This is a genomic window from Arthrobacter sp. TJ-217 (genome assembly GCF_058269255.1).
In genome coordinates this window covers 113332-168483 of sequence record NZ_JBZCNJ010000009.1, presented here as the reverse complement: position 1 = coordinate 168483, position 55152 = coordinate 113332, and the positions used below count along the sequence as shown (strand labels likewise).

General features: G+C 68.5%; 57 protein-coding genes (2 of these 57 cut by a window edge). 10 read left to right on the top strand and 47 right to left on the bottom strand.

Annotation, left to right across the window (positions count from 1 at the left end):
• A protein-coding gene (gene hflX / locus AC4D2R_RS15830; RefSeq protein WP_490941068.1) for a GTPase HflX crosses the window boundary here: on the bottom strand, positions 1–1184 show its 5' portion. It extends 397 nt beyond the left edge of the window; only the first 1184 of its 1581 coding nucleotides appear in the window; it begins with the start codon at positions 1182–1184; the stop codon falls past the left edge of the window.
• A 121-nt stretch (positions 1185–1305) separates the two neighbouring features.
• Between hflX and AC4D2R_RS15825 the strand changes: the two genes are divergently transcribed.
• On the top strand, positions 1306–1917 hold the full coding sequence (locus tag AC4D2R_RS15825; protein ID WP_490941067.1) for a class I SAM-dependent methyltransferase: 612 nt from the start codon (positions 1306–1308) through the stop codon (positions 1915–1917).
• Positions 1918–1927: 10 nt separating this feature from the next.
• Here the strand turns inward: AC4D2R_RS15825 and dapF are convergent, their stop codons facing one another.
• The 6 genes from dapF to AC4D2R_RS15795 form a co-directional block, all read right to left on the bottom strand.
• Positions 1928–2878 carry a diaminopimelate epimerase gene (gene dapF, locus AC4D2R_RS15820; protein WP_490941066.1) on the bottom strand — a complete coding sequence of 317 codons (951 nt, stop codon included), beginning with the start codon at positions 2876–2878 and terminating at the stop codon, positions 1928–1930.
• 4 nt (positions 2879–2882) lie between these two features.
• Entirely contained in the window at positions 2883–3845 is a 963-nt protein-coding gene (miaA, locus tag AC4D2R_RS15815) for a tRNA (adenosine(37)-N6)-dimethylallyltransferase MiaA (protein WP_490941065.1), read from the bottom strand.
• Positions 3846–3883: 38 nt separating this feature from the next.
• The gene (gene miaB, locus AC4D2R_RS15810; protein WP_490941064.1) at positions 3884–5428 is read right to left on the bottom strand and encodes a tRNA (N6-isopentenyl adenosine(37)-C2)-methylthiotransferase MiaB; all 1545 of its coding nucleotides are present in this window, start codon (positions 5426–5428) and stop codon (positions 3884–3886) included.
• Positions 5429–5524: 96 nt separating this feature from the next.
• Positions 5525–6085 (bottom strand): regulatory protein RecX, encoded by a 561-nt coding sequence (locus tag AC4D2R_RS15805; protein WP_490941063.1) that lies wholly within the window; start codon positions 6083–6085, stop codon positions 5525–5527.
• A 4-nt stretch (positions 6086–6089) separates the two neighbouring features.
• Complete coding sequence (recA, locus tag AC4D2R_RS15800) at positions 6090–7139, bottom strand: recombinase RecA (RefSeq protein WP_490903763.1); 1050 nt, start codon at positions 7137–7139, stop codon at positions 6090–6092.
• 179 nt (positions 7140–7318) lie between these two features.
• On the bottom strand, positions 7319–7558 hold the full coding sequence (locus AC4D2R_RS15795) for a DUF3046 domain-containing protein (protein ID WP_490941062.1): 240 nt from the start codon (positions 7556–7558) through the stop codon (positions 7319–7321).
• 126 nt (positions 7559–7684) lie between these two features.
• Here AC4D2R_RS15795 and AC4D2R_RS15790 point away from each other — a divergent pair, with 126 nt between their 5' ends.
• Positions 7685–8155: a MarR family winged helix-turn-helix transcriptional regulator gene (locus AC4D2R_RS15790; RefSeq protein WP_490903765.1), complete on the top strand. Its 471-nt coding sequence runs from the start codon at positions 7685–7687 to the stop codon at positions 8153–8155.
• 190 nt (positions 8156–8345) lie between these two features.
• Here AC4D2R_RS15790 and AC4D2R_RS15785 read toward each other — a convergent pair whose 3' ends face one another.
• The 6 genes from AC4D2R_RS15785 to dapA all read right to left on the bottom strand — a co-directional run bounded on the left by AC4D2R_RS15785 (position 8346) and on the right by dapA (position 15572).
• Complete coding sequence (locus AC4D2R_RS15785) at positions 8346–8786, bottom strand: helix-turn-helix domain-containing protein (protein ID WP_490941061.1); 441 nt, start codon at positions 8784–8786, stop codon at positions 8346–8348.
• 122 nt (positions 8787–8908) lie between these two features.
• Positions 8909–9394 (bottom strand): CinA family protein, encoded by a 486-nt coding sequence (locus AC4D2R_RS15780; protein ID WP_490941060.1) that lies wholly within the window; start codon positions 9392–9394, stop codon positions 8909–8911.
• Positions 9391–9987 (bottom strand): CDP-diacylglycerol--glycerol-3-phosphate 3-phosphatidyltransferase, encoded by a 597-nt coding sequence (gene pgsA, locus AC4D2R_RS15775; protein ID WP_490941114.1) that lies wholly within the window; start codon positions 9985–9987, stop codon positions 9391–9393. Before pgsA ends, AC4D2R_RS15780 begins: the two co-directional genes overlap by 4 nt.
• Positions 9988–9999: 12 nt before the next feature.
• Positions 10000–12834: an FtsK/SpoIIIE family DNA translocase gene (locus tag AC4D2R_RS15770; RefSeq protein ID WP_490941059.1), complete on the bottom strand. Its 2835-nt coding sequence runs from the start codon at positions 12832–12834 to the stop codon at positions 10000–10002.
• 105 nt (positions 12835–12939) lie between these two features.
• The gene (locus tag AC4D2R_RS15765; RefSeq protein ID WP_490941058.1) at positions 12940–14628 is read right to left on the bottom strand and encodes a ribonuclease J; all 1689 of its coding nucleotides are present in this window, start codon (positions 14626–14628) and stop codon (positions 12940–12942) included.
• Positions 14625–15572 (bottom strand): 4-hydroxy-tetrahydrodipicolinate synthase, encoded by a 948-nt coding sequence (gene dapA / locus AC4D2R_RS15760; protein ID WP_490941057.1) that lies wholly within the window; start codon positions 15570–15572, stop codon positions 14625–14627. Before dapA ends, AC4D2R_RS15765 begins: the two co-directional genes overlap by 4 nt.
• Positions 15573–15686: 114 nt before the next feature.
• On the opposite strand from dapA, the gene AC4D2R_RS15755 reads away from it, so the two are divergent.
• On the top strand, positions 15687–16883 hold the full coding sequence (locus AC4D2R_RS15755; RefSeq protein ID WP_490941056.1) for a heparan-alpha-glucosaminide N-acetyltransferase domain-containing protein: 1197 nt from the start codon (positions 15687–15689) through the stop codon (positions 16881–16883).
• Between the two features lie 135 nt (positions 16884–17018).
• On the opposite strand, the gene AC4D2R_RS15750 is transcribed toward AC4D2R_RS15755, so the two are convergent.
• The 6 genes from AC4D2R_RS15750 to AC4D2R_RS15725 form a co-directional block, all read right to left on the bottom strand.
• On the bottom strand, positions 17019–17486 hold the full coding sequence (locus AC4D2R_RS15750) for a hypothetical protein (protein WP_490903772.1): 468 nt from the start codon (positions 17484–17486) through the stop codon (positions 17019–17021).
• Between the two features lie 17 nt (positions 17487–17503).
• Positions 17504–18262: a 4-hydroxy-tetrahydrodipicolinate reductase gene (gene dapB, locus AC4D2R_RS15745; protein ID WP_490941055.1), complete on the bottom strand. Its 759-nt coding sequence runs from the start codon at positions 18260–18262 to the stop codon at positions 17504–17506.
• A gap of 15 nt (positions 18263–18277) precedes the next feature.
• On the bottom strand, positions 18278–18709 hold the full coding sequence (locus tag AC4D2R_RS15740) for a molybdenum cofactor biosynthesis protein MoaE (RefSeq protein WP_490941054.1): 432 nt from the start codon (positions 18707–18709) through the stop codon (positions 18278–18280).
• Positions 18696–19181: a MogA/MoaB family molybdenum cofactor biosynthesis protein gene (locus AC4D2R_RS15735; RefSeq protein ID WP_490903775.1), complete on the bottom strand. Its 486-nt coding sequence runs from the start codon at positions 19179–19181 to the stop codon at positions 18696–18698. Before AC4D2R_RS15735 ends, AC4D2R_RS15740 begins: the two co-directional genes overlap by 14 nt.
• The gene (gene moaC, locus AC4D2R_RS15730; RefSeq protein WP_490941053.1) at positions 19178–19660 is read right to left on the bottom strand and encodes a cyclic pyranopterin monophosphate synthase MoaC; all 483 of its coding nucleotides are present in this window, start codon (positions 19658–19660) and stop codon (positions 19178–19180) included. The genes AC4D2R_RS15735 and moaC overlap by 4 nt, the downstream gene beginning before the upstream one ends.
• A 72-nt stretch (positions 19661–19732) precedes the next feature.
• On the bottom strand, positions 19733–21031 hold the full coding sequence (locus AC4D2R_RS15725) for a molybdopterin molybdotransferase MoeA (protein WP_490941052.1): 1299 nt from the start codon (positions 21029–21031) through the stop codon (positions 19733–19735).
• Positions 21032–21262: 231 nt separating this feature from the next.
• Here AC4D2R_RS15725 and moaA point away from each other — a divergent pair, with 231 nt between their 5' ends.
• Positions 21263–22333, top strand: a complete 1071-nt coding sequence (gene moaA / locus AC4D2R_RS15720) for a GTP 3',8-cyclase MoaA (protein WP_490941051.1) — start codon at positions 21263–21265, stop codon at positions 22331–22333.
• Complete coding sequence (locus AC4D2R_RS15715; RefSeq protein ID WP_490941050.1) at positions 22334–22603, top strand: MoaD/ThiS family protein; 270 nt, start codon at positions 22334–22336, stop codon at positions 22601–22603.
• 27 nt (positions 22604–22630) lie between these two features.
• Here the strand turns inward: AC4D2R_RS15715 and AC4D2R_RS15710 are convergent, their stop codons facing one another.
• From AC4D2R_RS15710 to truB, 8 genes are all read right to left on the bottom strand, one after another.
• Entirely contained in the window at positions 22631–24001 is a 1371-nt protein-coding gene (locus AC4D2R_RS15710) for a M16 family metallopeptidase (RefSeq protein WP_490941049.1), read from the bottom strand.
• Positions 24002–24130: 129 nt separating this feature from the next.
• Positions 24131–26389 (bottom strand): polyribonucleotide nucleotidyltransferase, encoded by a 2259-nt coding sequence (locus AC4D2R_RS15705; RefSeq protein WP_490941048.1) that lies wholly within the window; start codon positions 26387–26389, stop codon positions 24131–24133.
• Positions 26390–26693: 304 nt separating this feature from the next.
• Complete coding sequence (rpsO, locus tag AC4D2R_RS15700) at positions 26694–26963, bottom strand: 30S ribosomal protein S15 (RefSeq protein WP_490941047.1); 270 nt, start codon at positions 26961–26963, stop codon at positions 26694–26696.
• Between the two features lie 126 nt (positions 26964–27089).
• Positions 27090–28085: a bifunctional riboflavin kinase/FAD synthetase gene (locus tag AC4D2R_RS15695; protein WP_490941046.1), complete on the bottom strand. Its 996-nt coding sequence runs from the start codon at positions 28083–28085 to the stop codon at positions 27090–27092.
• 254 nt (positions 28086–28339) lie between these two features.
• Positions 28340–28921 (bottom strand): DUF4345 domain-containing protein, encoded by a 582-nt coding sequence (locus tag AC4D2R_RS15690; protein ID WP_490941045.1) that lies wholly within the window; start codon positions 28919–28921, stop codon positions 28340–28342.
• A gap of 151 nt (positions 28922–29072) precedes the next feature.
• Complete coding sequence (locus tag AC4D2R_RS15685; protein WP_490941044.1) at positions 29073–29537, bottom strand: hypothetical protein; 465 nt, start codon at positions 29535–29537, stop codon at positions 29073–29075.
• Positions 29534–29902, bottom strand: coding sequence for a hypothetical protein (locus tag AC4D2R_RS15680; RefSeq protein ID WP_490941043.1), 369 nt, complete (start codon positions 29900–29902; stop codon positions 29534–29536). Before AC4D2R_RS15680 ends, AC4D2R_RS15685 begins: the two co-directional genes overlap by 4 nt.
• Positions 29902–30804 carry a tRNA pseudouridine(55) synthase TruB gene (truB, locus tag AC4D2R_RS15675; RefSeq protein WP_490941042.1) on the bottom strand — a complete coding sequence of 301 codons (903 nt, stop codon included), beginning with the start codon at positions 30802–30804 and terminating at the stop codon, positions 29902–29904. The genes AC4D2R_RS15680 and truB overlap by 1 nt, the downstream gene beginning before the upstream one ends.
• Before the next feature lie 57 nt (positions 30805–30861).
• Between truB and AC4D2R_RS15670 the strand changes: the two genes are divergently transcribed.
• Positions 30862–32040, top strand: a complete 1179-nt coding sequence (locus AC4D2R_RS15670) for a pyridoxal phosphate-dependent aminotransferase (RefSeq protein ID WP_490941041.1) — start codon at positions 30862–30864, stop codon at positions 32038–32040.
• A gap of 40 nt (positions 32041–32080) precedes the next feature.
• Here AC4D2R_RS15670 and rbfA read toward each other — a convergent pair whose 3' ends face one another.
• The 5 genes from rbfA to rimP all read right to left on the bottom strand — a co-directional run bounded on the left by rbfA (position 32081) and on the right by rimP (position 37785).
• Entirely contained in the window at positions 32081–32521 is a 441-nt protein-coding gene (gene rbfA / locus AC4D2R_RS15665) for a 30S ribosome-binding factor RbfA (protein WP_490941040.1), read from the bottom strand.
• Positions 32522–32629: 108 nt separating this feature from the next.
• On the bottom strand, positions 32630–35566 hold the full coding sequence (gene infB / locus AC4D2R_RS15660) for a translation initiation factor IF-2 (RefSeq protein WP_490941039.1): 2937 nt from the start codon (positions 35564–35566) through the stop codon (positions 32630–32632).
• A 152-nt stretch (positions 35567–35718) separates the two neighbouring features.
• On the bottom strand, positions 35719–36060 hold the full coding sequence (locus tag AC4D2R_RS15655; RefSeq protein WP_490941113.1) for a YlxR family protein: 342 nt from the start codon (positions 36058–36060) through the stop codon (positions 35719–35721).
• A 71-nt stretch (positions 36061–36131) separates the two neighbouring features.
• Complete coding sequence (gene nusA, locus AC4D2R_RS15650; protein ID WP_490903792.1) at positions 36132–37112, bottom strand: transcription termination factor NusA; 981 nt, start codon at positions 37110–37112, stop codon at positions 36132–36134.
• A 10-nt stretch (positions 37113–37122) separates the two neighbouring features.
• The gene (gene rimP, locus AC4D2R_RS15645; protein ID WP_490941038.1) at positions 37123–37785 is read right to left on the bottom strand and encodes a ribosome maturation factor RimP; all 663 of its coding nucleotides are present in this window, start codon (positions 37783–37785) and stop codon (positions 37123–37125) included.
• A 71-nt stretch (positions 37786–37856) separates the two neighbouring features.
• Between rimP and AC4D2R_RS15640 the strand changes: the two genes are divergently transcribed.
• Genes AC4D2R_RS15640 through AC4D2R_RS15630 form a run of 3 tightly spaced genes read left to right on the top strand, consistent with a single transcriptional unit; the run spans position 37857 to position 40664 of the window.
• Positions 37857–38903, top strand: coding sequence for a DUF4439 domain-containing protein (locus AC4D2R_RS15640; protein ID WP_490941037.1), 1047 nt, complete (start codon positions 37857–37859; stop codon positions 38901–38903).
• Between the two features lie 29 nt (positions 38904–38932).
• Positions 38933–39655 carry a VIT1/CCC1 transporter family protein gene (locus tag AC4D2R_RS15635; protein WP_490941036.1) on the top strand — a complete coding sequence of 241 codons (723 nt, stop codon included), beginning with the start codon at positions 38933–38935 and terminating at the stop codon, positions 39653–39655.
• A gap of 10 nt (positions 39656–39665) precedes the next feature.
• Positions 39666–40664, top strand: a complete 999-nt coding sequence (locus AC4D2R_RS15630; protein WP_490941035.1) for an aminoglycoside phosphotransferase family protein — start codon at positions 39666–39668, stop codon at positions 40662–40664.
• Here the strand turns inward: AC4D2R_RS15630 and AC4D2R_RS15625 are convergent.
• The 10 genes from AC4D2R_RS15625 to AC4D2R_RS15580 all read right to left on the bottom strand — a co-directional run bounded on the left by AC4D2R_RS15625 (position 40654) and on the right by AC4D2R_RS15580 (position 50420).
• A complete protein-coding gene (locus AC4D2R_RS15625) occupies positions 40654–41460 on the bottom strand; it encodes a sulfite exporter TauE/SafE family protein (RefSeq protein WP_490903797.1) in 807 nt (268 codons plus the stop codon). The two genes, AC4D2R_RS15630 and AC4D2R_RS15625, sit on opposite strands and share 11 nt — an antisense overlap.
• 7 nt (positions 41461–41467) lie before the next feature.
• A complete protein-coding gene (locus tag AC4D2R_RS15620; RefSeq protein WP_490941112.1) occupies positions 41468–43267 on the bottom strand; it encodes a proline--tRNA ligase in 1800 nt (599 codons plus the stop codon).
• Positions 43268–43440: 173 nt separating this feature from the next.
• On the bottom strand, positions 43441–44259 hold the full coding sequence (locus AC4D2R_RS15615; RefSeq protein ID WP_490941034.1) for a GNAT family N-acetyltransferase: 819 nt from the start codon (positions 44257–44259) through the stop codon (positions 43441–43443).
• Between the two features lie 37 nt (positions 44260–44296).
• A complete protein-coding gene (gene ispG, locus AC4D2R_RS15610) occupies positions 44297–45463 on the bottom strand; it encodes a flavodoxin-dependent (E)-4-hydroxy-3-methylbut-2-enyl-diphosphate synthase (protein ID WP_490903799.1) in 1167 nt (388 codons plus the stop codon).
• Positions 45464–45561: 98 nt separating this feature from the next.
• Complete coding sequence (locus tag AC4D2R_RS15605; RefSeq protein WP_490941033.1) at positions 45562–45852, bottom strand: YciI family protein; 291 nt, start codon at positions 45850–45852, stop codon at positions 45562–45564.
• A gap of 31 nt (positions 45853–45883) precedes the next feature.
• Positions 45884–46360 carry a hypothetical protein gene (locus AC4D2R_RS15600; RefSeq protein ID WP_490941032.1) on the bottom strand — a complete coding sequence of 159 codons (477 nt, stop codon included), beginning with the start codon at positions 46358–46360 and terminating at the stop codon, positions 45884–45886.
• Entirely contained in the window at positions 46360–46983 is a 624-nt protein-coding gene (locus AC4D2R_RS15595; protein WP_490941031.1) for a MarR family transcriptional regulator, read from the bottom strand. Before AC4D2R_RS15595 ends, AC4D2R_RS15600 begins: the two co-directional genes overlap by 1 nt.
• Before the next feature lie 64 nt (positions 46984–47047).
• A complete protein-coding gene (locus tag AC4D2R_RS15590) occupies positions 47048–48442 on the bottom strand; it encodes a M50 family metallopeptidase (RefSeq protein WP_490941030.1) in 1395 nt (464 codons plus the stop codon).
• Positions 48388–49620 carry a 1-deoxy-D-xylulose-5-phosphate reductoisomerase gene (dxr, locus tag AC4D2R_RS15585; RefSeq protein WP_490941029.1) on the bottom strand — a complete coding sequence of 411 codons (1233 nt, stop codon included), beginning with the start codon at positions 49618–49620 and terminating at the stop codon, positions 48388–48390. The genes AC4D2R_RS15590 and dxr overlap by 55 nt, the downstream gene beginning before the upstream one ends.
• Before the next feature lie 125 nt (positions 49621–49745).
• Complete coding sequence (locus AC4D2R_RS15580) at positions 49746–50420, bottom strand: SDR family oxidoreductase (RefSeq protein ID WP_490941028.1); 675 nt, start codon at positions 50418–50420, stop codon at positions 49746–49748.
• A gap of 118 nt (positions 50421–50538) precedes the next feature.
• On the opposite strand from AC4D2R_RS15580, the gene AC4D2R_RS15575 reads away from it, so the two are divergent.
• Positions 50539–52023, top strand: a complete 1485-nt coding sequence (locus AC4D2R_RS15575) for an HNH endonuclease signature motif containing protein (protein WP_490941027.1) — start codon at positions 50539–50541, stop codon at positions 52021–52023.
• Positions 52024–52083: 60 nt separating this feature from the next.
• Here the strand turns inward: AC4D2R_RS15575 and AC4D2R_RS15570 are convergent, their stop codons facing one another.
• The 5 genes in view from AC4D2R_RS15570 to AC4D2R_RS15550 are tightly spaced (at most 30 nt apart) and all read right to left on the bottom strand, a layout consistent with a single transcriptional unit that may run on beyond the window.
• Positions 52084–52890: an HpcH/HpaI aldolase/citrate lyase family protein gene (locus AC4D2R_RS15570; RefSeq protein ID WP_490903907.1), complete on the bottom strand. Its 807-nt coding sequence runs from the start codon at positions 52888–52890 to the stop codon at positions 52084–52086.
• Positions 52891–52901: 11 nt separating this feature from the next.
• Positions 52902–53447: a MaoC family dehydratase gene (locus tag AC4D2R_RS15565; protein WP_490941026.1), complete on the bottom strand. Its 546-nt coding sequence runs from the start codon at positions 53445–53447 to the stop codon at positions 52902–52904.
• Complete coding sequence (locus AC4D2R_RS15560) at positions 53440–54093, bottom strand: CoA transferase subunit B (RefSeq protein ID WP_490903808.1); 654 nt, start codon at positions 54091–54093, stop codon at positions 53440–53442. The genes AC4D2R_RS15565 and AC4D2R_RS15560 overlap by 8 nt, the downstream gene beginning before the upstream one ends.
• A gap of 3 nt (positions 54094–54096) precedes the next feature.
• Positions 54097–54894: a CoA transferase subunit A gene (locus tag AC4D2R_RS15555; RefSeq protein WP_490941025.1), complete on the bottom strand. Its 798-nt coding sequence runs from the start codon at positions 54892–54894 to the stop codon at positions 54097–54099.
• 30 nt (positions 54895–54924) lie between these two features.
• Positions 54925–55152, bottom strand: the final stretch of a protein-coding gene (locus AC4D2R_RS15550) for an acyl-CoA dehydrogenase family protein (protein WP_490941024.1). 945 nt of this gene lie beyond the right edge of the window; the window shows 228 of its 1173 coding nt (coding positions 946–1173); its start codon lies off the right edge, out of view; it ends in the stop codon at positions 54925–54927.

Below are 55152 nucleotides of genomic sequence, written 5' to 3'. Positions count from 1 at the left end.
TGGGACGCGTCGACGACGTGGAGGATCACGTCGGAGTCGGCGACCTCCTCGAGCGTCGAGCGGAAGGCCTCAATGAGCTGCGTGGGAAGCGACCTGACGAAGCCGACCGTGTCGGCGAGCGTGTAGCCGATGCCGTCGGGGGTCTCCGCCTTGCGCACCGTCGGGTCAAGGGTTGCGAACAGCGCGTTCTCGACGAGCACGCCGGCGTCGGTGAGCCGGTTCAGCAGCGAGGACTTGCCCGCGTTGGTGTACCCGGCGATGGCGACCGAGGGCACCTGGTTGCGCCGCCGGTTCGACCGCTTGGTCTCCCGCGCAGGCTTCATTCCGGCGATCTCACGACGCAGCTTCGCCATCCGGGTGCGGATCTTCCGCCGGTCGAGTTCGATCTTCGTCTCACCGGGGCCGCGGGATCCCATACCCGCGCCGGCGCTTCCAACCTGGCCGCCGGCCTGACGGGACATTGACTCGCCCCAGCCGCGCAGGCGCGGCAGCAGGTATTCGAGCTGGGCCAGTTCCACCTGGGCCTTGCCTTCGCGCGACTTGGCGTGCTGGGCGAAGATGTCGAGGATCAGGGCGGTGCGGTCGATGACCTTGACCTTGACGATGTCTTCGAGGCCGCGGCGCTGCGAGGGCGACAGTTCGCTGTCGACGATGACGGTGTCGGCGCCGGTGGCCGCGACGATCCCCTTGAGCTCCTGGGCCTTTCCGGACCCGAGGAAGGTTCCGGGGTCGGGCTTGAGGCGCCGCTGGACGATGCCGTCGAGCACTTCGGATCCTGCGGTCTCCGCAAGGGCAGCGAGCTCCTGGAGCGAGTTCTCGGCGTCCTGGGCGGTGCCGTCACTCCACAGCCCGGCAAGAACCACACGCTCAAGGCGCAGCTGCCGGTATTCGACCTCGGTGACGTCTTCGAGTTCGGTGGAGAGACCGGCGACGCGCCGTAGGGCGTGCCGTTCGGCGAGGTCCTGCTGGTCGCCGTCGAAGCTTGAGTATTCCGCCGCTTCCCCCGAGAGCGCCTGGGCCCGGGAGCGCCAGGTTGTTGCACCGGATTCCGGGTCGGGCTGCTTCAGCGCAGCTGCCGATTTAGAGACGACCGCCTCGTCGTGAGCGAGAATGCGGTCAATGACGGCTTGGATCTCTTCGGGGCCCATGTCGGCTCCGGCGGATCCTCCGTGATTCGTGGTCATAGTCTCCCTTGTAATGGTGTTACTCAATGGTAGTAGCAGGTGCGCGGGCCGTGCAGTAAATTCACTCAGCGCGGAACGTGCCCGTCCGGGGCGCAACCGGCGGGCACTAGGCTTGGAGGTTATGGAATCCCAGCACTATTTCAGCGCCACGCCAGGCGGGCCGGACATCCGGCGCCCGTTGTCGGTGGTCCTCAACGGGGAGCGCCGCGACCTCGTGACCTCGAAGGGGCTGTTCAGCCCCGACGGCATCGACAAGGGCACGGCGATCCTGTTGGGTTCAGTGCCCGCTCCCGGCGGGTCGAGGCTGCTTGATGTCGGCTGCGGGTGGGGCCCGCTGGCGTTGACCCTCGCACTGCGGGCTCCCGAGGCGCAGGTCTACGCCGTCGACGTCAATGAGCGGGCCATCGCGCTCACCCGGGAAAACGCCGCCCGACTCGGGCTCGGCAACGTGCATGCGTCGGCCCCCGACGACGTCGACGCCGGCCTGGAGTTCGACACCATCTGGTCAAACCCGCCGATCCGCATTGGCAAACCCGAGCTGCATGCCCTGTTGCTGCGCTGGCTGCCACGGCTCGCTCCGGACGGCGATGCGTGGCTGGTGGTCCAGAAGAACCTCGGCGCCGATTCCCTGCAGCGGTGGCTCGCCGAATCCCTGCCCGAGGGGTTCACCGTCCGGCGGGCCGACACCTCGAAGTCCTTCCGGATCCTCAACGTCCACCGGCCGGGGCGCTGATTCAGGCGCGTCAGGCGTCGAGGAGGGTCCCCTGCGCCACGAGCACGGCGGGCCCGCTGAGCTGGACGTGCTCGCGGCCGTCGGCACCGACCGAGAAGACGACGCCGACCTCGCCGCCGGGCACCCTCACGCTCCAGTGCGTTGGCGAGGCCTCCCCGGCCCAAAAGCGCGTCGCGGCAGCTGCGGCGCAGGCGCCGGTTCCGCAGGACTGCGTCTCCCCCACTCCGCGCTCGTGGACGCGCATCGTTACGCGCCCCACGCCGTCCTCGACAAGCGGTTCGAGAGGCACGACGAATTCGACATTGGTTCCGGCCGGAGGCACCGGCCGGACGGCGGGGGCCTGAGCCAGGTTGGCGGCGGCGAGTTCGTCGAGGCCGGCCAGCGCGACGACCGTGTGCGGGTTCCCCATGCTGATCGACAGGGCGGGCCGCGGCACGCCGAGGCCGTCCGTCTCGACGAGGGCGTCTGTGGCCCGGGCGGCCGCCTGGTCGGGGTTGGCGAACGCCCACGGGCCCATGTCCACCGAGTACCCGTTGCCTGACCGCGAGACGACCTTGACCCCGGCCCGGGTGCCGACGGAGAGAGTAGCCCCGTCCTCGAGGCTGACCGCGCCCTGGTGGATCAGGAAGTGGACGAACACCCGGACGCCGTTGCCGCACATCTCGGAGACGGAGCCGTCGGCGTTGCGGTAGTCCATGAACCACTCGGCCTCGGGCGCGGCTGTCAGGAGCGCCCGGCCCTCCGGGAGCCGGTCGGAGCGGATCGCCCGGATCAGCCCGTCGGCGCCCACCCCGCGGTGGCGGTCGCACACGGCGGCCACCGACTCCCCGGCCAGCTCGAGCGCGCCCTCGGGGTCGAACAGCAGCACGAAGTCGTTCCCCGTGCCGTGGCCCTTCATGAATGACGCCCCCGCCAGCGTCCGGCGCGGGCCCGCCTTGCGTTCTTCCACTGGGGTACTCATCCTTCTAGGATAGGGCGCCGGCGCCCCGGACGGCGTCCAGGGCCCGTTCAAGCAGGTCCGGGGCCCGCCAGTCGAGCCACTGCACGCGGGGGTCGCCGCGGAACCAGGTGAGCTGGCGGCGCGCGAATTTCCGGGTGGCGTTGATCGTGTCTTCGACCGCCTCGGTTTCGCTGAGGGCGCCGTCGAGAACCTGCAGAAACTGCCCGTATCCGAGTGCGCGCGAGGCGGTGCGGCCCTCCCGGAGCCCCCGCTCCGAAAGGGTGCGCACCTCCTCCAGCAGCCCGGCGCGGACCATGGCGTGGACCCGTTCGCCCAGCCGCTCCCGCAGCTCAGCGCGGTCGACGGCAAGGCCCACCTGCACGGCCGGCTGGTGGTACTCCCGGTTGGGCATGAAGGAGCTGAAGGGGCGCCCTGTCACCTCAAGGACTTCCAGTGCGCGGATCAGCCGGCGGTCGTCGGCGATGCGCGCGGCCGACTCCGGGTCCGCCGCGGCGAGCCTGGACCGAAGGGCCGGGGCGCCGTCGCGGGCGAGCTCCCGCTCAAGGCGCTCGCGCACCGGGGGGCTCGTGCCCGGGAATTCGAGGCGGTCGAGGGCGGCCCTCACGTAGAGGCCGGACCCGCCGACGAGGATGGGGATCCGGCCGCGGCCGCGGATCCCGTCGATTGCCTGCCGGGCGTCGTGCTGGTAGTCGGCGACGCTCGCCTCGTCGCGGACATCGAGGACGTCGAGGAGGTGGTGCTGCACCCCGCGGCGTTCCGCGACGGGCACCTTCGCGGTTCCGATGTCCATTCCCCGGTAGAACTGGAGGGCGTCGGCATTGACCACCTCGCCGTCCAGTTCCAGCGCGAGGGCGATGGCAAGGTCGGATTTGCCCGAGCCGGTGGGGCCGACGACGGCGACCACGGGAGCCGCGCGGGGCGGCGCCGTCAGCGCGGTGCAGTCCGCCGCATCCCGGTCAGCCGCCACGGCGGGCTCCGGCGCCCTGCCGCCGGGTGTCACCTGGCTCAGCGGACCGGGATCGAGGGCATACCCAGCGACACCCCTGAGGACTTCCCGGCCGCGCCCTGGACCGGCACGCCGCAGGAGGATGCCTGGGCGCGGTCCCAGGCGTCGCCGGCCCGTGAGCGGCGCACCGAGTATTCGGCGGCGGAGGGGTCGGCCAGGAGGTGGAAGGGCGCGGCGCGGGTCACCGTCACGGTCACCAGGTCGCCGGGCCGCGGCACCTCGCCGCCCTCGGGGACGGTGAAGTGCACGAGCCGCTGGTCCTGGGCGCGCCCGGTGAGGCGGTGAGTTTCGCCGCCCTTGCGCCCTGCGTGGGCGGTGACCATCACCTCGACGCGGCGTCCGACCTGGCGGGCGTTCTCCTCCTCGGCGATGCGGTCCTGCAGGGCGGTGAGGCGCTCGTAGCGCTCCTGGACCACGTGCTTGGGCAGCTGGTCGGGCAGGTCCGCCGCGGGCGTGCCCGGGCGCCGGGAGTACTGGAAGGTGAACGCTGTGGCGAAACGCGCCTTTTCGACGACGTCGAGCGTGGCCTGGAAGTCCTCCTCGGTTTCACCGGGGAAGCCGACGATGATGTCGGTGGAGATGGCCGCCGTGGGCATCTTCTCGCGTACCCGGTCGAGGATGCCGAGGAACTTCGCGGAGCGGTACGAGCGGCGCATCGCCTTGAGCACGCGGTCGGACCCTGACTGCAGGGGCATGTGAAGCTGGGGCATCACGTTCGGGGTTTCGGCCATCGCGTCGATGACGTCGTCGGTGAACGCGGCCGGATGCGGACTGGTGAAGCGCACCCGTTCGAGGCCTTCGATGCTTCCGCAGGCGCGCAGCAGCTTGGCGAAGGCGCCGCGGTCGCCGAACTCGACACCGTACGAGTTGACGTTCTGTCCCAGCAGGGTGACCTCGATCGCCCCATCGGCGACGAGCGCCTCGACCTCGGCGAGGATCTCCCCGGGCCGGCGGTCGCGTTCCTTGCCGCGCAGGGACGGCACGATGCAGAACGTGCAGGTGTTGTTGCAGCCGACGGAAATCGAAACCCACCCGGCGTAGACGGAGTCGCGTTTGGTGGGCAGCGTGGAGGGGAAGACGTCGAGGGATTCGAGGATCTCGAGCTGAGCTTCGTCGTTGTGCCGGGCGCGTTCGAGCAGCGCCGGCAGCGCGCCGATGTTGTGGGTGCCGAACACGGCGTCGACCCAGGGGGCCTTGCGCAGGATGGTCTCGCGGTCCTTTTGTGCGAGGCAGCCGCCGACGGCGATCTGCATGCCCGGCCGGGATTCCTTGACCGGGGCGAGCATTCCGAGGTTTCCGTAAAGCTTGTTGTCGGCATTCTCGCGCACCGCGCAGGTGTTGAAAACCACGACGTCGGCCTGCTCGCCCTGGGCGGCAACATAGCCCGCGTCTTCGAGCAGCCCGGAGATCCGTTCGGAGTCGTGGACGTTCATCTGGCATCCGAAGGTGCGCACCTCGTAGGTGCGCTGGGGGCCGGGGGCGCCCTGGCGTGGCAGGGCGGACGAGGACAGCTCAGGCAGCGGCGCGGGGGCAGTGATACTCACCGGTTAAGCGTAAGGCTGCCGCCGCGCCGGGCAACAATCCCGGCGCCGGCTTCGGCCCGACGGTGACGGGCGCGGGCGTGGGGCGGCGGCAATGGCCTACATGCCGAACAGGCCGGAATCGCCGCTCTCGGCGTCGCCGCCGTCGGGGTCGTCGAGGGCGTCCTTGACGAGGGAAAACGCCATGCCGGGGTTGTAGCCCTTCCGGGCGAGCATCCCGACGAGGCGCCGGATCTCCTTGTCGCGCACCAGCCGGTCCGACAGGTCGGCGCCGGTGCGCACCTTCCGCCGGATGAGCCGGCGGGCGGCGGCGCGCTCGTCGTCGTCGCTCACCTGGGCCAGGGCCGCTTCGGCAAGCTCGCCGCCAACCCCCTTGTCGGCGAGCTCCCGCTTGAGCACCGACCGGGCCAGCGAGCGGGTGCCCGCGCGGCTGCGGACCCACATCTGGGCGAATTCCGCGTCGTCGATGAGCTGGACCTCTTCGAAGCGGTCGAGGACCGCCGCGGCGACGTCCGGCGGCACATCGCGCTGCGCGAGTTTCTCCGCGAGCTGGTGCCGGCTCTTCGGCGCCATGGCGAGCTGCCGCAGCACGATCGACCGGGCGAGGGCGTACGGGTCGTCCGGCGCCCCGCCGTCCCCGCCCGGCTGCCGTCGGGCCATGAGGCTATTCCCCTCCGACGGCCTTCAGCTTGGGCCCGTCCTGGACTTCCTCGGGCTGGACCCCGATGCCGAGCTTCGTGCGGATCTTCTGCTCGAGCTCGTCGGCCAGGTCGGGGTTGTCGATCAGGAACTTCCTCGCGTTTTCCTTGCCCTGGCCCAACTGGTCGCCGTCGTAGGTGAACCAGGCTCCCGACTTCTTGACGAGGCCGTTTTCCACGCCGACGTCGATCAGCCCGCCCTCGCGGGAGATCCCGTGGCCGTAGAGGATGTCGAACTCGGCCTGCTTGAAGGGCGGAGCCATCTTGTTCTTGACGATCTTGGCCCGGGTGCGGTTGCCGACCGGGTTGACGCCCTCTTTGAGGGTTTCGATCCGGCGGACGTCGATACGGACGGAAGCATAGAACTTCAGCGCCTTGCCACCGGTCGTTGTCTCGGGACTGCCGAAGAAAACGCCGATCTTTTCGCGGAGCTGGTTGATGAAGATGGCGGTGGTCTTGGTCTGGCTGAGCCGGCCGGTGATCTTACGGAGCGCCTGGCTCATCAGCCGGGCCTGCAGGCCAACGTGGCTGTCGCCCATTTCGCCTTCGATTTCGGCCCGGGGAACCAGCGCTGCAACGGAGTCGATGACAACGATGTCGATGGAGCCCGAACCGATCAGCATGTCCATGATCTCGAGGGCCTGCTCACCGGTGTCGGGCTGCGACACAAGGAGGGCATCGGTGTCGACGCCAAGCTTCTTCGCGTACTCGGGGTCGAGGGCGTGCTCCGCATCGATGAAGGCCGCGATTCCGCCGTTGCGCTGGGCGCTTGCCACGGCGTGAAGGGCGACGGTCGTCTTACCGGAGGACTCCGGTCCGTAAATCTCGACGACGCGGCCACGCGGCAGTCCTCCAATCCCAAGGGCGGCGTCAAGGGCGATCGAGCTGGTGGAGATGGTTTCGATCGGAGCCCTGGTCTCATCACCCAGACGCATGACCGAGCCCTTGCCATACTGCTTGTCAATCTGGGCGAGAGCAGCTTCGAGAGCTTTCTCACGGTCGGCTGGTGCGGCCATTATTCACCTCGGTTGATCATGGCCCTGGGGCCTGTTTGCGTGTTCATATCGACCGTACCGGCCGGCTCTGACAATTTGGGGAAGCGTCCGGCGTATGTGGAAAGGGGCGCCGCCCGCTCCTTACCATTCTAGCTCCATCCGAACAGGTATTCGAATAATTTCCGGCGGCGTGTTCCGCGTCAGTCGACCCTGGCGCGCCGCTCGCGCGGCTTCACATCGCGTCCGAGCCGCCGTTCCCGGGGTACGTCCTGCACGTCGCACAACGCCTCCCAGACCTGCCGCGGATCGGTTCCGGCCCGCAGGGCCTCCATCGCCGTCCGGTCCCCCAGGCCGTCGATCACCAGGTCGTTCGCAAGGCTCCGCGAATACTTCGCCCCGAACTCATCGTCCATCAACCGCCAAAAGTCACTGAGCCGCATTTTCCGTTCCTTCCGTCGGCCTGCTCCTACCAGCATCGCGCATCGGCTGCGGCGCTGCAGCCGGGTTGCCGATCCGTTACCCGCAACGCGGCGGTTCAGCACCGCCTGAACCATACAATGATCTCCATGACAGACGAGCCCACCAGCGACGCCGACGTTGACGCAGCCATCGAGGCGCTTGAACACCAACTGAGCATGCTCTGGCGCCGCGCCCGGTCCAACTCCTACAAGGTTGCCCGGCGGGTTCACCCGGAGATGGAGCCGGCGGCCTACGGCCTGCTGGTGATCCTGCAGCAGGAGGGCTCCATGCGCCTGACCGACATCGCAGCGAGCGTCGGCGTGGGCAAACCGTCGGTCAGCCGGCAGATCGCCATGCTCGAGCAGCTCGGGCTCGTGCACAAGGAGGCCGACCCCCTCGACGGCCGGGCACAGGCCATCTCGCTGACCCCGGCGGGTATCCACCAGCTCGTCACGGCCCAGACCGCCCGGAAGCAGGCCTTCCACGAGCTGATGGAGGACTGGGACGTCAAGGACCTCACCCGCCTTGGCGACCTCATCGCGCAGCTCAACTCCACCTACACGAAGGACAACTGGTAGGCCCGTCTCACCTGCCAGCACCGGCCATCACCGGCCATCGCCGGGCAACCAACCCGCCCGGCCATCGGGGCGCCGCCGAGGCATGCGTGTCACCGGGGTCCGGGCGTGCGTCCGGGAGGGCCAACCGGGCCGTTAACGGCGGAAGGCCCGCCGAAGCGGGCCTTACGCGGCTCAAAGGGGGAAGCGCAACCTACCGGTTGGTGGCTGCAAGACCCCTGCGAAAACCGTCGGAGAGATCATCGGAGATGTTGTCTTCGAACTCTCGTGAGAACTCATGTGGGATTGTGTCGGGTACTGAAACACCTTCAGCCTCCGCGAGTCGGTCGCTGACCTCCCGCAGCATCAAGGACAGTGGTACGTCCAATGCGCTGCAGATTGATGAGAGGAGTTCAGATGACGCTTCCTTCTGGCCACGCTCCACTTCACTGAGGTAACCAAGGGATACCCTCGCACTGTGGGACACTTCACGCAGTGTACGGCCCTGGCGCTGGCGGACGTCGCGCAGGACGTCCCCGATCTCATGGCGTAAAACTACCATTTTGCGCTCCTTAGGCTTGAGTTGTGCGTCATCCGCCAACCCCACATCACGCCAACGGACGACGCCGTTTACGGATACGGGTTGTCTTACCATCTGTATCGCCTTGCTCCCTCATAGATGCAGCCCCGCCCGAAGGTTGGGGTTGCGTAATTATGACTGGCCCCAGCTGGTTAAGCTTGAGTCGTCAACCTTACCAAGGCTGACTGTATAGGTAACTAGTGTGTCGGCGCTTTTGTTCCCCTGTGAAGCGCCTGCCCGAGCAGTGCCAGCGCCGCGGTCCTCGCCTGGACCCGCACCTCGGCCCGGTCCCCCCCGAAGCTGAACTGCCGCACAACGGTTCCGCCGGCCGTCGCGGCCGCGACGAAAACGGTGCCCACAGGCTGTCCGTCGTGGGCGTCGGGACCGGCGACACCGGTCGTCGAAACGCCGATGTCGGCCCCCATCAGCGCGCGGACCCCCTCGGCCATGCCGGCCGCAACGGCGGCGTCGACCGAGCCCTTTTCCTCAAGGAGGGCACCGCTGACGCCCAGCACATCGCGCTTGACTTCGTTGGCGTAGGCGACGACGCCGCCGCGCAGCATGCCCGAGGCTCCCGGCACCTCCGCCAGTGCCGCGGACACCGATCCCGCCGTGAGCGATTCCGCGGTGGCAACGGTGAGTCCGGCGCCCAGGGCGCCGGCGACGACGTCCTGGGGTGTCACTGGCGCGCCGTGCCCCGCGCCGACGCGCGCAGGCGCACCGCCTGGAGCACATAGTCGACGCCCGTGACGACGGTGATGACGACCGCCGCCGCCATGACCGCCGCGGCGAGCCACCAGGCCCACGCCCCGAGGGTGCTGGCCAAGGGAAGGAGGAACAGCAGAATCGCTGCAGTCTGCACGACGGTCTTGAGCTTGCCTCCCCGCGAGGCCGGCATGACGCCGTACCGGATGACCGCGAACCGGAGCACCGTGATGCCCAGCTCCCTCACGAGGATCACGATGGTGACCCACCACCACAGCTCCCCGAGGATCGAGAGCATCACCAGGGCCGACCCGATGAGCAGTTTGTCGGCGATGGGATCGGCGATCTTGCCGAAATCGGTGATCAGCCCGCGGCTGCGTGCGAGGTCTCCGTCGAGCTTGTCGGTGTAGATGGCGACAGCGAACACCGCGACCGCGGCCCAGCGGAAGGCTCCGCCCTGGCTGTTGTCGGCGGCGAGGAACCAGATGAAGAACGGCACCAGCAGGATCCGGACAACGGTCAGGATGTTGGCGATGTTCAGAACAGGAACGTGCTTTGCTGGAGTGTTCATCACGCGATAAGGCTACCTGCCTGTGAGGCTCCAGGCGTCTTCGCCTTCGTCATCATCGGCGCCCTCGGAGCCGTCGTAATACTCGACCGCCTGCGTCCGTGCCGCGAGGTCGTCGGCAACCAGGTCGATCGGCTCGCGGACCGCCGGGGGCGCCGGATCGGCCGCGGACGGCGACGCCGCCACCTCGTCGCCGCGCATTGCCGCGAGGACGGGCGCGAGGTCGTCGGGCTTGACGAGCACGTCGCGTGCCTTAGAGCCCTCGGACGGCCCGACGACGCCGCGGGATTCGAGCAGGTCCATGAGCCGGCCCGCCTTGGCGAAGCCGACCCGCAGCTTGCGCTGGAGCATCGACGTTGAGCCGAACTGGGTCGTCACGACGAGCTCGGTGGCCTGCAGCAGCACCTCGAGGTCGTCTCCGATGTCGTCGTCGATCTGCTTCTTGGGTGCCTCGACGGCGACGTCCTCGCGGTACACCGCACCGAGCTGGCCCTTGACGTGCTCAACGACGCGGTGGATTTCCGATTCGGTCACCCAGGCTCCCTGGACGCGCATCGGCTTTGAGGCCCCCATGGGCAGGAACAGGGCGTCGCCCTGGCCGATCAGCTTCTCGGCGCCGGGCTGGTCGAGCACGACGCGGGAGTCGGTGACCGAGGAGGTCGCGAACGCCATGCGGGACGGCACGTTCGCCTTGATCAGGCCGGTGACGACGTCGACGGAGGGCCGCTGGGTGGCGAGGACGAGGTGGATGCCGGCGGCACGGGCCAGCTGGGTGATGCGCACGATCGAGTCTTCGACGTCGCGCGGGGCGACCATCATCAGGTCGGCGAGCTCGTCGACGATCACGAGCAGGTACGGGTAGGGGCGCACTACGCGCTTGGAGCCTTCGGGGGGAACGACCTTGCCGTTGCGGACGGCCTTGTTGAAGTCGTCGATGTGCTTGAACCCGTAGTTGGCCAGGTCGTCGTAGCGGGTGTCCATCTCCCGCACCACCCACTGAAGGGCCTCGGCGGCCTTCTTCGGGTTGGTGATGATCGGGGTGATCAGGTGCGGCACGCCTTCGTAGGCGGTGAGCTCCACGCGCTTTGGATCGACCATGACCATGCGCACCTCGTCGGGGGTGGCCCGCATCAGGATCGAGGTGATCATCGAGTTCACGAACGATGACTTGCCGGCGCCGGTGGCGCCGGCGACGAGCAGGTGCGGCATCTTGGCGAGGTTCGCGACGACGAAGCCGCCCTCGACGTCCTTGCCCACGCCCATCACCATCGGATGTTCGGTCTTGCGGGCGTTGCCCGAACGCAGGACGTCGCCCAGAGACACGGTCTCGCGGTCGGTGTTGGGGATCTCGATGCCGATCGCTGACTTGCCGGGGATCGGCGAGAGGATGCGCACATCGGAGCTCGCGACGGCGTAGGAGATGTTCTTCGACAGCGCGGTGACCCGCTCGACCTTGGTGCCGGAGGCGAGTTCGATCTCGTACCGGGTGACCGTCGGGCCGCGGGAGAACCCGGTGACCTTGGCGTCGACGTTGAACTGCTCGAGGGTGTGCGTCAGGGCGGCGACGACGGCATCGTTGGCCTCCGAGCGCTCCTTGGGAGGGGTTCCCGCCGGGAGGTAGTCCGACGGCGGAAGGGTGTACGCGACATCCCCGGCCAGCTGCAGCTGCTCGGTGCGCTGCGGGATCGGCGAGGGCGGGGTCTGCGGCTGGACGGGGGTGGAGGGCACGATGAGCGCCTTGGCGGCCGGGACGACGTCGATCGCCTCGGTTGCCGGTTCGGCCGGCTCGGCGACGCCGATGCCCTGGGCGCGCTTGATCTTGTCGGCTGCGAGTTCCTGCTGGGTGGGGCGGCGCACGCCCGCCGGGATCTGCTGCTCAGCCTCGCGGGCCTTGCGCTCCTCGTCCTCGATGAGGGCGCGTTCGAACGCCTCGTCGCCGACGTAGCCATCGGAGTCGGCGTCGGCGGCCTGCTCTTCGCCGCGGTCCTTGCCCAGGAGGCGCTTTTTCCGTTTCGGCGGGTTCTTTGCCGCGGTCGAGCCGTGCGCTTCGTAGAGGTAGCTCTGGTCGTGGCCGTCGCGGTCGGCCGCCTCGCGGTCGATGAGGTCCTGGCCCATGAGGTGCTCGTAGAGCGAGCGGAGCCTCGCCGGGATATGGCGGAACGGTGTGGCCGAGATGATGAGCAGGCTCAGGAACACGGCGAAGCCCAGGATCGCCCCGACGGGCCAGGGGGTGAGCACGGCGCTGAGCGGTCCGGCGACAAGGAAGCCGACCACTCCCCCGGCGCGCCAGAGCTGCTCGAGCCCGGCGGCGAGGTCCGGCTGGCCGCCCACGAGGTGGGCGATGCCGGATCCGGCGAACAGCGCGAGCAGCAGGCCGATCGCGATCCGGTTGTTGGCCCGCGGTGCTTCGGGGTAGCGGAAGAGCCGCACGGCTCCGGTGCCGAGCATGAACGGCACGAGCAGGGCCATCCAGCCGAAGGTTCCGCCGGCGACGGCGTGGATGACGTCGGCGACAGGCCCCTTCAGTGCCCACCACTCGACGGCGGCGACGGCGACGGCGAGCAGCAGCAGGAAGAATCCGGTGCCGTCCCGGCGCAGTTCGCGGTCGGGGTGAACGTCGTGGCCGAACTTCCGCACGCCCGCGGCCGTCATCCGGGCGATCCCCATCCAGGCTCCGCGCACTGCGCGCACGGGCAGGGGGGGCCGCTCCTCGGCCTGCACCGGAATCACCTTGGTGCTTTGAGTTTTGGCGCTGGAGGAGCCCCGGCCCGAGGTTGAGCGGGCAGCAGGGGCGTTCTTGCCGCGCGACTGCTGCGGGCCCCGAGGGGCAGGGGAAGTACGAGTCGCCATACCGCTACGGTACCGGACTTGCCCGTCCTTTACCGGGATCCACGCACTGCGCAGCACCGGTCGTCGGCCGCCGGACGGCTGCCGGGACCGGCTCCGGGAGACCGGTCAGGCCTCCAGGACGACCGGGATGATCATTGGCCTGCGGCGGTACCTGCGGTTCACCCACGTGCCGATCACCCGGCGCACCACCTGCTGGAGCTGGTAGGTCGTGTGATCTTTGTTACTGCGCACCGCTTCTTCGAGGGCGGCGTTGAGCTTGCCGGTGATTTCGTCGAAGACCGAGTCGTCCTCGGCGAACCCGCGGGCGTGGATGTCTGGGCCCGAGACGATCTTTCCCGTCGTACGGTTCACGACCGCGACGATGGAGATGAAGCCCTCCTCGCCGAGGATCCGGCGGTCCTTGAGGTCGGCGTCGGTGATCTCGCCGATGCTTGAGCCGTCGACGTAGACGTAGCCGCATTCGACGGCTCCGACGAGCCGGGCCTTGCCGTCGGCGAGGTCGATCACCGAGCCGTCGTCGGCGAGGAACACGTTGTCGGCCGGCACGCCGGTCTGCATGGCGAGGTTGCCGTTGGCGATCAGGTGCCGTGTCTCCCCGTGGACGGGCATCACGTTGCGCGGCTTGAGGATGTTGTAGCAATACAGCAGTTCACCGGCAGCCGCGTGGCCCGAGACGTGGACCTTCGCGTTGCCCTTGTGGACGACGTCGGCCCCGAGCTTGAGCAGGCCGTTGATGACCCGGAAGACGGCGTTCTCATTGCCCGGGATCAGCGACGACGCCAGGATCACCGTGTCTCCGGAGCCGACGGTGATGCGGTGGTCGCCGTTGGCCATGCGCGACAGCGCCGCCATCGGCTCCCCCTGGGAACCGGTGGACATCAGCACCACCCTGTCGTCGGGGAGGTCGTCGACGTTCTTGATGTCGACGAGGATGCCTTCGGGCACCTTCAGGTACCCGAGCTTCGCGGCGATCGCCATATTGCGCACCATCGACCGCCCGGCGAAACAGACGAAGCGCCCGTGCGCGGAGGCGGCGTCGAGGACCTGCTGGACGCGGTGGACGTGCGAGGAGAAGGAGGCGACGATGATGCGCTTGCGCACGTTGGAGAAGAGGTGCTCGAGGACCGGGCCGATCTCGCGCTCGGCGGTGGTGAACCCCGGCACGTCGGCGTTCGTCGAGTCGACGAGGAACAGGTCGACGCCCTCCTCCCCGAGGCGGGAGAACGCGCGCAGGTCGGTGATGCGTCCGTCGAGGGGCAGCTGGTCCATCTTGAAGTCGCCGGTGTGAAGCACGTTGCCGGCCTCGGTGCGCAGGAACACGGCCAGCGCGTCGGGGATCGAATGGTTGACTGCAACGAACTCGCACTCGAAGGGACCGAACTGTTCGATCTGGCCCTCGGAGACCGTGAGGGTGTACGGGCGGATCCGGTGTTCCTGGAGCTTCGCCTCGAGCAGGGCCAGCGTGAGCTGGGAGCCGATGAGCGGGATGTCCGCCTTGAGCCGGAGCAGGTAGGGCACCGCGCCGATGTGATCCTCGTGGCCGTGGGTGAGCACCAGTCCGACGACGTCGTCGAGGCGGTCCTCGATGTAGGAGAAGTCGGGGAGGATGAGGTCGACGCCCGGCTGGTGTTCCTCGGGAAACAGGACGCCGCAGTCAACGATCAGCAGCTTGCCGTCGATCTCGAACACTGTCATGTTCCTGCCGATCTCCCCGAGTCCCCCGAGGGGAACGACGCGGAGGGTGCCCGGGGCGAGCGGCGGCGGAGCAAGGGTGGCGAGGACCGATTCGCTCATGCGTTCGACCTTTCGGCGTGCCTGGCGGCCGGTGCCCGGCTGAAGTCCCAGCCGGCTTCGGCGAGGTCGGTGAGCACCGGCTCCATTTCGACTGCCGTTGGCTCGACGAGGGGAAGCCGGACGGCGGTGTTGGCGAGGGCCCCCTGCAGGTGGAGGATCTGCTTGGCCGACACGGCGCCCGGGATGTGGGTCATGACGGCCCGGATGACCGGGTCGAGTTCGAAGTGGATGCGCCGGGCGGTCGCGAAGTCCCCGGCCGCTGCGGCATCGACAAGGGCGCGGAACGCCGCCGTCGCCACGTGGGCGCTCACGCTCACCACGCCCACGGCGCCGGCGGCCATCCAGGGCAGGGTCAGTCCGTCGTCGCCGGAGTAGACGGCGAGGTCGGTGTTCGCCAGGACCCGTGTGATCTCGCCGAAGTCGGCCTTCGCGTCCTTGAGTGCCCGGATGTGCGGGTGGTCCCCGAGCCGGATCATCGTCTCGGTGGCGATGGGGATGGCCGAGCGCCCGGGAATGTCATAGACCATGATGGGCAGCTCGGTGGCGTCGGCGACCGCGGCGAAGTGGGCGAGGACGCCGGCCTGTGTGGGCTTGTTGTAATACGGGGTCACAACCAGTTGGGCGTCGGCGCCGGCGCGGACGGCCCGGTGCGCCATTTCCACCGAATGGGAGGTGTGGTTGGTTCCGGTGCCGGCGATGACCTTGGCCCGGCCGCCCACCGCCTGTGCGACGACCCGGAACAGGTCCTCCTTCTCGGAGTCCTCGAGGGTTGAGGTTTCTCCGGTGGTGCCGGAGACTACAAGTCCGTCACACCCGTCATCGACGAGGCGCGAGGCAAGGGCGGCAGCGCCGTCGAGGTCGACCGCCCCCTCCGCCGTGAACGGGGTGACCATCGCGGTGATCAATGTGCCGAACAGGGAACTGCGGGGCGGGGATTCAAGCATACGTAAAACGTTACCCGCTTCCGCCCGGTAACGCCCCAGCCCCGCCCGAGACGGCTGCCGGACCACGTGCCTTCCGGGCATGAAGCGGTGCCGGGGCTGTGAGACGATCGAGTCATGGTGTCCTCCAAGGCCTCACGGCGGCTGACCGGTATCGACGCGGCCCGCGGAGTTGCCCTGTTTGGCATGATGAGCACCCACGTTTTCCCCCTTTACCTTCCCGGGACCGCCGAACCCTCCTGGGTGGGGCTGCTGTTCACGGGCCGGTCCTCGGCGCTGTTCGCCGTCGTTGCGGGAATCGGCCTCGCCCTGCTGACCGGGGGGAAGGCGCAGCACCGCGGGTCGACCCTGTCAGGCGACCGGCGCGGAATTGCCGTGCGCGCCGTCATCATCGCCCTTGTGGGCCTCGTCCTCGGCGGCCTCGAGACGAACATCGCCATCATCCTTTTCCACTACGGCGTGCTTTTCCTGCTCGCCCTGCCGTTCGTCGGGCTCGGAATGCGCGCGCTCGCCTGCTGGGCGGCCGGCTGGCTCCTCCTCTCCCCTGTCGCCGCCTACCTGCTGCGCGTATCGATCCACGGCTCGGTGGCCCCGCCCTCGCTCGGCGCCAACCCCGTGTGGGAACACTTCCTCGAGCCACGGACGCTCATCGCCGACGTCCTTGTCACCGGGTACTATCCGGCGCTGCAGTGGCTGAGCTATCTGCTGATCGGCCTTGCCATCGGCAGGATGAACCTGGCACGGCTTCCGGTGCAGCTGGGTCTGATCATCGGCGGCGTGGCCGCGGCTGTCGCTGCAGCTGCGGCAAGCGCGCAGCTGCTGGGACCCGGCGGCGGGCTGGCGGAGCTGCAGCGGACACCCGAGGGCGCCCGTTACCCTCTCGAGGCCATGCTCCGGGTCGGGTTCGGCGGGCTGGACCAGATCGGTTCCTGGTGGTGGCTCGCCGTCAACGCCCCGCACTCGGGGAGCACCTTCGACCTCGTCGGAACCTCCGGAACCGCGGCGGCGGCGGTGGGCCTGTGCCTGCTGCTCACCCGGCGGCGTCCGTTCCTGCTCCTGCCGTTGTCGGCCGCTGGGGCGATGACCCTCACCCTCTATTCCCTGCATGTCTGCATCATGAGCTGGACGGATCTGCAGACGCCGCGGCCCGACCCGGTCCTGGTGTTCTGGATCCAGGCCGCCGCGTTCGTGGCGCTTGGGCTGCTGTTCCACCGGATCAACGCGCGCGGGCCGCTTGAGCTGCTCACCTCCGGGGCAGCACGGGCCGTGCGCAGCGGCCCCTATCCCTCAGCCCGTCCCGGCCGGGCCGCCTGAGCCGGGACGGGCTTAGCCGGGCCGCCTGAGCCGGGACGGGCTGAGCCGGGCCGCCTGAGCCGGGCTGGACGAGGTGCCTGGACGTTCCTGACCTTGACCGCCTGAGCGGGCTTCCCCTGTTGAACCCGGGGGCTGTCAGCCGCCGGTGGGGCGGAACAGCTTGGCGGCGTCGCGCATCGCCTTGCGTGCCCGCTTCCTGTCCCCGGCGGCGTCGTACGCGCACGAGAGCCGGAACCAGCTGCGCCAGTCATCGGGGGCGTTTTCCGCCTCAGCCTGGAAAGCGGGGAACCGCTCGTCGGCGGCGGAGCGGACGATCCGGCCGGCCGGGGTGCGGGGAAGGTCATCGACCGGCAGGCCGCCCTCCTTCTCGAGGATCCTCGCCATGCGCTGGGTCTGCGCCCCGAACTGCAGCTCCCTCAGAAGCGCCCACGCGCCGATGAACGGGAGGGCGATGTAGCCGACGCCGAGCGCCTTCGCCACCGGTTCGGGGTCGGTCAGCAGGAGCACCCCGCGCTGCAGTGCCACGACCAGCCACAGGGCAAGGAGCAGCGTGACAAGCACGACCCCGATCTTCACGCGGTGTTCGCGGAGTGCGTTGAGCATTTGTGCGGTTCCTTCTCTCAAACCGAAAGGTTCAGGTAGCCCTCGAGGCCGACGGTCAGCCCGGGGTGGTGTGCGACGTTCCGGATGCCGACGAGGATCCCGGGCATGAACGAGCCCCGGTCGAAGGAGTCGTGCCGGATGGTGAGCTGTTCCCCCGGTCCGCCCAGCAGGACCTCCTGGTGGGCCGTCAGCCCGCGCAGGCGCACGGAATGGACCGGCACGCCGTCGACGTCGGCTCCCCGGGCTCCGGGTATCGCGCTCGTTGTGGCATCGGGGGCCGGGGGGACGCCCGCAGCCGCGCGCGCCGCGCTGATGAGCTGGGCGGTGCGGACGGCGGTGCCGGAGGGCGCGTCCACCTTGTCGGGGTGGTGGAGTTCAACGATCTCCACCGATTCGAAGTACCGTGCGGCGCTCGCGGCGAAGGCGGTGGCGAGCACCGCGCCCAGGGCGAAATTCGGTGCGATCAGCACACCGGTGGACGGCGACCGCTCAAGCAGTCCAGCGAGCCGGTCGAGCCGCTCCGGGGTCCAGCCCGTCGTCCCGACGACGGCATGGAGCCCGTGCTCCACGGCGAAGGCCGTGTTGTCGAAGGTCGCCTCGGGGATGGACAGGTCGACGACGATGCTGGCCCCCGCCGAAACAACGGTGTCGAGGGAGTCGCCCCTGCCGAGGGCCGCGACGAGGCGCATCCCCTCGGCGGCGGCGATGGCTTTCACGGCTTCGGAGCCCATGCGGCCCGTGGCGCCGATTACGGCTACCGGCAGTTCCTGCGTCATGGGTTCCAGCCTATGTCAGGCGCCCGCTCCGACCCATTCAACGGTGCCGTCGGCGAAGAACTGTTCCTTCCAGATCGGGACGCGATCCTTCACCGCATCCACGAGGTCGGAGCAGGCGGCGAACGCTTCGCCGCGGTGGGCGGCGGCTACTGCCGCAACGAGCGCCTGGTCCCCGATCTCGAGCGGTCCGACGCGGTGGGCAACCCACAGGCGGACCTGCGGGTACTTCGCCGCGATGTCCGCCGCGACCTCCGCCAGGACGCGTTCGGCGCTTGGGTGCGCCGAGTAGCTCAGCGAGGTGACGTTCCGCCCGCCGTCCGAATCCCGCACGACGCCGCTGAATCCGACGACGGCGCCGCAGTGCGGGGAGTCCACGGCCGCCAAGGCGTCTTCGGGCCGCAGCGGGGTGGGGCTGACGGCCGCGTTGAGTACTTCACCGGTGGTCATTGTGTCCTTCCAGCTGGGAGCAGATGTGGTCGAGCAGCGGGGCCAGCACGTCGAGGCCGTCCCGCACTCCCCCGGGGGAACCCGGCAGGTTGAGGATGAAGGTGCTCCCGGCCGTGCCGGCGAGCCCCCGGCTGAGCGCCGCTGTTGGAACCTTTTCGGCGCCGGCCCGGCGGATAGCCTCGGCGATGCCGGGCAGCTGGCGGGTCAGGTACGGCGCGGTCTGTTCGGGGGTGGTGTCGTCGGGGCTGATCCCGGTGCCCCCGCTGGTGATCAGGACTGCGGGCCGGGATTCGAGGGCGGCACCGATTGCCGTGCCCACCGGGTCGCCGTCGGGCACCACGACGGAGTCGCAGATGGCGAACCCCCGCTCCGCCAGCCAGGTGGCGATGACCGGGGCGCACTCATCCTCGTAGATGCCGGCGGCGGCTCGCGTTGAGGCGATGACGACGGCCGCGTTCCGCAGCGCGCTCATATGCTCCAGTCTCCGCTCTTTCCCCCGGATTTTGAAAGCACTTTCGTCTCCCGGATCACCGCGTGGTGATCGACCGCCTTGATCATGTCGTAGAGGGTCAGTGCACCGATCGAGGCGGCAGTCAGGGCCTCCATCTCCACCCCGGTTACAGCGGTGGTCTTAACGAGGGCCGTCACCGTCACCGTGCTCTCGGAGGCCGTGAAGTCGACCGTGACCTTGCTGAGCGGCAGCGGATGGCACAGCGGGATCAGGGTCGAGGTCTGCTTGGCCGCCATGATTCCTGCAACGCGGGCGACGGCGAGGGCATCGCCCTTGGGCAGGGATCCGTCTGTGATCAGGGCGATGACCTCGGGCGTGGTTTCGAGGATCGCCTGTGCGCTCGCCTGCCGGGCGGTGACGGGCTTGGCCGTGACGTCGACCATGTGCGCGCTGCCGTCCTCCCGGACGTGGGACAGTGCTGCCGGTTCGCTGGGGTTCATCGTTCGCCGTCCTTCATAGGGTTTCAAGGGCCTGGGTGTTCGGGACCCGGGCGTTGGGGGCGGGTTGGGGGTCTACAGGTTGGGGGTCTGCGGGTTGGGAGCCTGCACCGCGTCGATCAGCCAGATCCGCACCCGCTCCCCTGCTGCGGCCCGACCGGTGCCTTCGGGCAGGTGCACGAGCGCGTTGGATTCGGCAAGGGCGTGGACAAGGTGCGAGCCGGGTCCGCCGATCAGCTCCACGACGCCGTCGGCGTACCGGCCGCGCCGCACCTGGTGTTTGGTTTCGGGCGAGTCGGCGGCGGCGGCTAGCCTCGCCTCGAGTTCGACCCGCGGTGACGGGGCGCCGGTGAGGGCGGTCAGCGCCGGGCGGAGGAACATCTCGAATGAGACAAGGGCGCTGACCGGGTTCCCGGGGAACCCGAGGAAGGGCAGGCCGCCCACCGTGCCCAGCGCCTGCGGGCCGCCCGGCTGGAGGGCCACTGAGGAAAACGTGACCCCGCTGCCGTCGAGGGCCTGCTTGACCACCTCATAGGCGCCCTTGCTGATACCGCCGGAGGTGAGGATCAGGTGGGCACCCGTGCCGGAGAGTCCGGCCAGCGCCTCGCGCAGCCGTACCGGGTCGTCCCCGACCACCTGGTGGCGGATGACGGCGGCACCGGCCTCGTGGAGCGCGGCTTCGAGCAGGGTGCTATTGGCGTCGTAGATGCGCCCGGGGCCAAGGGGTTCACCGGGGGATGTCACCTCGTCGCCCGTTGAGAGAAGAAGCACTGTGAAGCGCGGGCGGACGGGAACGGTGGGGATTCCGCACGCGGCGAGAAGCCCCAGCTGGGCGGGGCCCAGCAGCGTTCCTGCGGCGAGGGCTAGGCCTCCGGCGGCGATGTCGCTGCCCCGGCTCCGGATGAAGCTGCCCGCCTCGGTGCCGCCGGGCAGCCCGACGGTGACGGGGTCGGCTGCCGCCCTACCGTCGGGGCGGAGGAACTGCGGCGGGTCGGCGAGCTCGATCGGCACGACGGCGCCGGCGCCGGCGGGGATCATCGCCCCCGTCATGATGGGGGCCGCGGTGCCGGGTTCGAGCGCCGGGGGCGCGGTTCCTGCAGGGATGGGCGCACCGACCTTCAGGCGCAGCCGCCCGGCCTCCGGGTGGTCCGCCGGCGCCGCGGCGAGGTCGGCGGAGTGGACCGCGTAGCCGTCCATCTGCGAGTTGTCGAAGGGCGGAAGGCTCACCGGAGCTGCGACGTCGGCGGCGAGGACGCGGGAGCGCGCCGCCGCCAGCGGCAGCCGTTCCGCCGCATCGGTGCCGCCGTCATATCCGCTGCTCCCGCGGAGCAGCAGGGCAACAGCCTGCTGGTGCTCTGCCACGCTACGGTTCATTGCCTGCCTTTCGTACCCCAACACAACACCGTTTCAATATCACCGTTCCGGCTGCCTGCCTCAACCCTAGACTGCACCGCCCGGTCAGGCGCCCACCCGGCGGTGGTTCGCTTGTTTGCCTGCTCGCTGGAGGGGGTGGCCCCGGCGCCGTACGGCCAACATGTTCAAATACCTCCGATCTCGTTGCCGGTCAAGCCGGGCGATTGCGGGGAATGGGCGTAACCTTCCACTATGGGAACCAACCTCGGAATGCCGGGTCCGGCTCCGTCGGGCGCAGGAGCCGGCCTCATCGACACGTTTGGCAGACGGGCCACCGACATGCGCCTCTCTCTGACCGACAAGTGCAATCTCCGGTGCACCTACTGCATGCCCGCCGGCGGCCTCGACTGGCTGCAGAAGGACGCGGTGCTCTCCCGCGCCGAAATCGTGCGGCTCGTGCGGATCGGCGTGACAATGCTTGGCATCCGGGAGCTTCGGCTCACCGGCGGGGAACCGCTCGTGAGGTCCGATCTGGTGCAGATCATCGAGGACCTTCGGGCCGAGCATCCCCAACTCCCCATCTCCCTGACGACCAACGGACTGGGCCTTGACCGCAAGGCGGCCCAGCTCAGGGCGGCCGGCCTGACCCGGATCAACATCTCCCTTGACTCACTTCACGCCGAGACCTTCGCGCAGCTCACCCGCAGGCCTTTCCTGGACCGGGTGCTGCGCGGCATCGAAGCGGCCGCGGACGCCGGGCTCGGTCCGGTGAAGATCAATGCGGTGCTGATGCGCGGCATCAACGACGCCGAAGCGCCGGCGCTGCTGGAGTGGGCCGTCTCCCGGGGGTTCGAACTGCGGTTCATCGAACAGATGCCCCTTGACGCAGATCACGGGTGGACCAGGGAGGGCATGGTCACGGCGGCGGAGATGCGTTCGCTGCTTGAGCCGGCCTTCCTCCTGACCCCGCACCCCGCGAGCCGCGACGGGGCGCCCGCCGAGCGGTGGGAGGTGCGCAGGAAGTCCTCCCCCGAGGTCGTCGCCGGGTCGGTGGGAATCATCGCCTCCGTCACCGAGCCGTTCTGCTCGGACTGCCGCAGGACGCGGATCACCGCCGAAGGAAAGGTGATGAGCTGCCTGTTCTCCCGGGAGGAAACCGACCTGCGGGCGCTGCTGCGCTCGGACAGTGACGACGCGGCAGTGGCGCGGCGCTGGCAGGAAGCGATGTGGGCCAAGCCGAAGGCGCACGGCATGGGCGCCACGGGGCTCGGGGCCGAAGGCTTCGTGCAGCCCGACCGCACCATGAGCGCGATCGGCGGCTGAATGCTGGTCCGCTACTTCGGTGCCGCGCAGGCCGCTGCCGGCACCGCCGAGGAACATCTTGAGTGCGACGGCGCCAGTTTCGAAGAGGTGCTCCGGGCCATCGCCGCCCGGCACCCCGACCCTGTTCCCCCATCAAACGGCGCACCGCCGATGACGCGGGTGCTTTCCCGCAGCAGCTTCCTGCTCAACGAGGTCTCCCTGCGCGACCGCGCCCGGGTGCTGGGGCCGCAGGACGTCCTCGACGTGCTTCCGCCGTTCGCCGGCGGCTGACCCGGACCCCGCCCCCGCCGGCCGGGTCTAGAGTGCGAAGTCCCCGGGACCGTCGAACGGGCCGACGACCATGGTCGTCCGGGGGGCCGCCGCGAGTTCGGCGGCGAGGTCCTGAACGTCCTGGGTGGTGACGGCGCCCACCCGGGCGAGCGACTCGTCGAGGTCGATGAACTCTCCGGAGACAAGTTCTGACCGGCCCAGCCGGGACATCCGCGAGCTGCTGTCCTCAAGGGCGAGCACCAGCCCGCCGGAGAGCTGTCCGACGGCCTTGCGCAGCTCCTCCTCGGTGATGCCTTCGCGTGCGAGGCGGTCAAGCTCATCCCCGAGCAGGGCGATGACCTGCCCTGTCTTGGCCGGGGAGCAGCCCGCATACATGGCGAAGTACCCTGCGTCGGCGTAGGACGCCGAGAACGAGTAGGTGGAGTAGACGAGGCCCCGCTTCTCCCGGATCTCCTGGAACAGGCGCGAGGACATGCCGCCGCCAAGGACGGCGTTGAGCACGCTCATCGCGAACCGGCGCTCGTCGTTCGCGACGAGGGACGGGCATCCAACGAGGATGTTCGCCTGTTCGACGGCGCGGCGGATGACGTGGACCCCGGACTTTCCCGTGATCCTGGCGGGTTCCGCCGAGCGCCGGTCAACGGGAAGCGCGCCTTCGGCCAGGTCCCATCCCGAGCGTTCGAGGGCTTCCTGGACCAGCGTGCACACGACGTCGTGGTCAAGGCCGCCGGCGGCCGTCACAACGAGCTCCGACGGCCGGTAGTAGCGGCGGTAGTGCTCGAGCACTGACTCGCGGTGCACCCCGCGGATGGCCTCGGGCGTTCCGCCGATGGGCCGTCCCAGCGGATGGGTGCCGAGCACCGCCTCAACGAACTGCTCGTGGGCGACGTCGGCCGGGTCGTCACTGTCCATTGCGATTTCTTCGAGGATCACGTCGCGTTCCTGCTCGAGTTCCTCAGGGTCGAGGACCGCGGAGGTGACCATGTCGGCGATGACGTCGATGGCCATGGGCAGGTCGGTGTCGAGCACGCGGGCGTAGTAGCAGGTGTTTTCCTTCGCCGTCGCGGCGTTCGACTCGCCGCCGACCTCGTCGAACGCCGAGGCGATCTCCAGGGCGGTGCGCTTCTTGGTTCCCTTGAAGAGCAGGTGCTCGAGGAAGTGCGTCGAGCCGTGCTGGCCCTCGGCCTCGTCCCTGGAGCCGACGCCCACCCAGAACCCGATGGTGGCCGAGCGCTGGCCGGGCATCGCCTCGGTGAGCACCCGGACGCCGCCGGGGAGCACCGACCTGCGCACGACGGCGCCGCCCGGTTCGCCCGCGACGAACGTCGGGTCGGCCCCTGCGGACCCGGGGGCGGGCGTGGGGATCAGAGGCAGGAAGACAGCGGTGGGCAGAGCCATTCGGGTCCTTCAGAAAGATGTTGCGGGGAGGGTGCGGGGCAAGAACGGGTGGAACGGGAGAAAGGCCAACGGCTCCGCAGCGGACCGGAGGGTACGCTGCGGAGCCGTCGAGGCCTCAGGGGCGGTCAGTTAGCTGACCGCGTCCTCTGCGGGAACCTCGGGAAGCTCGATGCCGGCTTCCTCGAGCTCCTCATCGGCGACCACCGGGGAGAGCGAGAGCTTTCCGCGGTCGTCGATCTTTGTGATTTCGACCTGGACCTTCTGGCCCACGGCGACGACGTCGTCGACGTTGTCGACGCGCTTTCCTCCGGAAAGCTTGCGCAGCTCGGAGATGTGAAGCAGACCGTCCTTGCCCGGGGTGAGCGACACGAACGCACCGAAGGTTGTCGTCTTGACGACGGTGCCCAGGTAGCGCTCGCCGATCTCGGGGACCTGCGGGTTGGCGATCGCGTTGATCGCCGCGCGTGCAGCCTCGGCGGAGCCGCCGTCGGTGGCTCCGATCAGCACGGTTCCGTCATCCTCGATGGAGATGTCGGCGCCGGTGTCTTCCTGGATCTGGTTGATCATCTTGCCCTTGGGGCCGATGACCTCGCCGATCTTGTCAACGGGGATCTTCACCGAGATGATGCGCGGCGCGAACTCCGAGAGCTCGTCCGGGGCGTCGATCGCGGCTTCGAGAACGCCGAGGATGTGAAGGCGGGCTTCGCGGGCCTGCTTCAGCGCTGCAGCCAGCACCGAGGCGGGGATGCCGTCGAGCTTGGTGTCGAGCTGGATGGCGGTGACGAACTCGGCGGTTCCGGCGACCTTGAAGTCCATGTCGCCGAAGGCGTCTTCAGCGCCGAGGATGTCGGTCAGGGCCGCGTAGCGGGTCTGGCCGTCGACTTCGTCGGAGACGAGGCCCATGGCGATGCCGGCAACCGGAGCCTTGAGGGGCACACCCGCGTTGAGCAGGGACAGCGTCGAGGCGCAGACCGAACCCATCGAGGTTGAGCCGTTGGAGCTGAGCGCCTCGGAGACCTGGCGGATCGCGTAGGGGAATTCCTCGCGGGTCGGCAGGACCGGGGCGATGGCGCGCTCGGCGAGGGCGCCGTGGCCGATTTCGCGGCGCTTGGGCGAGCCCACGCGGCCGGTCTCACCGGTGGAGTAGGGCGGGAAGTTGTAGTGGTGCATGTACCGCTTGCGGGTGACCGGGGACAGCGAGTCGAGCTGCTGCTCCAGCTTCAGCATGTTCAGCGTGGTGACACCCATGATCTGGGTTTCGCCGCGCTCGAAGATCGCCGAACCGTGGACGCGGGGCAGAACCTCGACCTCGGCGGTGAGCTTGCGGATGTCGGAGAGGCCGCGTCCGTCGATGCGGACCTGGTCCTTGAGGATGCGCTGGCGCACGACGGCCTTGGTGACCGAGCGGAACGCTGCCGAGAGTTCCTTTTCGCGTCCCTCAAAGGAACCGGCGAGGGACTCGAGGACCTCGTTCTTCAGGGCGTCCGAGGCGTTGTTGCGTTCCTGCTTGTCGGAGATCTGGAAGACCTCGGCGAGCTTCTGCGCAGCTGCGGACTCCACTGCCGCGTAGACGTCGTCCTGGTAATCGAGGAAGACGGGGAACTCGACGGTCGGCTTGGCCGAACGCGAGGCGAGGTCGGACTGCGCCTCGCACAGGGCGCGGATGAACGGCTTTGCGGCTTCGAGGCCCTCGGCCACGACCTCTTCGGTCGGCGCCGTCGCCCCGTTCTCCTTGATGAGCTTCCAGGAGTTGTCGGTTGCCTCGGCCTCGACCATCATGATGGCGACGTCGTCACCGACGACCCGGCCGGCGACGACCATGTCGAACACCGAGTTCTCGAGCTCGGAGTGCTTCGGGAAGGCGATCCACTGGTCGCTGCCGCTGCCATCGGAGACGAGGGCAACGCGGACGCCGCCGATCGGGCCGGAGAACGGAAGGCCGGAGAGCTGGGTGGACATCGACGCGGCGTTGATGGCGACGACGTCGTACCGGACGTCCGGGTTGATGGCCAGGACCGTGACGACGATCTGGACCTCGTTGCGCAGGCCCTTGACGAAGGCCGGGCGCAGCGGGCGGTCCATGAGGCGGCAGGCCAGGATGGCCTCGGTCGAGGGGCGGCCTTCGCGGCGGAAGAACGAGCCCGGGATGCGCCCCGCGGCGTACATGCGCTCTTCGACGTCAACCGTCAGCGGGAAGAAGTCAAAGCCCTCGCGGGGGGAGCTTCCGGCGGTCGTCGCCGAGAGAAGCGCTGTGTCTTCGTCGATGTAGACCATGGCGGCGCCGGCCGCCTGCTGGGCGAGCCTTCCCGTCTCAAAGCGGACAGTGCGCGTGCCGAAGCGGCCGTTGTCGATGACGGCTTCTGCAAATTCGATTTCGGGACCCTCCATAGAGAGTCACCTCCGTTTCCTGTGTTGCGGAGGCAGTCGGCACCATCCGAGGCGGCCCCTCGTGGGCGGCCTGTGCAGCACCCGGTCTTCGATCGAGACCCACGGGGCTGACGTCCTTCGTGGTCCGTCATCCCGTAAATCACTACCGAGGACCGCGAATGCGCGGTGCCGTCTGTCTCCTGTTGTATGGCATTGGTCGTTCATGCCCGGCCGCGGGTTCCCCGCCTCCGGGCCGCCCGGGCTGCCGGGCGAAAGTGGAAGGCGGCTCCCTCTCCTGATGAGATGGCGCCGCCTTCCGTTTCAGCTATCGACGCAGGCCGAGGCGCTCAAGGAGCGTACGGTAGCGCGTGATGTCGGTGTCCCGCAGGTAGTCCAGCAGGCGACGGCGGCGGCCGACGAGGAGAAGCAGGCCGCGACGCGTGTGGTGGTCGTGCTTGTGCATCTTCAGGTGCTCGGTCAGGTCGAGAATGCGGCGGGAAAGCATCGCGATCTGCACTTCGGGGGAACCGGTGTCGCCCTCTGCAGTTGCGTATTCTTTGATGATTTCCTGCTTGATAGCGGCGTCAAGGGCCACGAATAACTCCTAGAGTTGTACCGTGAATAAAGGAAGAGTGCCTGCAAGGCCCCAGCGAACTGCGGCACCATCAATGACACACAAAAATCCAGCCACCACGGACTGCAGCCGGATCTTGGTACAAGTTTAGCCGCTGGCCTGCAGATCTGTCGAAAGCACCTCGCGGGTGCGCTCCACATCGAGCCGCATCTGCTCGATCAGCGACTCGGGCCCGGTGTAGGTGACCTGGCCGCGCAGCCGCTCAGTGAATTCGACGGCGACCTCCTGGCCGTAGAGGTCGAAGTCCTGGACGCGCTCGGGCGGGCGGTCGATGACGTGGGCTTCAACGGTGCGGGCGACGCCCCGGAAGGTGGGGTTTGAGCCGACGGAGATCGCCGCCGGCCACCGGGTCCCCGAGGAGTCGATCAGCCAGCCCGCGTAAATGCCGTCGGCGGGGACATAGCCCTGGGCGTTCGAGGCAAGGTTCGCCGTCGGGAACCCGAGGTCGCGTCCGCGCGCCGACCCGTGAACCACTTCGCCGCGGATGTGGTGGAGGCGGCCGAGGATCAGGGCAGCGGTTTCGACATCCCCCGCATCGAGGGATTCGCGGACCCACGTTGAGGAGCAGCGGCGTTCCGTCATTCCGTCGCCGGTCGGCAGCGGCACGCTCGCCCCGAAGTCGTCGATCGCGATCACTTCGAAGCCGAGCCGCGCACCGAGGGCGTGCATGGTGTCGAGGTCGCCGCTGTTGCCGCGCCCGAAGCGGACGTCGTGGCCGATCACCACGGCCTTCGCCTTGAGGGTTTCGACGAAGACCTTCTCGACGAATTCCTCTGGCGTATCGGCCGCGAGGTCGAGGGTGTAATGCATCATCAGGAGGCCGTCGATACCGGTGCGGGCGAGGGTCTGGACGCGGTCCTCGAGCCCCATAATCAGCGCCGGCGCGCTCTCGGGTCGGTGGACCTGCGCCGGGTGCGGCTCAAAGGAGACGACGACGGCGGCTGCGTTCCGCTCGCGCGCCGCGTCAACGAGGTGCTGGAGCACGCGCTGGTGGCCCCTGTGAACGCCGTCGAAGTTGCCGAGGGTGATGACAGAGGGGCCGAACCCTTCCGGGACGTCGGCCAGGTCTCTCCAGTAGAACACGCATCTCCTTCGCCGTTTCGGCTTTCCGCGGCGCGGGCCGGAGCATCCGGATCCCTGCAGCGCCTTCCCCATTATTGCCGATAGAGGGGCGGTTTATTTCCCGTTTGGCGTCGGTTCACTTCGCGAAAGTCAGGGATTCTCTCCCTCAAGGGCCGTGGCGTGCCTCCGGCAGGCGGTGGATTGCCTCAGGTCCCGGCGGGCCCGTGGCAGGACGGAGGATCCCGGCCGGTTCGGCCTTTCGGGCCGTGCGGGAGTCAGCTGCGGGCGCTGAAGTCCTTACGCATCTGGCTGGTCTTGGCGATATAGCGGTGCCAGACGAGCAGCGCGGCCGGGAAGGCGAGCTCAACGACCATCAGGATGATCATCAGGTAGTGCGGGGTCCCGGAGAATGCCCAGGACAGCACCCGGCCGATGCCGCCAGCGAAGACCATGAGGCATACAAGCCAGAGCATGTTTGCCCACTGGAACTTCACCGCGATGGTGACGAACGCCGCCCCGACGCCGACCATCATCGCGGAGAAGAACCGGAATTGGTTTTCGAGGGTGGGGTTGACCGGGCCCGTTTCGGTGTCCGGCAGGCCCGCCGTTCCACGGATGAGGTAGTACGCCCCGAACGCGGCAAGTATGAGCCCGACGATGACGACGACGGTGCGGAACACGCTCCAGTCGCTTCCGCCGATCCCGTCCTTCGACTTGGCCGGGGACGCGTCCCGCTTCCCGGCCGGGGCCGCGGAGGGCTTTGACGCGGCGGAACGCCCGCTGCCCACGGCCGGCTCGCTTTTCGGCATCTGGGGTGACGGCCTGCCCTGGGGGTCCTGCGGATTGGTGGTCATCATGCTCCCGTCGGTATGCGTGGGGCATCCGTGGCCTCGCTGATCCGTCGTATCGCCATCAGCGGCCGGCCCGCGGGTGCTTCTTTCGCCATACTCTCACGCGCCACCCGGGCCCGGAAGGACTATTCGGCAGGGCCTTCCCGGCCGGCATCTGCTAGGCCGTGCGCCGTGCCGGACGGTGGCGGTAAAGCCACACCAGGCCCAGGATCGGCAGGACAAGCGGCACATAGCCGTAGCCCTGGCCGAAGCCGGACCACACGGTGTCGCTGGGGAACGCCTCGGGGTTCAGCGCGCTCAGCGCTCCGACGGTCAGCACGCCCACCAGCTCGGTCAGCACCGCGGCGACGGAGATGGCGAACCAGCGGGACCCGCTGCGGGCCAGCGAGACGGTGGCCAGGATGTAGACGGCCGCTGCGAGGGCGGTGAGGAGGTAGGCAAGCGGGGCCTCGGAGAACTTGGTGGCGATCTGGAAGATCGCACGCGCCGAAGCGGCGAGGGCGAACAATCCATAGACGGCCACGAGCAGGCGGCCGGGCCCGGCATTGCGCTGCGCCGCCGCGGTGCCCGGCGGCCCCTGCTGGGCGTCTGCGGATCGGGCGCCCTTTGCTTCGCGGCTCACAGGCCCGCCACCCCCGCCCAGATCTGGTCCATACGGACCATCATGACAAAGATTGTCGGGCCAACGGCGGCAAGCACGAAGTTGCTCCAGCGGCTGCGCTCAAGGATCGCCCAGGCGAAGGCCGCCACGGGGACGAACAATGCGGTGAACAGGTATCCCCAGAATTCCCACGCCTCGCCCTGGACCGGCTCGCCCCCGGCCTGCCGCACGGCTGAGGTGACGGCGTAGACGAGCAGGAACACCTCGACGGCGGCAACGGAAAGGATGGTGATGTCGTTGGGCGGCTGGCGCACCAGCGCCGCCCCAACGCACAACAGGGCCGAAAGAAGGCAGAGGACCGCAGCGGCGATGACGAAACCATCCACTAGGGGGTACCGCCGCCGGGAGCGAAGACCAGGAGGGCGCGGGCGTCCTTCGGCCGGTTCTCGAGAAGCGCGACGAGGGTTCCGTCGGGTGCGAACGCCGCAACCGGACCCTCCTCGGGGCCCGCCTCGATGCGCCGGCCGTGGGAGATGTCCTCGGCCTCGCCCGCGCGGAGCTCACGGACCGGGAACAGCGCGCGCCCCGCGTCGTCGAGCTCCAGCAGGCGCAGGTCCTCGGCGAGCTCCTCGAGGGTTGCCGCCTGTTCGATGCCGTAGGGCCCGACCTGCGTGCGCCGCAGCGCGGTCAGGTGGCCGCCGACGCCGAGGGCCAGTCCGAGGTCGCGGGCGAGGGCCCGGATGTAGGTTCCCGAGGTGCACTCGACCGTGACGTCGACGTCCTGCTGCTTGCCGCCGTTGACCCGCCGGATGGCGTGCACCTCGAACCTGCGGATGGTCACGGTGCGGGGCTCGAGCTGGACGTCTTCGCCCGATCGCACCCGGGCGTAGGAGCGCTGGCCCTTGACCTTGATCGCGCTGACGCTGCTGGGAACCTGGGAGATCTCCCCCGTCAGGGCGGCCACCCCGGCGAGGATGTCATCGCGGGTGACCGCCGCGGCGATGCTTCCCCCGGTGATCTCCCCCTCGGCGTCGTCGGTGATCGTCGACTGGCCCAGGCGGATGGTTGCCGTGTAGGTCTTGTCGATTCCGACGATGTAGGTGAGCAGCCGGGTGGCGCGGTTGATGCCCAGGACGAGGACACCCGTGGCCATGGGGTCGAGGGTGCCCGCGTGGCCCACCTTGCGGGTGCCGGCGAGGCGCCGGAGGCGCCCCACGACGTCATGGCTCGTCCAGCCCTGCGGCTTGTCCACTATGATCAGCCCTGAGTGGACCTGCCCCGAATTCACGCCTCCCAGTATAGGGTGCTGCGGATGGGCCCCGCGCACGGGATGTAGCATTCCCCTATGATGCCCACTGCCGCCCACGTCCAGCGGCTGCCCGTCAATCAGATCCGCGAAATCACGCAGGCCGCCTGGGCGCAGCCGCACTCGATAGTGCTCAGCATCGGCGAGCCCGGTTTCCCGGTCGCCCGGCACATCCTCGAAGCGTCGATGGCCGCCCTTAACCGCGACGAGACGAACTACACCCCCAATGCGGGGATCGCGCCGCTGCGCGAGGCCTTCGCGTCCCGGTTCCGGACCTCCAACGGGGTGGACGTCGACCCGTCGCGCGTCTACGTGACCTCCGGAGCCCAGCAGGGCCTCCACCTTGCGATGAGCACCCTTCTTGCCCCCGGCGACGAGGTGCTGCTGCCCAACCCGGGCTACCCGACCTTCGCGATGACCGCTGCCCTGCTTTCGGCGGTCCCGGTGGGCTACCCGTTGCTGCCGGAGAACGGTTTCCAGCCGCGGCCGGCCGACCTTGAGGCGCTCATTACCCCGCGGACGCGCCTGCTGATCCTCAACTCGCCGTCGAATCCCCTGGGCTCGGTGTTCAGCGCCGCGCTTACCCGGGACCTCGTGGCGCTTGCCGCGCGGCACAACCTGTGGGTGATCTCCGATGAGTGCTACGAAGCGTTCACCTACGACGTGCCGCACGTGAGCCCTGCCCGTTTCGACGTCGGCGGCCCCGACGCCCTTCCCTGCGTCGACGGCCACCGGGTTGTCACCTCGCTGACGCTGTCGAAGACGTACGGCCTGACCGGGCTGCGCATCGGCGCGCTCGTTGTCCCGCCGGGGCTGGAGGCCGTGCTGAACAACGTGATGGAGGCAAGCGTCTCCTGCGTCTCGGCCCCGTCCCAGTACGCCGCGCTCGCCGCACTGACCGGGCCGCAGGACTATGTGGCGGAAAGCCTCGCGGCCTATCGGAGGAACCGGGACGCAGCAACCGGCGTCCTGCGGAGCCGGAACATCCCCTACCTGGACGCCGAAGGGGCGTTCTACCTGTGGGCGGATGTATCCCATGCGACGGGCGGGAACGTGCGGCGCTGGGTCTCAACCTTCCTCGCCGAACAGTCGGTGGCGCTGGCTCCGGGCACCGCGTTCGGATCGATGGGCGAGGGCTGGGTGCGCATCGCTTTGTGCGCGGAGACCTCCGACATCGTGGAGGGGCTCAGCAGGCTCCCGCACAGAAAAGGCAGCTGAGTTTCCTCAGCTGCCTTTTCGCGTCTGCTTTTGTGCCCTGCTAGCGGGCTGCTTCGTCGTTTTCCTCGGAGGTGCGGTAAGGGTCCGCGTCGCCTGCGAAGTCGGCGCCCTGGGCGATCGCCGCAACTTCGGCGTCCCGCTCGCGGGCCTTCTGGAGGAGCTCTTCGAGGTGGCTCGCGTTGACCGGAATCTCGTCGGGAACGAACTCGAGGGTGGGCGTGAGCCGGGCGGTGATGTTCTTGCCCACCTCGGAGCGAAGCACGCCCCGGGCCGACTCGAGGGCCATCCGCGTCTCCTGCTGCTCCTCCGGGTCGCCGAGCACCGTGTAGTACAGGGTGGCGTGCTGGAGATCGTTCGTGACGCGTGCGTCGGTGATTGTCACTGCTTCGAGCCGCGGGTCCTTGACCCTCCGGCGGAGGGCCTCGGCGACGATCACCTTGATCCGCTGTGCGAGCCGCGCAGCGCGTGCCGGATCTGCCATTACTCTTCCTCCTGTTGGACTGGACTGCTTGAACTAAACGCCGGCCGGAAGCGGCCGGCGGACAGCGCAGGCGCCCCGGAACCCGGAGCGCCTGCGCTGTTCCACCTGCTAGACGCGGGGCTTCTCCCGCATCTCGAAGGTCTCGATGGTGTCGCCTTCCTTGACGTCGTTGAACGAGCCGAGGCCGATACCGCACTCGAAGTCGGTGCGGACCTCGGTGACATCGTCCTTGAACCGCTTGAGCGATTCGACGGTCAGTCCTTCGCCGATCACCTTGCCGTCGCGGCGGACACGCGCCTTGGAGTTGCGTCGGATGATCCCGGAGCGGACGATCGAGCCGGCGATGTTGCCGAACTTCGAGGAACGGAACACCTCGCGGACCTCGGCCGAACCCAGCTGAACCTCTTCGTACTCCGGCTTGAGCATGCCCTTGAGTGCGAGCTCGATGTCATCGATTGCTGCGTAGATGACGGAGTAGAAGCGCATGTCGACACCCTCGCGCTCGGCGAGGTCGCCAACGCGCTCGGCGGGCTTGACGTTGAACCCGATGATGATCGCGTTGTCCACGGTCGCCAGGTTGACGTCGTTCTGGGTGATCGCACCAACGCCGCGGTGGATGACGCGCAGCTGCACGCCCTCCCCGACGTCGATCTTGAGGAGCGAATCCTCAAGCGCTTCGACGGCACCGGACACGTCGCCCTTGAGGATGAGGTTGAGGGTGTCAACCTTGCCCTCGGCCACGGCCTGGTCGAAGTCCTCGAGGCTGATGCGCTTGCGGCGCTTGGCCAGTGCGGCGTTGCGGTCGGCGGTTTCCCGCTTCTCGGCGATCTGGCGGGCGGTGCGCTCGTCGTCGGTGACGAAGAACGTGTCGCCTGCCCTCGGGACGTTGGAGAGGCCGAGCACCTGGACCGGCCGCGAAGGCCCGGCGGTGGTGACGACGTCGCCGTTCTCGTTGAACATGGCACGGACGCGTCCGTGGGCAGTTCCGGCAACGATTGTGTCTCCGACGTGCAGGGTTCCCGACTGGACGAGCACTGTCGCAACAGCGCCGCGGCCCTTGTCGAGGTTTGCCTCGATGGCGATGCCGCGGGCGTCCTTGTTCGGGTTGGCCCTCATGTCGAGTGCCGCGTCGGCGGTCAGCAGGACCGCTTCGAGCAGCTCGTCGATGCCGTCGCCCTTGAGCGCCGAGACGTGGACGAACATGGTGTCGCCGCCGTATTCCTCGGGAACCAGTCCGTATTCGGTCAGCTGTCCCTTGACCTTGTCAGGGTTCGCGCCTTCCTTATCCATCTTGTTCACTGCCACAACGATCGGCACGTTCGCCGCCTGTGCGTGGTTGAGCGCCTCAACGGTCTGCGGCATGACGCCGTCGTCCGCTGCGACAACCAGCACCGCGATGTCGGTGACGCTCGCACCACGGGCACGCATGGCGGTGAACGCCTCGTGGCCGGGTGTGTCAATGAAGGTGATGGCCCGCTCGGAGTCTTCGAGCTCGTGCTGGATCTGGTAGGCACCGATGTGCTGGGTGATCCCGCCGTGCTCGCCTTCAACCACCTTCGTGTTGCGGATGGCATCGAGGAGCCGGGTCTTACCGTGGTCGACGTGGCCCATGACTGTGACAACAGGAGGACGGGCCTCAAGCTGCTCGTCGCCTTCGGCCGAAAGCTCGGCGTCGAAGTCGATGTCGAAGCTGCTGAGCAGTTCGCGCTCTTCGTCTTCGGGGGAAACGACCTGGATCTTGTACCCAAGTTCAACACCAAGCAGTGCGAAGGTGTCTTCGTCGAGTGACTGGGTGGCGGTGGCCATCTCACCGAGGTGGAACAGCACCGTCACCAGCGCAGCCGGGTTTGCCTCGATCTTGTCGGCGAAATCGGTGATCGAAGAACCGCGGCGCAGGCGGACGATGGTGTTTCCATCACCGCGGGGCACGCTGACGCCGCCAAGCGACGGAGCCGACATCTGCTCCAGTTCCTGCCGCTTCGCGCGCTTCGACTTGCGCTGCTTGCCGCGGCCTGCGCCGCCCTTGCCGAACGCACCGGCTGTGCCGCCGCGTCCGCGTGAGCCCTTGCCGAATCCGCCGCCGGCGGGAGCTCCACCCGGGCTTGCCGGTGCTCCACCGGGTCCTCGGCGTGGCCCTGCACCGGCACCGGGTGCGCCGCGGCCTGGGGCTGCGGGGCGTTCGGTGCGGTTCGGCATCATGCCTGGAGTGGGCCGGTTTCCGCCGGCGCCGGCGGGACGGGGCGCTCCGGGGCGTGGTGCTCCGGGGCGTGGTCCGCCGGCTCCTGCTGCGGGACGCGGTCCGCCGGCTCCTGCTGCCGGGCGGGGTCCGCCTGCACCGGGTGCCGGGCGCTGTCCGCGCTCGTCATCACGGCGGCCCGGGCGGGGCATGCCCTGCGACGGGGCGAAGGGGTTGTTGCCTGGACGCGGGGTTCCGGTCCGCTCACCGGAGCGGTCGGAGTCGGGGCGTCCTGAACGCATGCCCTGCGACGGAGCGAAGGGGTTGTTTCCGGGGCGCGGTGCGCCCCCGGGGCGTGCTCCACCGGGCCGGGTTGTGCTTTCGGCCGGCGGTGCCGCTGCCGGGCGTGGAGCGGGACGGGCACCTGGCTTCACCGACGGTGCGCTGTCGCGGGCAGGCGCCTGCGGCTCGGCCGTATCGGAGAACGAAGGAGAAGTCGGGGCTGCGGCGGCGGGAGCTGCCGGAGCCGTCTGCTCGGGCGCTGCCGGCGCTGATGCGGATGCGGAGGGTGTGGGAGCTGCCGGGGCGGGCGGCTTCCCGTTCGATGTCGGGGCGGCTGGCGCTGCCGGGGACGGAACCGCGGGCGTTTCCGGCGCGGCCGGTGCTGCAGCAGCGGGAGCGGCCGGGGCCGCTGCAGGCTTTGAAGCACCGTTGGAGGGGAACGCGCCGCGAAGTTTCTTCACGACGGGCGCCTCGATGGTTGAAGAGGCTGAACGGACGAATTCGCCCAGTTCCTGCAGTTTTGCTACTGCATCTTTTGAGGTAATACCGAGCTCTTTTGCGAGCTCGTGTACGCGGACCTTGGCCACATTTCTCCTGTCTCGGTCCGCACCGAGTCAGGTACGAACCGTCTAATTCCTACTGCAGAACCCGCCTGCCGAGGCAGCCGGGAAGCCGATTGCAGAGCACAACGGATTGTTCATCGTTGGGCACTCATCGCTGGGTACTCATCGGGTTTCCATCAGTTTTCTGACCCGCTTTCAGGGAGGACGGTTTCTTGCCGGAGGCTTCGCGAGGAAGCTTCAGTGAGGGCATGGAACTGGAGCTCCAGTTGCCCGGTCTCCACGACGCTCCGGAAAGCGCGGTGGAATGCCTTGCGTCGAAGTGCCATGTCCATGCACGCCGGTTCCGGGTGCAGCCAAGCGCCCCGACCGGACAGCCGGCGGTGTTCGTCGATCGCAGCGGTGCTTTTCCCGCCGACCATCTGTGCCACCACCCGCATCAATGCAGACTGGTCGTCGCGCTTGCGGCATCCAATGCAGGTCCGGACAGGAGTTGCTCCTGGTTCAGGACTTCGTTGCATGCTCGGGCGCAAGAGAACCTCAGTCTTTTCCATTCTACCGCTTATGCACCGTGCCCGTGACCTCGGAGTCCTCAGGCCTTCGCCGGCTGCGCCGCGTCGGAGACGATATCGATGCGCCAGCCCGTGAGCTTGGCGGCGAGGCGGGCGTTTTGGCCTTCCTTGCCGATGGCCAGCGAAAGCTGGTAATCCGGGACGACGACGCGGGCGGACCGCGTGGCTTCATCGGTGATGGTGACCGAAGAGACCCTCGACGGCGACAGCGAGCTGGCGATGAAGGTTGCCGGGTCATCGCTGTAATCGACGATGTCGATCTTTTCGTCGTTGAGCTCGTTCATCACAGCGCGGACACGTGAGCCCATCTCTCCGATGCAGGCGCCCTTGGCATTCACCCCTGAGACATTGGCGCGGACCGCGATCTTCGTGCGGTGGCCGGCCTCGCGGGCCAGGGCCACAATCTCGACGGTCTTGTCGGCAATTTCCGGGACCTCGAGTTCGAAGAGCTTCCGCACGAGGCCGGGGTGGGAGCGGGAAAGGGTGATCGAGGGGCCCTTCATGCCGCGGTGGACGTCGACGACGAAGGCCCGCAGCCGGGTGCCGTGGAGGTATTTCTCACCGGGCACCTGCTCGGGCGGCGGCAGCACCGCCTCGACGGAACCGAGGTTCACCTGGATCATGTGCGGGTTGTTGCCCTGCTGGATCATTCCGGCGACGAGCTCGCCCTCCTTGCCGCGGAATTCGCCGAGGATGTTGTCGTCCTCGGCGTCGCGCAGGCGCTGGAGGATGATCTGGCGTGCAGTGCTCGCCGCGATCCTCCCGAAGCCGCTGGGCGTGTCGTCGAACTCGCCGACGGTCTCGCCGTCGTCACCGACCTCGGTCGCCCAGATGGTCACGTGGCCGCTCTTGCGGTCGAGCTCGGCCCGCGCCTTCTCCTGGGAGCCGGGGCTCCTGTGGTAGGCCACCAGGAGGGCCTGCTCAATGGTCGGGATCAGCAGATCAAGTGGAATTTCGCGTTCGCGCTCAAGCAGCCTCAACGCACTCATATCAATATCCATAAAGGACTCCTTACGCTGGGTGCGCCGTGCCGGGATCGCCCGGGCCGGCCGCACCGTGGTCTTCGTTGTGTTCATCCTCAAGATGGGCAAATTCGACCTGGACGGTCCCTTTGCGGATCTTGGAAAAATCGAGGGCAACCGGATCTCCCGACCGCGGCTTCATCCCCTTCTTGACGATCAGCTGGGGCCGCAGGCGGATTCCCTCAGCGGAGACCTCGAGCAGCCGGCCGACGATGTCGTCGCCGTTGAGCCGCTGGACCTCGACGAGCCTGCCGATGTTGCGGCGCCAGTGCCGCGGTTCGGTCAGGGGCCGGGACACCCCGGGGGACGAGATTTCGAGGCTGTAGGGCCGTCCGTCGTCGTCCGGGTCGTTGTCCATCGCCGCTGAAAGTTCCATCGAAACGGCGGAGATGGTGTCGAGTCCGATGGCGCCCTCACGGTTTTCCGGAAGGTCGACGATGACGTGAACGGTGCGCTGCATACCGGCCATCCGAACCTCGACGTCCTCGAGGTAGAGGCTGTGCTGTTCGATCACCGGCTGGAGCAGCGTGCGCAGCCTCTGTGCCTCCGCCTGGAGCTCGGCCTCCCGTGCCGCTTTGCGCGGCGATGCCGGGTTTTCCTTGCCGGACCGAACCGCCATAGCTGCCTCCCACTCGATGATGTTGTAGCTCAAGAGTACCGACTTCGCGGGGCGGCGGCGTATCGGCCGAACAAAACGCCGTGATCATGACAAGATCGGTTCCTGTGAGGACACGCGCGCATCCGCAGCACCGCGGCAGGGAATCCGCGCTGCGGAATGCCGCAGCGCGGGTGGTCCGATGGCTCTGCCTGACCGTGGTTTTCCTCCTCGTCGCTGGCCTCGGAATCGGCGTCGCAGGCAGCGGATCCGACGAACCGACATTCACCGAGCAGGCCCAGCTCGACGCCGCCTCCCGGGCCCGTGCCCTCGCAGCCGACGCCCGTGCGCTCGCCTCCAATCCGCAGGCCCCGGCGGCCGGATTCGAGCAGGCGGCAGTGCTGCTTGAGGCGCAGGCGGCCGCCCTGTCCCCCGCCGGCGGAAGCCCTTCTGGGGATACCGCGTCACCGGGGCCTTCGGCTGCGCCTTCCGCTGCCCCGGTGACGGCGGAATCGCTGGCCGGGGCACTCGCCGCATCGGCCGGGAAGGGCCTGGCCGATGCCTCACGCTCCGAGCCGGGAATCGCACGCCTCCTTGCGGCAACAGCGGGCAGCCAGCGCTGGCAGGCGGCAGTGTTGCGCGCCAGGCTCGGCCTTCCCGCCCTTCCCCCGGCCGCTCCCCTGCCCGGGCCCCCTGAGGCCGGCGCCGGGACGGAGTGCGAGGGCAGCGCGCTGGGCAGCGGTGAGGACCGCCGCTACCTCCTGGCAGCCGCCAAGGCGGAACATCGGGCGGTGTACGCCTATGAGGTGGCCGCCGCCCGGCTCCCAGATGCGGGGCCGTCGCTCCGTGCCGCCCGGGCACACGCCGCGGGTGCCGCTGCTGCAGGGGCCTTCCTCGAGGTGCTCTGCGCGCCGGTGCCGGCCGTTGTCCCGGCCTACGCACTCGACCCCGCTTTCTCAGCGGATCCCGCAGCTGGAATATCCCGCCTCGAGGGTGAGTTGTGCGTGCTTTACGGGGATCTCGTGGGCCTGGGCGGGGAGGATATCCGGGCGTGGGCGGTGCCCCGGTTCAACGCCGCAATCCAGCGGAGCCTGGCAGCAAGCGGCGGAGCCGAACCGGTGCCGTGCGTGCCAACCGAGCCCGCAGCACAGGAACCCGGCTCCCCGGCCACCTGAACGACGAAGACGAAGGATGAAGAGACGCAATGAGCGCAGCTGAGGGCTATTCGCACGACGAGCCGCACCGCGGCGACCTTGCGCAGCGGTTGAACCGGCTGCGCGCCGGCGTCCTCGGCGCCAACGACGGCATCGTTTCCGTCGCCGCGATCGTGGTGGGCGTCGCGGGGGTCACGACGGCGCCCGGGCCGATCCTGACGGCCGGCGCCGCGGCACTGGTCGGCGGCGCTGTCTCCATGGCCCTGGGTGAGTACGTTTCGGTGAGCAGCCAGAGCGACAGCCAGCGCGCGTTGATCGAAAAGGAACGCCGTGAACTCGAAGAGGAGCCGGAGGAGGAGCTTCTTGAGCTTGCCGGGATCTACGAGGCGAAGGGCCTGAGCGCCGAGACGGCGATGACGGTGGCTGTCGAGCTGACGGCCAAGGACGCCCTCGGGGCCCACCTCTCCGCCGAACTGGGCATCGACGAGGACGACGTCGTCAGCCCCTGGCATGCGGCCTTCGCCTCCGCCGCCGCATTCACTGTCGGCGCCCTTCTTCCCCTGCTGGCGATCATGCTTCCCCCGCCCGGGCTCCGCGTCCCCGTCACGTTCGTTGCGGTGCTTGGCGCGCTGGCACTGACCGGCGGCCTCGGCGCCCAGGTCGGCGGAGGATCGAAGCTGCGGGCTGCTGCACGGGTCGTGGTGGGCGGGTTTATCGCGCTGCTCGCAACGTTCCTGATCGGAAATCTTCTCGGCGCCGCTGGAGTTGTCTAGTCTGGCCCGTATGGGGAACTCCGCGCTGGACCTGCCAGATGACCTGATCCTTACTGCCCGGCAACTTCCGGGAGGAGCACAGTGGCTGCGGTCATGGCCCGCGCTCCTCGAGGGTTATCTCGGCCGCTGGGAGCTGACGCTTGATCTTCCTGCCGGGGGAACGCCGTGGGCAGGGCGGTGCGCGGTGGTGGTTCCGGTGCGCCGGGCCGGCGGGACGCCCGCGGCGCTGAAGATCGGGATCCCGCACGATGAAGCCCGCGCCGAGCCCGACGCCCTCGAATTGTGGGGAGGCAACGGAGCCGTTCGACTCCTTGCCGCGGACCGCAGCGACTCCGTCCTCCTGCTTGAGCGCCTTGAGGGAGACGAATCGCTCCTGTCGGTGCCACTTGAACAGACCGCCGCCGTGTGGGGGAAGCTGATGCTCACCTTATCGATCCGCCCCGGATCCGATCCCCTGTGGGCCGCAGTGCCGCTCCTGGCGGCCGAAGCCGAGACGTGGACCGACACCCTGCCAGCCGACTGGGAAGCCGCGGGTGAGCCGTTTCCCCGCTGGCTGCTCGAGCACGCGCTCGAGGTGTGCCAGGTGCGCGGAGCCGTGGGCCGGCGCTGGGCCCGGGACGTGCTGGTGCACTCGGACCTCCACTACGGGAACATCCTCCCGCGGCCGGAAGACGCCCCAGGTGGCCGCGAATGGGTTGCCATCGACCCCAAACCGCTTGTCGGAGACGCCGAGTACGCGCTTGCCCCGATGCTGTGGAACCGCCTCGGAGACCTTTCCCCGAACGACCCGGCGGCCCACCTGCGCCGTCGCTGTTCCTCCCTCACTGCGGCGGCCGGGCTCGACCCGGTGCTGGCCCGCGACTGGTCGGTGCTGCGCGAGGTCCGCAATGCGCTCGGCTACCTGAACAGCGGAGCCATCCGGGACGCGCGGCGCTCGCTGTGGGTGGCCAGTTCGCTGCTGGGCAGGACACTGCCCGACCTGCCGCCTGCGCACTGCCTCACCGGGTGAGCGGCCGGATGTTCTCTGTCCAGACGTCGTAGCCGAGCTTGAGGATCAGGGCGGCAACGACGCAGAGGAACACCCAGCGGATGAACTTGCTGCCCTGCCGGATGGCCATCCGGGAACCGAGGTATCCGCCGGCCATGTTGGCGGCGCCAAGGAGCAGCCCGAGCCCCCAGAGCAGCGAGCCGTGCGGCAGGAAGAACATCAGCGCGCCGAAGTTCGTGGCCATGTTCACGATCTTCGCCTTCGCGCTGGCGCCGAGGAAGCTGTAGCCGAGCAGGGTCACCATGGCGATGATCAGGAACGAGCCGGTGCCCGGGCCGATCAGCCCGTCGTAGAACCCGATGACCAGCCCGATTGCGCCGGCTGTCCCGTAGTGCCGCCGCCCTTTGTGCTTGAGCGCGGTCAGCGTGCCGACAGTGGGACGCAGCGCCGTGAAGATGGCCACGGCGATCAGCGCGAGGACGATGATCGGCTTGAACACCGACGCCGGCAGCGAGGCAGCAAGGATCGCTCCGCCGAAGCTCCCCGCAAGGGCGATGACCGCCATGGGAATTGCGGTCCGCAGGTCGGGGTGGGCGCGGCGGTAGTAGGTGATGGCGCTCGTGGTCGTCCCGAAGATCGAGCCCATCTTGTTGGTCGCCAGCGCCTGGACGGGCGTGATGCCCGGAACCAGCAGCAGGGCGGGCAGCTGAAGCAGCCCGCCCCCGCCGACGACGGCGTCGACCCAGCCGGCGGCAAGCCCTGCGATGACCACGAGCAGGACTGTTGCCAGCTCGATTTCCTCGAGCCCGGAGGTCACCGGCTGCCTAGGCGGTCAGCAGGCGCTGCAGGTGCGCGACCGCCTCGTCGAGGGGAACCGATTCGCTCTGGCCCGTGCGGCGGTCCTTCACCTCGATGACGCCGTCGGCCAGTCCGCGTCCGACGACGACGATCGTGGGAACGCCGATCAGCTCGGCGTCGCCGAACTTCACCCCGGGTGAAACCTTGGGACGGTCGTCGTACATCACGTCGAGGCCTGCCGCTTCGAGGTCGGAGGCGAGCTGGTCGGCGGCGGCGAAGATCTCTGCGCCCTTGCCCGTCGCGACGATGTGCACGTCGGCCGGGGCGACGTTCCGGGGCCAGATGATGCCCTTGTCGTCGTGGTTCGACTCGGCGAGGGCTGCGACGGCGCGGGTAACGCCCACGCCGTAGGAGCCCATGGTGACAGTGGCGAGCTTGCCGTTGGCGTCGAGCACCTTCAGCCCCAGCGCCTCGGCGTACTTCCGCCCGAGCTGGAAGATATGGCCCATTTCGATGCCGCGCGCCGCCTCGAGCGGACCCGACCCGTCGGGGGCCTCGTCGCCCTCTCGGACCTCAACGGCTTCGATCACGCCGTCCCAGGTGAAGTCGCGCCCTGCAACGAGTCCGAAGACGTGCTTGCCGGGCTCGTTGGCGCCGGTGACCCAGGTGGTGCCGGGGACAACCCTCGGATCGACGAGGTAGCGGAGGCCGGTGCTTCCCTCGGTGCCGAGGACTGCGGCGTCGGGTGCCAGGCCGGGGCCGAGGTAGCCCTTGACCACTCCCGGGTGCTTCCTGAGGTCCTCGTCGGTGGCCGGTTCGACTGCAACTTCGCCGCCCACCTCGAGGTGGCCGGCGATGTTGGCTTCGATGCGCTTGAGGTCCACAGTGCGGTCGCCGGGAACGCCGACGACGACGAGCTCCCTGCCTCCGGTGGGCAGTACCGCGGCGAGGACCACGTTCTTGAGCGTGTCGGCGGCGGTCCATGCCTTGCCGTCATTGGCCGCGCCGGTGTTCGCGTGCGCCACGAGGGTTTCGATCGTGGGGGTGTCGGGGGTGTCGCGCACCTCGGCCGCGGGGGCGTCCGCGTAGTCGATGGCAGCGGGGACAACGGTGGTGACGGCTTCGACATTGGCGGTGTACCCGCCGGCGGAGCGGACGAAGGTGTCTTCGCCGATGTCGGTGGGGTGGAGGAACTCTTCGCTCTTCGACCCACCCATGGCCCCGGCCGTTGCGGCGACGGGGATGACCTCGAGCCCGAGGCGTTCGAAGATGCGCAGGTACGCCTGGCGGTGCAGCTGGTAGCTGTTTTCAAGCCCGGCGTCGTCGATGTCGAAGGAGTAGGAGTCCTTCATGATGAACTCGCGCCCGCGGAGCAGGCCCGCCCGGGGACGTGCCTCGTCGCGGTACTTGTTCTGGATCTGGTAGAGGCTCAGCGGGAGGTCCTTGTACGAGGTGTAAAGGTCCTTCACGAGGAGGGTGAACATCTCCTCGTGGGTGGGGGCGAGAAGGTAGTCGGCTCCCTTGCGGTCCTTGAGCCGGAAGATGCCCTCGCCGTATTCGGTCCACCGGTTGGTCGCCTCGTAGGGCTCCTTGGGCAGCAGGGCCGGGAAGTGAACCTCCTGGGCGCCGATGGCCGCCATTTCCTCGCGGATGATCGCCTCAACCTTTGCCAGCACCTTCAGGCCCAGCGGCAGCCAGCTGTAGATGCCGGGGGCGGCGCGGCGGATGTAGCCCGCGCGTACGAGGAGGCGGTGGCTTGCGACCTCTGCCTCGGCGGGGTCTTCACGCAGGGTGCGAAGGAAAAGGGTGGAGAGTCGTGTGACCACGCTGGGGAATCCGTTCTTCTGGACCGGCCCGCCGGTGGCGGGAGACAACAGGTACCAATCTATCGGCTCGCGTGCTGCGGCGCCGACACGGCCCGGCCGGCCCGCGTGGATCCGGCCGGGGCACCGGTTGGGAGAGCCGTTGCCCCGGACCGGACCGTTGACGGCGGCAGGATTCAGAACAGGACGGTGGCGAAGGTTCCCGCCTGCGTGAATCCGACGCGCTGGTAGGCAGCGATCGCGCGGCTGTTGTAGGAGTTGACGTAGAGGCTCACTGTCGGCGCCACCTTCCGTGCCGCAACAACGACGGCCGCCATGTATCCGGCGCTCAGGCCGCGCCCCCGGTACTCCGGGTTCATCCAGACGCCCTGCACCTGGACGGCCTGGGAGGAGACCGTTCCGAGCTCGGCCTTGAAGATGACGGCACCGTCGTCGTCGAACGCCGCCAGGGAGTGCCGCTGGCGGATCAGCGACGCCACCCGGCGCCGGTAGTGCTCGGTGCCGCCGATATAGGGCGAGTACCCGACCTCCTCCTCGAACATCGCCGCGCAGGCGGGCAGGAGGGTGTCGAGTTCCTCCGGCCGGGTGAACCGGAGGCCGGGCGCCGGCGGGATGGCGGGATCACCGGTGATGGTGAGCAGCGGCTGGGTGGGGCGCAGGTCGAAGGGGTCGGCGCTGTAGTCCTGGAGGGTCGACCACATGGCAAGGACGGCGGGGGCCGGACCGAAAATCGACGAGAAGGTCCTCCCCGAGCGCCCGAGGTGCTCCCCGAATTCTGCGCCAGTCTCCTCGGTCACGCCGACCGGCACGAGATTGACCCCGGCCCAGCAGGCCGAGCGGAGCTGGCCGTCGCGGTACATTCCGACGACCTGCCCGCCCGTTCCCGAGGGGCTTCCGCCACCGAGGTTCTCGAGGTGGGATGCGAGGAAGACGTTCGCCACCGGGTCGGCGTTGACGAGCGACCACAGCGGGCCGGTGTCGCGTTGTTCAAGCACCCGGAAGGACCACGGCCCCGCCGGGTCTGCCGGTGCCTTAGCTAACGGTAACCATGGGGCCACCCTGGCCAGCATTTTCGCCATCGGTCTCCCCCATCTCTTCGGCGAGCCTCATCGCTTCCTCAATGAGGGTCTCGACAATCTGGTCCTCGGGCACCGTCTTGATGACCTGGCCCTTGACAAAAATCTGCCCCTTGCCGTTCCCCGAGGCAACCCCCAGATCGGCTTCCCGTGCCTCGCCGGGGCCGTTCACCACGCAGCCCATCACGGCGACGCGCAGCGGGACCTCCATGCCCTCGAGGCCGGCGGTCACTTCCTCGGCCAGGGTGTAGACGTCGACCTGGGCCCGCCCGCACGACGGGCAGGAAACGATCTCGAGCTTGCGGGGGCGCAGGTTCAGCGACTGGAGGATCTGGTTGCCGACCTTGATCTCCTCGACGGGAGGCGCCGAGAGGGAAACCCGGATCGTGTCCCCGATGCCCTTGGAGAGCAGTGCCCCGAAGGCGGTGGCCGACTTGATGGTGCCTTGGAACGCGGGGCCGGCTTCGGTGACACCGAGGTGCAGCGGCCAGTCGCCTCGCTCGGCGAGCAGCTCGTAGGCGCGCACCATGACCACCGGGTCGTTGTGCTTGACGGAAATCTTGAAGTCGTGGAAGTCGTGTTCCTCGAAGAGGGAGGCCTCCCAGACTGCCGATTCGACAAGTGCCTCCGGGGTCGCCTTCCCGTACTTGGCCATGAGCCGCGGGTCGAGGGAACCGGCATTGACGCCGATGCGGATTGAGGTCCCCGCGGCCTTCGCGGCAGCGGCGATTTCCTTCACCTGGTCATCGAACTTGCGGATGTTGCCCGGGTTGACCCGGACGGCGGCACACCCGGCGTCGATCGCCGCGAAGACGTACTTGGGCTGGAAGTGGATGTCGGCGATCACCGGGATCTGCGACTTCTTCGCGATGATCGGCAGCGCTGCGGCGTCGTCGGCCGAGGGGCACGCGACCCGCACGATGTCGCAGCCGGTTGCCGTGAGTTCGGCAATCTGTTGCAGCGTGGCGTTGATGTCCGTTGTCGGCGTCGTCGTCATTGACTGGATGCTGATGGGCGAATCGGATCCGACTCCCACCGAGCCGACTTTGATCTGGCGGGTTTTACGGCGGGGCGCCAAGACGGGCGGTGGCGCAGCTGGCATTCCTAGACTGACCGAAGTCAAAACATCCTCCATGGTGGCGGCATCCGCCGCTTGTCGGCCGATTTTTCTTTTCCCATTATCCACCCGGGGGCGGCAGGGGCTGGCTTAGAAGACGAACGTCACACGTACTGAGCGAATGCCCCGGTGACCGGCTTCCACTCAGTGGTTTTCACTGCCGCGATGGCGGAGTTCATGGTGAAGGGGTCGGTGCTGATGAGCTGGTGGAGTTCGGCTTCGGAGTCGGCGGTGAAGATCAGGAGGGCGCCGGTTCCGTCGGTGAAGGGACCGGAGGACAGCATCTTCCCCTGCTCCACGAGTCCCTTGAGCCACTCACGGTGGGCGGGGCGGTGCTCGTCCCGCAGTGCGGCGAGATCGGGGTTGTAGACATATTCGACTGCGTAAACACTCATTGCTTCAGCCTACGTGATTACCGGAGGGTGATTACCGGAGGGTGATTACTGCCACGGTGGCGACCCCCGCTGCCCACAGCATCGAGGTGAGGGTGCCGATGATGAACCGTTCCGCCGCGGCCGGTGTTTCCTTGAGCTCGGCGTAGCGGCCCAGGCCCTTGATCGCGACGACGTAGGCGATGGCGACTGATTCACCGCTGAGGATTGCGGCGGTTACCGCGAGGCGTTCGAGGACCCCGATCACGAGGCCGCCCCTCAGGATTCCGGGCGGAACGGCGGGGGCCGGCGGGATCACGATTCCTTCATCGCGTGTGGGGTGGTGTTCCCAGGGGTTCGGCCGCGGCGGGGCGGGGAATGCGAGCTGCGGCTGATCCGCCGGCTCCGGCCCTGATGCTGAACGGCGTTGCTGTGCGTCGACGCTGCGCGCGAACCGAAGCACCAGGGTTGTCACGGGCCAGCCGCCAAGGCCGGCAAGGAGAAGGGTGAGGAAAATCCACAGCACGTCCATCAGTTGTCCCGGTCTCCGTTCCCTGGGTTTCGCCGGGCCCCCTCGGCCCAGGTCAACAGTAGCGCCGCCGCCGGACGCGCAGCCCATTCCTCGGTCCATGCCGAGCGCGCCACGGCCTTGCTGACCGACTGCGGGGCGATGCCGAGTTCCCTGGCAACCGCTGTCTGGCTGCCCCACTTCCCCGGCTGGAGGCGGTCGAGGATGCGCCACTCAGCGCTCGTGCGGTGCATGACGTGCCGTCCAATGAGCGCAAGGACCGCCTCGGCCTCGGCGGAACCCGGCGGGCCTTCAACGGCCAGCGGCGCGCGGTCGCCTGTCTTCTTGGCCCGCTCGACGGCGGTGCGCGCCGCTACGAATGCGCTTCCGCGGCCTTCCCGGGGCGCCGCGGGCAGCGGGAGGTCGATGTCGCCGACACCGATGCCGACGTACCAGCCCCGCTCCCGGAGGCACAGCAGCGCCGCCTCAACGACGGCGTCGGCGGAGTCAAGGATCCCCTGGGCCTCATCCCCCACCGAACGCTCGAAGGCAGCGGCAACGGGAATCCGGGACAGGAGCCTCAGGAGGCTCGGGATGCGGTCGACGTCGTTGGAACTGCCGGCCTGGTCGATCGTGAGCACGAACATTTCTCAACCCTATAAGGGTGAATTTATAATTACAACCGAATTAGTACTCAAATAGAATTTCACCCTAACCGAACAGGTTGACCGGCTTGACGATGTCCGCGTAGATCAGCAGGACTCCCATGCCCATCAGCAGGATCGCCACGGCGTAGGTCACCGGCAGGAGTTTGGCCATGTCGAAGGGGCCGGGGTCGGGGCGCTTGAAAAACCGGGCGACACCCCGGCGGAGTCCCTCCCACAGCGCACCCGCCACGTGCCCTCCGTCGAGAGGAAGGAGCGGGATGAGGTTGAAGACGAAAAGGGCCAGGTTGACGCCGCCCACGAGCCCGATGAGGGTCGCGACCCGGGCGTTGAGCGGCACCTCCTCCATGGCGGAGACCTCGCCCGCGATCCTCCCGACGCCCACTACGCTGATCGGCCCCTCGGGGTCGCGCGGGGCGTCCGAGAAGGCGGCCTTGCCGACGTCGACCACCCGTTGGGGCAGGTTGAGCACAACACCGGCCACCCGTACAAGGGAATCCCCAACCGCCGGAAGCACCTCGCTTGCGGGCTGCGGCACCATCGCCTGCTGGGAACCGACGCCAATGAAGCCCACTTCCTGGGTGAGCGGGACGCCGGCGGCATCGAGCCGGGCGGTGCCGTCGTCGGCGGCCACCGGACGTTCGGTGAGCAGCGGCGTGATGGTGGATTGGCGGGTTTCGCCGTCCCGCTCGAAGGTGATCGGCACTTCCCGGCCGGCGGCTTCACGGATCCATACCGAGAACTGGTCCCAGCTGGTCACGTCCTTGCCGTCGAACGCGGTGATCGTGTCGCCGGGCTGCAGTCCGGCCTCGTAGGCCGGCGCGGCGGGATCCTCGGGAGAGCAGTCGGTCTGCCCGGTCGCAGCCTGCTGGCTGGCGGGGACAACGCACTTGTAGACGTCGGAGATGGTCGTTGTGGCCTGGGCCGTGCCGAACCCCATGATCAGGACGGCGAACAGCAACGTGCCGATCAGGAGGTTCATCAGCGGCCCGCCGAGCATGATGATGATCCGCTTGTAGATGGGCAGCTTGTAGAAGACCCGGTTCTCGTCTCCGGGGCGCAGCTGCCCGGCCGCCGCCTGGCGGGCGTCGTTCGTGAGCTGCTGGAACATTCCGGTGCTCGACTGGCGCGCCACGCCGTCTACGGTCGACGCCGGCGGGAACATTCCAACCATCGAAACGTAGCCGCCGGCCGGGATCGCCTTGATCCCGTACTCGGTTTCGCCCTTCCGCCGTGACCAGATGGTTGGGCCGAATCCAACCATGTACTGGGTTACGCGGACCTTGAAGAGCTTGGCCGGAACCAGATGGCCGATCTCGTGGAGGGCGATCGAGGCGCCGATGCCGACGGCGACGAAGATCACCCCGAGGATGAAGAGCAGGATGGTCAACGGATTTCCTTCTGGGCCGAGCAGCGGGAACGGGCGGCGGCGCGCGCCCATACCTCGGCGTCGAGCACCGAGTCGAGTGTGGCAGGGCCGGACGGGGCCTCCGCCTCGCGTGCCGAGTGTTCGGCAACGACTGCGGCCACCGTTTCGACGATGCCGGTGAAGGCCAGGCCGCCGCTGTGGAAGGCCTCAACGGCTTCCTCGTTTGCCGCGTTGAACACCGCCATGTGGGTTCCGCCCTTCGCCGCGGCCGCCTTCGCAAGAGCTACCGCAGGGAAGGCCTCCTCGTCGAGCGGCTCGAACGTCCAGGTGGCGGCGGCCCCCCAGTCGCACGCCCGGGCAGCTCCTGGAATCCGGTAGGGCCAGCCGATGCCGAGGGCGATCGGAAGGCGCATGTCCGGCGGCGACGCCTGGGCGATCGTTGAACCGTCGATGAACTGGACCATCGAGTGGATGACCGACTGCGGGTGCACGACGACGTCGATTTTCTCGAGCGGGATGTCGAAGAGGAGGTGCGCTTCAATGACTTCGAGGGCCTTGTTCACCATGGTCGCCGAGTTGGTTGTGACCACCTTGCCCATGGTCCAGGTGGGGTGTGCGAGGGCCTCGGCGGGAGTGACATCGGCGAGTTCCGACGCCGGCCTGCCGCGGAACGGCCCGCCGGAGGCTGTCAGGACGAGCCGGTCGACCTCGTCGGGCAGGCCGGAGCGCAGGGCCTGGGCGAGGGCCGAGTGTTCGGAGTCGACGGGGACGAGCTGGCCCGGCGCTGCGGCGTCCTTGACCAGCTGCCCGCCCACGATCAGCGATTCCTTGTTCGCCAGCGCGAGCAGGTGCCCTGCGCGGAGGGCGGCGAGGGTTGGTGCGAGTCCGATGGATCCGGTGATGCCATTGAGCACGACGTCGGCGTCGGGCCAGGCGGCAAGCTCGGACGCAGCATCCGGTCCGGCGAACAGGGCGGGCCGGTAGCCGCGCACCCCGGCGGCGTCGGCTGCCTTGCCGATGGCCCGCTCCAGTTCGTCTTCGCTGCACGCCGCAGCTCCGACCGCTGCCGCCCGGGTTGTGACGGCCTGCTGGGCGAGCATGGCCGGGTTGCGGCCGCCGGCGGCGAGCGCGGCAACGCTGAACCGGTCGGGGGCCTGGGCGATCACGTCGAGCGCCTGGGTGCCGATCGAGCCGGTCGAGCCGAGGAGAACCACCCGGCGGTGGCCGCGTTGAAGGTCGCTGAAGTCCATGAACTCAGTATCCCGCACCGCGTTCAGTGCGCGGAAACCGGAAGGGGCCGATGTGCGGTCCGGGGTTCCTGGATCCCGATGGCAGTCACTTCTGCGACCGCACGTGCTTTCCGCGGCCGGTGCGGTCAGGCATGGGAAAGCTTGCCCACGGCGTGCTCGATCGTTTCGTTTCCGGAGATCAGCTCAAGGATGGAGGAGCGCCCCGCATTGGTGCGAAGGAGCGCCGCGATGACGGCTGCGACGTCAGCACGGGGAACGGTTCCCCGACCGGTTTCGTCTGAAAGTTTCACCTTCCCGGTGGCCGGTTCATCGGTGAGGCCTCCTGGACGGAGGATGGTCCAGTTGAGGCGGGTCCGGGCGCGGAGGTCATCCTCCGCGGCGAGCTTCGCCACGAGGTAGGCGTAGAAGATGTCATCGAGCCCATCCGGGCGGTTTCCGTCCGCTACTGAATCTGCGCCGATGGACGAGACCTGGATGAAGCGCTCCACTCCGGCGAGTTCGGCGGCGTCGGCGAGGAGCACTGAGGCGGCCCGGTCCACTGTGTCCTTGCGCTCGGCACCGCTGCCCGGGCCGGCACCTGCGGCGAACACGACGGCGTCGGCACCGGCGAGGACTTCGGCGACCTGCGCGGCAGTGGCGTTCTCGAGGTCGAGCACCACCGGCGTCGCGCCGTCCTGCTCGAGGTCTTCGCGATGGTCGGCGTTCCGGATCAGCCCAGTGACCTGGTGACCTTCGGCCACCAGCTGGCGGGTCAGTTCGCGGGCGATCTTTCCGTGGGCTCCTGCAATCACTGTTTCCATACTGGGCCAACGGTGCCGGGGGCGGCTGAATTCCCGCTTCTCACAATGTGAACTCCGGCCAATCTGGGGCGGGGCGGCATCGCCGAAAAGTGTCGGTGGCAGGTGGCAGAGTTGGGTCATGGAAGCGCCGGCGCTGGATTCCGAACCCGCGGACACCCGGGTCCCTCCCGGTCTCAGCGGAGCGGTCAACCTGTTCGCCCCGGAGGAGCTCGACGGACCAGGGCTCAGCCGCACCCTTGAGCTGCTCGAGTCGCTGATCGGGTGGGCGCAGGCGGGGCAGGCGAGGATCCTTCACCTCCTGGAGCAGCACTTCCAGGACGCCGTCGCCAACGGCGCGCCCGCCGCCGCGCCGGGCCGGGAATCACGGGCCGACCGGGTACGGGCGAAACGTCTCGATGAGGAACTCGCAACAAGCCTTGCCGCCACCGAAGCTGCCTGCGTGCTGCGGATTCCGGAGCGGACGGCCCTCGGCCGGCTGCGGACCAGCCGCGCCCTGTGCGAGCACTTCCCCGCCACACTCGGGGCCCTGCGCGACGGCCACCTGGGTTACCGGCAGGCGCGCACCCTCGTCGACGAGGCCCTGTCACTGCCCATCGAGGCCCGGGCGCCCTTCGAGGCGCACCTGCTGGGCAAGGCCCCCGGACAGACAGCAGCGCAGCTCGCCCGCTCGGCGCGGCGTGAACGGGAGAAGTACCACTCCGAGACGATCCTCGAACGTTCACGCAATGCCGTCGCGGACCGCCGGGTGTCGCTGGCGCCCGACGTCGACGGCATGTGCTGGCTATCGGCCTTCCTGCCCGCCGAAGCGGCGGAGACCGCCTACCGCCGGCTGACGGTGCTGGCGCGCGCGGTTCAGGGACCCGATGAGCCGCGGACCCTCACCCAACTGCGGGCCGATTCCCTGGCCGACCTGCTGACCCCGGCCCGCGTTCCGGGCAGTGAGCATCTGGACGCCACGCCCGCCGCCCGGGAGGCTGGTGCGGCTATTGCCACTCCCGGTCCAAGCCCGGATCATCGGGGACCGGAGGCCGGTGCCCGGTTGGGCGCCGGCATCGTTGAGGTCCCGCCCGTTTCGATATCCGGCTCCCGGGAAGGTTACGGAAACCACGGGTCCGGTGGGGTCGAGGTCTTCCTCACGATCGATGTCAAGACCCTCCTGGGGATCACAGATCACCCGGCCGAGCTTGAAGGCTACGGTCCGGTCAGTCCGGAAAGGGCCCGGGACCTCGCAGCACTGAGCGGGAGTTTCCACCCCCTGCTGGTCTCCGACACCGGGAACGTCCTCGCGATGGGGCGCAGAGCCCGGTTCCCGTCCGCGATGCTCGCGCGGTGGCTGCGGTACCGCCACGAGACCTGCCGTTTCCCGGGATGCACCCGCTCCGCGGCGTCGTCCGACATCGACCACAGCGTTCCATGGTCCCGCGGCGGGGCCACCGACCACGGGAACCTCGCGCATCTTTGCCGCAAGCACCACGCGTACAAGTCCTCAACGCCCTGGAACCTCCGGGAGAACGACGCAGGCATCCTGAGCTGGTCGTCGCCGACCGGTCGGCGTTATCGAACGTTCCCGCCCGGGCTGCTCGCCGAACCTCCGCCGTTTTAGCTCGGCACAGCCAATCCCGTTAATCTGACCCATACCGGGACGATGTCTTTACTGCCGTGTTCAGTCGGCAGCGCGCGCCAGGACCTGCTCGGCGTGGCGAAGGATCGGGCCGTCGATCATGCGGCCGCGGTACTGGAAGACGCCTCCGCGCCCCGCGGCCTCGCGCAGCAGGTCGCGGGCCAGCGCAACCTCTTCCTCGTCCGGTGCGTAAGCCCGGCGCACCACCCCGGCCTGGGTCGGGTGGATGCAGGCCTTGGCGAAGAAGCCGGATGCAGCGGCGTCCTCCGCTTCGGCTGCCAGTCCGTCGAGGTCGGGAATGTCGAGGTACACGGCGTCGATCGCAGCGATTCCGGCCGCCCCTGCCGCAAGGAGGACCTGCGAGCGCGCGTGGGCGGCGACCCCGCGGTACGCGCCGTCGCGTCCGCGGCTTGACGTCCCGCCGAGGGAGGCAACGAGGTCTTCGGCTCCCCACATCAGCGCCGTGACGTTGGGCTGGATCGCGATGTGCGGCGCCTTGAGCACCCCTGCCGCCGTCTCGCAGAGGGCGATGACGTCGTAGGAAGGCAGGTGCAGTCCTACATCGCGGAGGTCTCCTCCCGATCCGGCCTTGGCGAGCATCACCGTCCGGTAGGAGGTCCGGCGAAGGGCCGCACAGTCGCGCAGGAAGTCCCCGGTGGGCACCGGGTTGATCCGCACGATGGTCCGCGCGGGATCGAGGGCGCTGTCGATGAGCGCCTCGCGCGCTGCTTCCTTGTTCTCGGGCGCCACGGCGTCTTCGAGGTCGAGGATGACGGCGTCCGCCCGCTCCGCTGCCTTCCGGTATCGCTCGGGGCGGTCGGCAGGGCAGAACAATAGGGACGGACCCATGGTGAAGCCGCTCACGACCCCTCCTCCAGCGGCGCACCGGCGCCCGCGAGTTCGGCAGCAGCGTGCCCGGCCTTCGACCACATCAGGACCGACCGCGCCGCCGAGGCAACAACCACGCCGTCCTGGTTCCTTCCGGTATGGACCATGGAGACAATCCCCTGTCCGGGCCGGGACGCCGACTCCCTGACCCCCGTGATCTCGGTTTCGGTGTAAAGCGTGTCACCGTGGAAGACCGGGTGGGGGAAGCGGACATCGGTGAGGCCGAGCTGGGCCACGATGGTGCCCTGCGTCAGCTGCGTGACCGACTGCCCCACCATTGTGGAAAGGGTGAGCATCGAGTTCATGAGCCTCCGCCCGAACGGCTGCGTCTGAGCCCATGCGGCGTCAAGGTGCAGGGCCTGCGAGTTCATCGTCAGCGTTGTGAAGAGCACGTTGTCGGCTTCGGTCAGGGTGCGGCCGGGCCTGTGGGCGTAGACCGCTCCGGGCTCCAGTTCATCGAAGTACAGTCCGCGCTGTTCGATCACGCGCCCGCGGGGCGTCCCGGTCTCCTCATCCATTGAGGCGGACCTCAAGGGGAGCCCCGGTCTTGGCGATGACTTCGTCGACCTCGACACCCGGCGCTGTCTCGCGCAGGATCAGCGTCCCGCCGTTGCGTGAGGCGTCGACGTCGATGACGGCGAGATCGGTGATGATCCGGTCCACGCAGCCCTTGCCCGTCAGCGGCAGCGAGCAGCGTTCAACGATCTTGGGTCCGCCCGAACGGTCGACGTGTTCCATCATGACGATCAGCCGTTTGGCGCCGAAGACGAGGTCCATCGCCCCGCCCATGCCCTTGACCATCTTTCCGGGGATCATCCAGTTCGCGAGGTCGCCGTTCGCCGCGACCTCCATTGCACCGAGCACCGCGACATCCACGTGCCCGCCGCGCACCATGCCGAAGGAGGCCGCCGAGTCGAAGAACGCAGCGCCCGGGTTGGCGGTGACGGTTTCCTTGCCGGCATTGATCAGGTCCGGGTCGAGCTGCTCCTCGGTGGGATACGGGCCGACGCCGAGGATTCCGTTTTCGGAGTGGAGGACCACCTCGACGGATTCCGGGATGTAGTTTGGGATGAGGGTCGGCATGCCGATCCCGAGGTTGACGTACTGGCCGTTCTCGAGTTCCTGGGCCACCCGCGCCGCCAGTTCGTTCCGTGTCAGTGCCATGGCTCAGGCCTCTTTCGTCGTACCGGATGTGCCGGCGCCGGATGTGCCGGAGCCGAGGGACACGGTGCGCTTTTCGATACGCTTCTCAACGTCGGGAACGAGCACGACCCGCTGGACGAAGATGCCGGGAATGTGGACGTGTTCAGGGTCGAGTTCACCGGGCTCGACGAGCTCCTCGACCTCGGCGATGGTGATCTTTCCGGCCTGGGCGCACAGCGGGTTGAAGTTCATGGCCGTCGCATGGAAGACGAGGTTGCCGTGCCGGTCACCCTTCCAGGCGTGGACCAGCGCAAAGTCGGGCCGCACCGATTCCTCGAGGACGTAATCGGTCCCGTCGAAGATGCGCACTTCCTTGGCCTTTGAAGCAACGATGACGTTCCCGTCGGCGTCGTACTTCTGTGGAAGCCCGCCTTCGCTCACCTGCGTGCCGACGCCGGCGGTGGTGTAGAAGGCGGGGATGCCCGCGCCGCCGGCCCGCAGCTTTTCGGCGAGGGTTCCCTGCGGCGTCAGTTCCACTTCAAGCTCGCCGGAGAGGTACTGGCGGGCGAACTCCTTGTTCTCGCCGACGTAGGAGCTGATGGTGCGGCGGATGCGGTGGTCGGCCAGCAGCACCCCGAGCCCCCAGTCATCGACCCCGCAGTTGTTGCTGATCGTCTCGAGCCCGCTGGTCCCCTGCTCGTGGAGGGCCTCGATGAGTGCGGTGGGAATGCCGCACAGCCCGAAGCCGCCCACGGCCAGGCTCGCGCCGTCGGGAATGTCAGCGACGGCCTCGGCCGGGCTTGGCACAACTTTGTCGATCACTGCGTCTCCTTCAACTCCGTTGTCGGCAGGTTACAGGCCAAGCTCGCGTGCGATAAGCATCAGCTGCACCTCGGTGGTGCCTTCGCCGATCTCAAGGATCTTCGAATCGCGGTAGTGCCGTGCGACGGCGAACTCGTTGATGAATCCATACCCGCCGAAGATCTGAGTTGCGTCGCGGGCGTTGTCCATTGCGGCCTCGCCCGCGACCAGCTTAGCGATCGAAGCCTGCGTCTTGAATGGCTTTCCGGCAAGCATCCG

Excerpts from the sequence above, each read along its gene's own strand:
- AC4D2R_RS15825 (WP_490941067.1), top strand. The coding sequence starts at position 1,306 with ATGGAATCCCAGCACTATTTCAGCGCCACGCCAGGCGGGCCGGACATC.
- dapF (WP_490941066.1), bottom strand. The coding sequence starts at position 2,878 with ATGAGTACCCCAGTGGAAGAACGCAAGGCGGGCCCGCGCCGGACGCTG.
- AC4D2R_RS15805 (WP_490941063.1), bottom strand. The coding sequence starts at position 6,085 with ATGGCCCGACGGCAGCCGGGCGGGGACGGCGGGGCGCCGGACGACCCG.
- recA (WP_490903763.1), bottom strand. The coding sequence starts at position 7,139 with ATGGCCGCACCAGCCGACCGTGAGAAAGCTCTCGAAGCTGCTCTCGCC.
- AC4D2R_RS15795 (WP_490941062.1), bottom strand. The coding sequence starts at position 7,558 with ATGCGGCTCAGTGACTTTTGGCGGTTGATGGACGATGAGTTCGGGGCG.
- AC4D2R_RS15790 (WP_490903765.1), top strand. The coding sequence starts at position 7,685 with ATGACAGACGAGCCCACCAGCGACGCCGACGTTGACGCAGCCATCGAG.
- AC4D2R_RS15785 (WP_490941061.1), bottom strand. The coding sequence starts at position 8,786 with ATGGTAAGACAACCCGTATCCGTAAACGGCGTCGTCCGTTGGCGTGAT.
- pgsA (WP_490941114.1), bottom strand. The coding sequence starts at position 9,987 with ATGAACACTCCAGCAAAGCACGTTCCTGTTCTGAACATCGCCAACATC.
- AC4D2R_RS15770 (WP_490941059.1), bottom strand. The coding sequence starts at position 12,834 with ATGGCGACTCGTACTTCCCCTGCCCCTCGGGGCCCGCAGCAGTCGCGC.
- AC4D2R_RS15765 (WP_490941058.1), bottom strand. The coding sequence starts at position 14,628 with ATGAGCGAATCGGTCCTCGCCACCCTTGCTCCGCCGCCGCTCGCCCCG.
- dapA (WP_490941057.1), bottom strand. The coding sequence starts at position 15,572 with ATGCTTGAATCCCCGCCCCGCAGTTCCCTGTTCGGCACATTGATCACC.
- AC4D2R_RS15755 (WP_490941056.1), top strand. The coding sequence starts at position 15,687 with ATGGTGTCCTCCAAGGCCTCACGGCGGCTGACCGGTATCGACGCGGCC.
- AC4D2R_RS15750 (WP_490903772.1), bottom strand. The coding sequence starts at position 17,486 with ATGCTCAACGCACTCCGCGAACACCGCGTGAAGATCGGGGTCGTGCTT.
- dapB (WP_490941055.1), bottom strand. The coding sequence starts at position 18,262 with ATGACGCAGGAACTGCCGGTAGCCGTAATCGGCGCCACGGGCCGCATG.
- AC4D2R_RS15740 (WP_490941054.1), bottom strand. The coding sequence starts at position 18,709 with ATGACCACCGGTGAAGTACTCAACGCGGCCGTCAGCCCCACCCCGCTG.
- AC4D2R_RS15735 (WP_490903775.1), bottom strand. The coding sequence starts at position 19,181 with ATGAGCGCGCTGCGGAACGCGGCCGTCGTCATCGCCTCAACGCGAGCC.
- moaC (WP_490941053.1), bottom strand. The coding sequence starts at position 19,660 with ATGAACCCCAGCGAACCGGCAGCACTGTCCCACGTCCGGGAGGACGGC.
- AC4D2R_RS15725 (WP_490941052.1), bottom strand. The coding sequence starts at position 21,031 with ATGAACCGTAGCGTGGCAGAGCACCAGCAGGCTGTTGCCCTGCTGCTC.
- moaA (WP_490941051.1), top strand. The coding sequence starts at position 21,263 with ATGGGAACCAACCTCGGAATGCCGGGTCCGGCTCCGTCGGGCGCAGGA.
- AC4D2R_RS15715 (WP_490941050.1), top strand. The coding sequence starts at position 22,334 with ATGCTGGTCCGCTACTTCGGTGCCGCGCAGGCCGCTGCCGGCACCGCC.
- AC4D2R_RS15710 (WP_490941049.1), bottom strand. The coding sequence starts at position 24,001 with ATGGCTCTGCCCACCGCTGTCTTCCTGCCTCTGATCCCCACGCCCGCC.
- AC4D2R_RS15705 (WP_490941048.1), bottom strand. The coding sequence starts at position 26,389 with ATGGAGGGTCCCGAAATCGAATTTGCAGAAGCCGTCATCGACAACGGC.
- AC4D2R_RS15690 (WP_490941045.1), bottom strand. The coding sequence starts at position 28,921 with ATGATGACCACCAATCCGCAGGACCCCCAGGGCAGGCCGTCACCCCAG.
- AC4D2R_RS15670 (WP_490941041.1), top strand. The coding sequence starts at position 30,862 with ATGATGCCCACTGCCGCCCACGTCCAGCGGCTGCCCGTCAATCAGATC.
- rbfA (WP_490941040.1), bottom strand. The coding sequence starts at position 32,521 with ATGGCAGATCCGGCACGCGCTGCGCGGCTCGCACAGCGGATCAAGGTG.
- AC4D2R_RS15655 (WP_490941113.1), bottom strand. The coding sequence starts at position 36,060 with ATGCAACGAAGTCCTGAACCAGGAGCAACTCCTGTCCGGACCTGCATT.
- nusA (WP_490903792.1), bottom strand. The coding sequence starts at position 37,112 with ATGGATATTGATATGAGTGCGTTGAGGCTGCTTGAGCGCGAACGCGAA.
- AC4D2R_RS15635 (WP_490941036.1), top strand. The coding sequence starts at position 38,933 with ATGAGCGCAGCTGAGGGCTATTCGCACGACGAGCCGCACCGCGGCGAC.
- AC4D2R_RS15630 (WP_490941035.1), top strand. The coding sequence starts at position 39,666 with ATGGGGAACTCCGCGCTGGACCTGCCAGATGACCTGATCCTTACTGCC.
- AC4D2R_RS15605 (WP_490941033.1), bottom strand. The coding sequence starts at position 45,852 with ATGAGTGTTTACGCAGTCGAATATGTCTACAACCCCGATCTCGCCGCA.
- AC4D2R_RS15600 (WP_490941032.1), bottom strand. The coding sequence starts at position 46,360 with ATGGACGTGCTGTGGATTTTCCTCACCCTTCTCCTTGCCGGCCTTGGC.
- AC4D2R_RS15595 (WP_490941031.1), bottom strand. The coding sequence starts at position 46,983 with ATGTTCGTGCTCACGATCGACCAGGCCGGCAGTTCCAACGACGTCGAC.
- AC4D2R_RS15590 (WP_490941030.1), bottom strand. The coding sequence starts at position 48,442 with ATGGGCGCGCGCCGCCGCCCGTTCCCGCTGCTCGGCCCAGAAGGAAAT.
- dxr (WP_490941029.1), bottom strand. The coding sequence starts at position 49,620 with ATGGACTTCAGCGACCTTCAACGCGGCCACCGCCGGGTGGTTCTCCTC.
- AC4D2R_RS15580 (WP_490941028.1), bottom strand. The coding sequence starts at position 50,420 with ATGGAAACAGTGATTGCAGGAGCCCACGGAAAGATCGCCCGCGAACTG.
- AC4D2R_RS15575 (WP_490941027.1), top strand. The coding sequence starts at position 50,539 with ATGGAAGCGCCGGCGCTGGATTCCGAACCCGCGGACACCCGGGTCCCT.
- AC4D2R_RS15570 (WP_490903907.1), bottom strand. The coding sequence starts at position 52,890 with ATGGGTCCGTCCCTATTGTTCTGCCCTGCCGACCGCCCCGAGCGATAC.
- AC4D2R_RS15565 (WP_490941026.1), bottom strand. The coding sequence starts at position 53,447 with ATGGATGAGGAGACCGGGACGCCCCGCGGGCGCGTGATCGAACAGCGC.
- AC4D2R_RS15560 (WP_490903808.1), bottom strand. The coding sequence starts at position 54,093 with ATGGCACTGACACGGAACGAACTGGCGGCGCGGGTGGCCCAGGAACTC.